The sequence below is a fragment of the Pseudomonas sp. LBUM1660 genome, from assembly GCF_059695935.1.
In genome coordinates this window covers 5,988,973-6,045,324 of sequence record NZ_CP166795.1, presented here as the reverse complement: position 1 = coordinate 6,045,324, position 56,352 = coordinate 5,988,973, and the positions used below count along the sequence as shown (strand labels likewise).

The 56,352-nt window shown below is 59.6% G+C and carries 51 protein-coding genes and 1 pseudogene (2 of these 52 cut by a window edge); 38 read left to right on the top strand and 14 right to left on the bottom strand.

What is annotated here, in order from left to right:
- Window positions 1–1,291: the 5' portion of a CYTH domain-containing protein gene (locus ACA068_RS28110; protein ID WP_497306253.1), read on the bottom strand. 77 nt of this gene lie to the left of the window's left edge; only the first 1,291 of its 1,368 coding nucleotides appear in the window; its start codon is at window positions 1,289–1,291; the stop codon falls past the left edge of the window.
- A 156-nt stretch (window positions 1,292–1,447) separates the two neighbouring features.
- On the opposite strand from ACA068_RS28110, the gene argE reads away from it, so the two are divergent.
- The 3 genes from argE (at window position 1,448) to ACA068_RS28095 (ending at window position 5,485) form a co-directional block, all read left to right on the top strand.
- Window positions 1,448–2,602, top strand: coding sequence for an acetylornithine deacetylase (argE, locus tag ACA068_RS28105; protein WP_497306251.1), 1,155 nt, complete (start codon window positions 1,448–1,450; stop codon window positions 2,600–2,602).
- A gap of 283 nt (window positions 2,603–2,885) precedes the next feature.
- Window positions 2,886–4,184 (top strand): amino-acid N-acetyltransferase, encoded by a 1,299-nt coding sequence (gene argA, locus ACA068_RS28100; RefSeq protein WP_010466657.1) that lies wholly within the window; start codon window positions 2,886–2,888, stop codon window positions 4,182–4,184.
- Window positions 4,185–4,259: 75 nt separating this feature from the next.
- Window positions 4,260–5,485 (top strand): IS3 family transposase gene (locus tag ACA068_RS28095; RefSeq protein ID WP_497303223.1). Its coding sequence is split into 2 segments (ribosomal slippage): window positions 4,260–4,611 and window positions 4,611–5,485, totalling 1,227 coding nucleotides; the frame shifts between segments, so codons are not numbered across the junction.
- 172 nt (window positions 5,486–5,657) lie between these two features.
- Here ACA068_RS28095 and tauA read toward each other — a convergent pair.
- Window positions 5,658–6,647 (bottom strand): taurine ABC transporter substrate-binding protein, encoded by a 990-nt coding sequence (gene tauA / locus ACA068_RS28090; RefSeq protein WP_497306249.1) that lies wholly within the window; start codon window positions 6,645–6,647, stop codon window positions 5,658–5,660.
- A 362-nt stretch (window positions 6,648–7,009) separates the two neighbouring features.
- On the opposite strand from tauA, the gene ACA068_RS28085 reads away from it, so the two are divergent.
- From ACA068_RS28085 to ACA068_RS28045, 9 genes are all read left to right on the top strand, one after another.
- Window positions 7,010–8,347 (top strand): OprD family outer membrane porin, encoded by a 1,338-nt coding sequence (locus tag ACA068_RS28085; RefSeq protein WP_497306247.1) that lies wholly within the window; start codon window positions 7,010–7,012, stop codon window positions 8,345–8,347.
- Between the two features lie 415 nt (window positions 8,348–8,762).
- On the top strand, window positions 8,763–10,100 hold the full coding sequence (locus ACA068_RS28080; protein ID WP_497306245.1) for an OprD family porin: 1,338 nt from the start codon (window positions 8,763–8,765) through the stop codon (window positions 10,098–10,100).
- A 292-nt stretch (window positions 10,101–10,392) separates the two neighbouring features.
- On the top strand, window positions 10,393–11,031 hold the full coding sequence (locus tag ACA068_RS28075; RefSeq protein ID WP_282479586.1) for a peroxiredoxin: 639 nt from the start codon (window positions 10,393–10,395) through the stop codon (window positions 11,029–11,031).
- 319 nt (window positions 11,032–11,350) lie between these two features.
- Complete coding sequence (ssuE, locus tag ACA068_RS28070) at window positions 11,351–11,944, top strand: NADPH-dependent FMN reductase (RefSeq protein ID WP_497306244.1); 594 nt, start codon at window positions 11,351–11,353, stop codon at window positions 11,942–11,944.
- Window positions 11,945–12,034: 90 nt separating this feature from the next.
- On the top strand, window positions 12,035–13,000 hold the full coding sequence (locus ACA068_RS28065) for a sulfonate ABC transporter substrate-binding protein (protein ID WP_497306242.1): 966 nt from the start codon (window positions 12,035–12,037) through the stop codon (window positions 12,998–13,000).
- Between the two features lie 25 nt (window positions 13,001–13,025).
- Entirely contained in the window at window positions 13,026–14,174 is a 1,149-nt protein-coding gene (gene ssuD / locus ACA068_RS28060) for an FMNH2-dependent alkanesulfonate monooxygenase (RefSeq protein ID WP_497306241.1), read from the top strand.
- 8 nt (window positions 14,175–14,182) lie between these two features.
- Window positions 14,183–14,965 (top strand): aliphatic sulfonate ABC transporter permease SsuC, encoded by a 783-nt coding sequence (gene ssuC, locus ACA068_RS28055; RefSeq protein ID WP_497306239.1) that lies wholly within the window; start codon window positions 14,183–14,185, stop codon window positions 14,963–14,965.
- Window positions 14,962–15,768: an aliphatic sulfonates ABC transporter ATP-binding protein gene (ssuB, locus tag ACA068_RS28050; protein ID WP_253433467.1), complete on the top strand. Its 807-nt coding sequence runs from the start codon at window positions 14,962–14,964 to the stop codon at window positions 15,766–15,768. The genes ssuC and ssuB overlap by 4 nt, the downstream gene beginning before the upstream one ends.
- Before the next feature lie 31 nt (window positions 15,769–15,799).
- On the top strand, window positions 15,800–16,015 hold the full coding sequence (locus tag ACA068_RS28045) for a TOBE domain-containing protein (RefSeq protein WP_003229256.1): 216 nt from the start codon (window positions 15,800–15,802) through the stop codon (window positions 16,013–16,015).
- A 104-nt stretch (window positions 16,016–16,119) separates the two neighbouring features.
- Here the strand turns inward: ACA068_RS28045 and ACA068_RS28040 are convergent, their stop codons facing one another.
- The gene (locus ACA068_RS28040; RefSeq protein WP_497306237.1) at window positions 16,120–16,758 is read right to left on the bottom strand and encodes a TetR/AcrR family transcriptional regulator; all 639 of its coding nucleotides are present in this window, start codon (window positions 16,756–16,758) and stop codon (window positions 16,120–16,122) included.
- A 141-nt stretch (window positions 16,759–16,899) separates the two neighbouring features.
- On the bottom strand, window positions 16,900–18,276 hold the full coding sequence (locus tag ACA068_RS28035; RefSeq protein ID WP_090178366.1) for a glutamine synthetase family protein: 1,377 nt from the start codon (window positions 18,274–18,276) through the stop codon (window positions 16,900–16,902).
- 278 nt (window positions 18,277–18,554) lie between these two features.
- Here ACA068_RS28035 and ACA068_RS28030 point away from each other — a divergent pair.
- The 8 genes and pseudogenes from ACA068_RS28030 to ACA068_RS27995 all read left to right on the top strand — a co-directional run.
- A pseudogene (locus tag ACA068_RS28030) lies at window positions 18,555–18,869 on the top strand (gamma-glutamyl-gamma-aminobutyrate hydrolase family protein); the annotation flags it as partial.
- 103 nt (window positions 18,870–18,972) lie between these two features.
- Complete coding sequence (locus tag ACA068_RS28025; RefSeq protein WP_497306236.1) at window positions 18,973–20,331, top strand: glutamine synthetase family protein; 1,359 nt, start codon at window positions 18,973–18,975, stop codon at window positions 20,329–20,331.
- A gap of 58 nt (window positions 20,332–20,389) precedes the next feature.
- On the top strand, window positions 20,390–21,754 hold the full coding sequence (locus ACA068_RS28020; protein WP_497306234.1) for an aspartate aminotransferase family protein: 1,365 nt from the start codon (window positions 20,390–20,392) through the stop codon (window positions 21,752–21,754).
- Between the two features lie 170 nt (window positions 21,755–21,924).
- Window positions 21,925–23,037, top strand: a complete 1,113-nt coding sequence (locus ACA068_RS28015) for a polyamine ABC transporter substrate-binding protein (RefSeq protein WP_497306232.1) — start codon at window positions 21,925–21,927, stop codon at window positions 23,035–23,037.
- 236 nt (window positions 23,038–23,273) lie between these two features.
- A complete protein-coding gene (locus ACA068_RS28010) occupies window positions 23,274–24,371 on the top strand; it encodes a polyamine ABC transporter substrate-binding protein (RefSeq protein WP_497306231.1) in 1,098 nt (365 codons plus the stop codon).
- A 73-nt stretch (window positions 24,372–24,444) separates the two neighbouring features.
- Window positions 24,445–25,587 (top strand): ABC transporter ATP-binding protein, encoded by a 1,143-nt coding sequence (locus ACA068_RS28005; RefSeq protein ID WP_497306229.1) that lies wholly within the window; start codon window positions 24,445–24,447, stop codon window positions 25,585–25,587.
- A complete protein-coding gene (locus ACA068_RS28000; protein ID WP_497306227.1) occupies window positions 25,584–26,504 on the top strand; it encodes an ABC transporter permease subunit in 921 nt (306 codons plus the stop codon). The genes ACA068_RS28005 and ACA068_RS28000 overlap by 4 nt, the downstream gene beginning before the upstream one ends.
- The gene (locus tag ACA068_RS27995; protein ID WP_403107591.1) at window positions 26,501–27,391 is read left to right on the top strand and encodes an ABC transporter permease subunit; all 891 of its coding nucleotides are present in this window, start codon (window positions 26,501–26,503) and stop codon (window positions 27,389–27,391) included. Before ACA068_RS28000 ends, ACA068_RS27995 begins: the two co-directional genes overlap by 4 nt.
- A gap of 154 nt (window positions 27,392–27,545) precedes the next feature.
- On the opposite strand, the gene ACA068_RS27990 is transcribed toward ACA068_RS27995, so the two are convergent.
- The gene (locus ACA068_RS27990; RefSeq protein ID WP_219095013.1) at window positions 27,546–28,187 is read right to left on the bottom strand and encodes an HD domain-containing protein; all 642 of its coding nucleotides are present in this window, start codon (window positions 28,185–28,187) and stop codon (window positions 27,546–27,548) included.
- A 336-nt stretch (window positions 28,188–28,523) separates the two neighbouring features.
- Here ACA068_RS27990 and ACA068_RS27985 point away from each other — a divergent pair, with 336 nt between their 5' ends.
- Complete coding sequence (locus ACA068_RS27985) at window positions 28,524–29,489, top strand: GlxA family transcriptional regulator (RefSeq protein ID WP_497306225.1); 966 nt, start codon at window positions 28,524–28,526, stop codon at window positions 29,487–29,489.
- Window positions 29,490–29,609: 120 nt separating this feature from the next.
- Here the strand turns inward: ACA068_RS27985 and ACA068_RS27980 are convergent, their stop codons facing one another.
- Both ACA068_RS27980 and ACA068_RS27975 read right to left on the bottom strand, forming a co-directional pair.
- Window positions 29,610–32,021 carry a penicillin acylase family protein gene (locus ACA068_RS27980; RefSeq protein WP_497306223.1) on the bottom strand — a complete coding sequence of 804 codons (2,412 nt, stop codon included), beginning with the start codon at window positions 32,019–32,021 and terminating at the stop codon, window positions 29,610–29,612.
- A gap of 102 nt (window positions 32,022–32,123) precedes the next feature.
- The gene (locus ACA068_RS27975; RefSeq protein WP_497306221.1) at window positions 32,124–32,702 is read right to left on the bottom strand and encodes a DUF6436 domain-containing protein; all 579 of its coding nucleotides are present in this window, start codon (window positions 32,700–32,702) and stop codon (window positions 32,124–32,126) included.
- A 97-nt stretch (window positions 32,703–32,799) separates the two neighbouring features.
- Between ACA068_RS27975 and bipL the strand changes: the two genes are divergently transcribed.
- Window positions 32,800–33,747: a phospholipase BipL gene (bipL, locus tag ACA068_RS27970; protein WP_497306219.1), complete on the top strand. Its 948-nt coding sequence runs from the start codon at window positions 32,800–32,802 to the stop codon at window positions 33,745–33,747.
- A 111-nt stretch (window positions 33,748–33,858) separates the two neighbouring features.
- On the opposite strand, the gene ACA068_RS27965 is transcribed toward bipL, so the two are convergent.
- Complete coding sequence (locus tag ACA068_RS27965) at window positions 33,859–34,611, bottom strand: DUF2059 domain-containing protein (protein ID WP_497306218.1); 753 nt, start codon at window positions 34,609–34,611, stop codon at window positions 33,859–33,861.
- A gap of 123 nt (window positions 34,612–34,734) precedes the next feature.
- On the opposite strand from ACA068_RS27965, the gene ACA068_RS27960 reads away from it, so the two are divergent.
- Together ACA068_RS27960 and ACA068_RS27955 are read left to right on the top strand one after the other, a co-directional pair.
- Window positions 34,735–35,367 carry a 2OG-Fe(II) oxygenase gene (locus ACA068_RS27960; protein ID WP_497306216.1) on the top strand — a complete coding sequence of 211 codons (633 nt, stop codon included), beginning with the start codon at window positions 34,735–34,737 and terminating at the stop codon, window positions 35,365–35,367.
- A gap of 2 nt (window positions 35,368–35,369) precedes the next feature.
- Entirely contained in the window at window positions 35,370–35,855 is a 486-nt protein-coding gene (locus ACA068_RS27955; RefSeq protein WP_497306214.1) for a 2-thiouracil desulfurase family protein, read from the top strand.
- 129 nt (window positions 35,856–35,984) lie between these two features.
- On the opposite strand, the gene ACA068_RS27950 is transcribed toward ACA068_RS27955, so the two are convergent.
- Entirely contained in the window at window positions 35,985–36,569 is a 585-nt protein-coding gene (locus tag ACA068_RS27950; protein WP_497306212.1) for a transporter substrate-binding domain-containing protein, read from the bottom strand.
- A 135-nt stretch (window positions 36,570–36,704) separates the two neighbouring features.
- On the opposite strand from ACA068_RS27950, the gene ACA068_RS27945 reads away from it, so the two are divergent.
- Window positions 36,705–37,130, top strand: a complete 426-nt coding sequence (locus ACA068_RS27945) for a DUF4399 domain-containing protein (protein WP_348124933.1) — start codon at window positions 36,705–36,707, stop codon at window positions 37,128–37,130.
- A gap of 62 nt (window positions 37,131–37,192) precedes the next feature.
- Here the strand turns inward: ACA068_RS27945 and serA are convergent, their stop codons facing one another.
- Window positions 37,193–38,422, bottom strand: a complete 1,230-nt coding sequence (gene serA / locus ACA068_RS27940; protein WP_497306210.1) for a phosphoglycerate dehydrogenase — start codon at window positions 38,420–38,422, stop codon at window positions 37,193–37,195.
- 204 nt (window positions 38,423–38,626) lie between these two features.
- Between serA and ACA068_RS27935 the strand changes: the two genes are divergently transcribed.
- The 4 genes from ACA068_RS27935 (at window position 38,627) to ACA068_RS27920 (ending at window position 42,938) form a co-directional block, all read left to right on the top strand.
- The gene (locus ACA068_RS27935) at window positions 38,627–40,021 is read left to right on the top strand and encodes a D-2-hydroxyglutarate dehydrogenase (RefSeq protein WP_497306208.1); all 1,395 of its coding nucleotides are present in this window, start codon (window positions 38,627–38,629) and stop codon (window positions 40,019–40,021) included.
- A gap of 36 nt (window positions 40,022–40,057) precedes the next feature.
- Entirely contained in the window at window positions 40,058–40,723 is a 666-nt protein-coding gene (locus ACA068_RS27930; RefSeq protein WP_497306206.1) for a fumarylacetoacetate hydrolase family protein, read from the top strand.
- 254 nt (window positions 40,724–40,977) lie between these two features.
- Entirely contained in the window at window positions 40,978–41,907 is a 930-nt protein-coding gene (locus ACA068_RS27925; protein ID WP_497306204.1) for an SdiA-regulated domain-containing protein, read from the top strand.
- A gap of 104 nt (window positions 41,908–42,011) precedes the next feature.
- Window positions 42,012–42,938, top strand: coding sequence for an SdiA-regulated domain-containing protein (locus tag ACA068_RS27920; RefSeq protein WP_497306203.1), 927 nt, complete (start codon window positions 42,012–42,014; stop codon window positions 42,936–42,938).
- A gap of 124 nt (window positions 42,939–43,062) precedes the next feature.
- Here ACA068_RS27920 and rpiA read toward each other — a convergent pair whose 3' ends face one another.
- On the bottom strand, window positions 43,063–43,734 hold the full coding sequence (gene rpiA, locus ACA068_RS27915) for a ribose-5-phosphate isomerase RpiA (protein WP_102595075.1): 672 nt from the start codon (window positions 43,732–43,734) through the stop codon (window positions 43,063–43,065).
- 301 nt (window positions 43,735–44,035) lie between these two features.
- On the opposite strand from rpiA, the gene ilvA reads away from it, so the two are divergent.
- A complete protein-coding gene (gene ilvA / locus ACA068_RS27910) occupies window positions 44,036–45,550 on the top strand; it encodes a threonine ammonia-lyase, biosynthetic (RefSeq protein WP_497306201.1) in 1,515 nt (504 codons plus the stop codon).
- Between the two features lie 39 nt (window positions 45,551–45,589).
- Entirely contained in the window at window positions 45,590–46,015 is a 426-nt protein-coding gene (locus ACA068_RS27905) for a DUF2269 domain-containing protein (RefSeq protein ID WP_497306199.1), read from the top strand.
- Window positions 46,016–46,107: 92 nt separating this feature from the next.
- Here the strand turns inward: ACA068_RS27905 and ACA068_RS27900 are convergent, their stop codons facing one another.
- Window positions 46,108–46,764, bottom strand: coding sequence for a histidinol-phosphatase (locus ACA068_RS27900; RefSeq protein WP_497306198.1), 657 nt, complete (start codon window positions 46,762–46,764; stop codon window positions 46,108–46,110).
- Between the two features lie 143 nt (window positions 46,765–46,907).
- Between ACA068_RS27900 and ACA068_RS27895 the strand changes: the two genes are divergently transcribed.
- Both ACA068_RS27895 and ptsP read left to right on the top strand, forming a co-directional pair.
- Window positions 46,908–47,387 carry an RNA pyrophosphohydrolase gene (locus ACA068_RS27895; RefSeq protein ID WP_007945562.1) on the top strand — a complete coding sequence of 160 codons (480 nt, stop codon included), beginning with the start codon at window positions 46,908–46,910 and terminating at the stop codon, window positions 47,385–47,387.
- Between the two features lie 22 nt (window positions 47,388–47,409).
- On the top strand, window positions 47,410–49,689 hold the full coding sequence (gene ptsP / locus ACA068_RS27890; RefSeq protein WP_497306196.1) for a phosphoenolpyruvate--protein phosphotransferase: 2,280 nt from the start codon (window positions 47,410–47,412) through the stop codon (window positions 49,687–49,689).
- 124 nt (window positions 49,690–49,813) lie between these two features.
- Here ptsP and ACA068_RS27885 read toward each other — a convergent pair whose 3' ends face one another.
- Window positions 49,814–50,560, bottom strand: coding sequence for an NRDE family protein (locus tag ACA068_RS27885; protein ID WP_497306194.1), 747 nt, complete (start codon window positions 50,558–50,560; stop codon window positions 49,814–49,816).
- 134 nt (window positions 50,561–50,694) lie between these two features.
- Here ACA068_RS27885 and ACA068_RS27880 point away from each other — a divergent pair, with 134 nt between their 5' ends.
- From ACA068_RS27880 to ACA068_RS27870, 3 genes are all read left to right on the top strand, one after another.
- Window positions 50,695–51,477: a sulfite exporter TauE/SafE family protein gene (locus ACA068_RS27880; protein ID WP_497306193.1), complete on the top strand. Its 783-nt coding sequence runs from the start codon at window positions 50,695–50,697 to the stop codon at window positions 51,475–51,477.
- A 76-nt stretch (window positions 51,478–51,553) separates the two neighbouring features.
- Window positions 51,554–52,360: a prolipoprotein diacylglyceryl transferase gene (gene lgt / locus ACA068_RS27875; protein WP_497306192.1), complete on the top strand. Its 807-nt coding sequence runs from the start codon at window positions 51,554–51,556 to the stop codon at window positions 52,358–52,360.
- A gap of 48 nt (window positions 52,361–52,408) precedes the next feature.
- Entirely contained in the window at window positions 52,409–53,380 is a 972-nt protein-coding gene (locus ACA068_RS27870; protein ID WP_438661234.1) for a thymidylate synthase, read from the top strand.
- Between the two features lie 127 nt (window positions 53,381–53,507).
- On the opposite strand, the gene cadR is transcribed toward ACA068_RS27870, so the two are convergent.
- A complete protein-coding gene (gene cadR, locus ACA068_RS27865) occupies window positions 53,508–53,957 on the bottom strand; it encodes a Cd(II)/Pb(II)-responsive transcriptional regulator (protein WP_497306190.1) in 450 nt (149 codons plus the stop codon).
- Between the two features lie 84 nt (window positions 53,958–54,041).
- On the opposite strand from cadR, the gene ACA068_RS27860 reads away from it, so the two are divergent.
- Both ACA068_RS27860 and ACA068_RS27855 read left to right on the top strand, forming a co-directional pair.
- Entirely contained in the window at window positions 54,042–56,327 is a 2,286-nt protein-coding gene (locus ACA068_RS27860) for a heavy metal translocating P-type ATPase (RefSeq protein WP_497306189.1), read from the top strand.
- Between the two features lie 16 nt (window positions 56,328–56,343).
- On the top strand, window positions 56,344–56,352 hold the 5' end (the start) of the coding sequence (locus tag ACA068_RS27855; RefSeq protein WP_497306187.1) for a LysR family transcriptional regulator. It continues 855 nt past the right edge of the window; the window shows 9 of its 864 coding nt (coding positions 1–9); it begins with the start codon at window positions 56,344–56,346; the stop codon falls past the right edge of the window.

Here is a 56,352-nt window from a genome sequence, read left to right as displayed (position 1 = left end):
CATCGGTGATCGGCTCGTTCGCCAATTGAGCAAGCTGTTTCAGCTCGCCATACAGGCGATCCATTTCCGGGATGTCCAGCACGCCACGGGCATGGTGCAGCCAGGCCTGGATGCGCTCGATGCGTGGCAGTTGCTCGGCCAGGTCTTCCGGCTGTTGCTGATAACGCTGCAATTGCAGGGAGGTCGCTTCTTCACCCAGCAAACGCGGCAACCAGCTACCCAACTGCGCAGCGCCCTGGCGATCGCCACGGACGTTGCGATCAGCTGCCCAGGTGCGGGCCAGCAACCAACGCGAAGTGTTTAGCGAGAACAGGCCCCAGCGCGGGTCTTCCAGTTCTTCGAGGAACTGCTCCGGTGCGGCTTTGCGCACGTCTTCGTCGTCGACACCGGCTTGCACCAGCGGACGCCAATCTTCGAGCAAGGCATCCAGTGCAACACGCAAATCGTGCGTCGACTGACGCGGAGCGGCTTGACCCAGGCTGCTGAGCAGCGCGCGCAATTCCGCGAGGTTTTCGACCCAGTCCTGCAACAGACGCCAGTGGCCATTGAAGCGATACTGCTCGGCCAGACGCTGGCTGCTGCTCAGCAAATGCCAGCTCAGCGCGGCGAATGCATCGTCCAGCGGCGTTTCAGCGGTGATTTGTGGCGCCGGCAGGCTCAACGAATAGCTGTTGGCGTCGTACAAACGATAGCCACGCTCAGCCTTGCTGATGTCGCACGGCATCAGGGCCAGGGTTGCGGCCAGTTCGGTGGCCAGTTCCAACAGAGCGGCTGGCTCGCCTTCGCGCAGTTCCAGTTCCAGCTCGCAGATTTCTTCTTTCTGCTTGCCGACCACCACGTGGCCCAGGTCCAGCGCGGCTTCGATGACCACTTTGGTCTTGCCGCGGCCCCAGGCGATTTCGGCACGTTCGCGAACGAAATCGGTGGTGAAGATCGGTTTCAGGGTTTTCTTGTCCAGCTCGGCCAGCTCTTCGGGCCAGCATTCACCGTCGAGTTTCTTAACGTCGAGCTTGGCTTTGGGCAGGTTCCAGTCGTATTCGTTACGCTCGGACAGACCGGCGACGCTCTGGCCGCGGGTCTTGAGGGTCTGGATCACTTCTTCGCCGTCACGGCGCAGGCGCAGGGCAACCTTGGCGCGGGCCAGGTCGCGCTCAGGCGTGTCGAAGTACTGGTTCATCAACTCACGGCGTTCCCAGCCACTTTTGTTGCGTTTTTTCAGGAGCGGGTGCTCGCGCAGGGCCGCGAGGGTTTCGCGGCTGACGCGGAGTTTGATTTCGGTTTCTTTCTGCATGGCCGGAAAATCCAGGATCGGGAGCGCAGCCGGGGGAATGTGTGGCTGCCAAGGTCGTGCAGTGTACAGGACTCACTCGTCCTACGCGCCGCGGCGGTTTATTCCTGAAGCCGGATGGTTCTATGATGGACTTCAATTCGCGAGTTGGAGTCAGCGATGCCTTTGCCGTCCATGAAAGATCAGTTCGCTGCGCTGATTGCCGCGCCGTCGGTCAGCTGTACCCAGCCCAGCCTTGATCAATCCAATCGTCCGGTCATCGACTTGTTGGCGACGTGGCTCGGTGACCTGGGTTTTGCTTGCGACATCCAGCAGGTCAGCCCCGGCAAGTTCAACTTGCTCGCCAGTTTCGGCTCCGGCCCCGGTGGCTTGGTGCTGGCCGGGCATAGCGATACGGTGCCGTTCGATGGCGCGCTGTGGCAGACCGATCCGCTGAAACTGACCGAGGTCGATGGCCGCTGGGTGGGCTTGGGCAGTTGCGACATGAAAGGCTTTTTCGCCCTGGCCATCGAGGCGGTGATACCTCTGCTCGATCAGTCGTTCAAACAGCCGCTGCTGATCCTCGCCACTTGCGATGAAGAAAGCTCAATGTCCGGTGCTCGTGCCCTGGCTGAAGCCGGACGTCCGTTGGGGCGTGCGGCAGTGATTGGCGAGCCGACCGGGCTCAAGCCGATCCGCATGCACAAAGGCATCATGATGGAGCGCATCGACATACTCGGGCAGAGCGGCCATTCCTCGGACCCGCGCCTGGGCCACAGCGCCCTCGAAGCCATGCACGATGCCATCGGCGAGCTGCGCGGTCTGCGCCTGCTGTGGCAGCGTGAATTCCGCAATCCGCAATTCGGCGTGCCGACACCGACCATGAACTTCGGCTGCATCCATGGCGGCGACAACCCCAACCGCATCTGCGGCCAGTGCTCACTGGAGTTCGACTTGCGGCCGTTGCCGGGCATGGACCCCAAAGCCCTGCGCGCGGACATTTTGCAGCGGCTCAATCCCATTGCCGAACGCCATCAGGTGAAGATCAATTACGCGCCGCTGTTCCCCGAAGTGCCGCCGTTCGAGCAGGCCGAGGACGCCGAATTGGTCCGGGTCGCCGAAAAGCTGACCGGCCATCGCGCCGAAGCAGTGGCGTTCGGCACCGAAGCGCCTTATCTTCAGCGTCTTGGCTGCGAAACATTGGTGTTGGGCCCGGGCGATATCGCCTGTGCTCACCAACCGGGGGAATACCTCGAAATGTCACGTTTGCAGCCTACCGTGCATCTATTACGGCAACTGATTGAACATTACTGCCTGACACCGGCTCAAGGTTAGGTGCCAATCATCTGTCGAGCGCAATCCATGTGGGAGCGGGCTTGCTCGCGAAAGCGGTGTGTCAGACATGTCAGATGCGACTGACACTCCGCCTTCGCGAGCAAGCCCGCTCCCACAGGGTCTGTGCTATGACAGACATGTCGGTTAAATTGCCAATGCCCCAACCCGTATTCATGAGGAGAGCGCGCGTGTCGCCAAGCCTGTTCCGACGATAACCATCAGCCCGCTGTGCGTTTTCAGTTTCGCCCATTTTTTGGCTGCTATTTATTACAGGCCCAGGTTCATGCCCGAATACGTTAATTGGCTTCGTCACGCTTCGCCTTACATCAATGCCCACCGTGATTGCACCTTCGTCGTCATGCTGCCCGGCGACGGTGTGGAGCACCCGAACTTCGGCAACATCGTCCACGACCTGGTGCTGCTGCACAGCCTGGGCGTGCGGCTGGTGCTGGTTCACGGTTCCCGTCCGCAAATCGAAACCCGCCTCGCCGCTCGCGGCCTGACCCCGCATTACCACCACGGGATGCGCATCACCGATGCGGCGACCCTGGAGTGTGTGATCGATGCGGTCGGCCAGTTGCGCATTGCCATCGAAGCGCGGTTGTCGATGGACATGGCCTCGTCGCCGATGCAGGGCTCGCGCCTGCGGGTGGCCAGCGGCAATCTGGTGACGGCGCGGCCGATCGGCGTGCTGGAAGGCGTCGACTATCACCATACCGGCGAAGTGCGCCGGGTCGACCGCAAGGGCATCAATCGTCTGCTGGACGAGCGCTCCATCGTGCTGCTGTCGCCGTTGGGCTACTCGCCAACCGGTGAGATCTTCAACCTCGCGTGCGAAGACGTTGCCACGCGCGCGGCCATCGACCTGGGGGCGGACAAACTGCTGCTGTTTGGTGCTGACCTCGGCTTGATCGATGAAAACGGTCGGCTGGTGCGTGAACTGCGTCCGCAACAAGTCCCGGCGCATTTGCAGCGTCTGGGCAGCAACTATCAGGCGGAGCTGCTGGATGCGGCGGCTGAAGCTTGCCGGGGCGGCGTTGCTCGCAGCCATATCGTCAGCTACGCCGAAAACGGTGCGCTGCTGACCGAACTGTTCACCCGTGACGGTGGCGGCACGCTGGTGGCCCAGGAGCAATTCGAGATCGTGCGCGAAGCGGCCATCGAAGACGTCGGTGGTTTGCTGGACCTGATCAGCCCGCTGGAAGAGCAGGGGATTCTGGTGCGTCGTTCCCGCGAGGTGCTGGAACGCGAGATCGAGCAGTTCAGCGTGGTTGAACGTGAAGGCATGATCATCGCTTGTGCGGCGTTGTATCAGATTGCCGATTCGGACGCTGGCGAGTTGGCGTGTCTGGCGGTCAACCCGGAATACCGCCACGGCGGTCGTGGTGATGAGCTGCTGGAGCGCATCGAAACCCGTGCCCGGGCTCAGGGGTTGAAGACCTTGTTCGTACTGACGACCCGGACTGCCCATTGGTTTCGCGAGCGTGGGTTCGTGCCGAGCAGCGTCGAACGCCTGCCGTCAGCGCGAGCGTCGCTGTACAACTATCAGCGTAATTCGAAGATCTTCGAAAAAGCCTTGTAACCGCAGGCTTTTGATCTTTCCCTGTCTCGTCCTGAATAAGGTTTACACCTTCTGGCTTTTTATCAGGAAGGTGCAATGGATACGGGCGCAAAACGTAGTCAGCGCGATTACACGCTGACTTTTAAATTGTCGGTTGTCGACCAAGTAGAAAAAGGCGAGTTGAGTTATAAAGAGGCTCAGCGGCGTTATGGGATTCAAGGTCGGTCGACGGTGTTGGTCTGGTTACGCAAGCATGGTCGACAAGATTGGAGCCAAGGCGCCTCCATTCGTACGCAGAGGACTCGACCGATGGACGAGCCAACTTTGCCTTTGACCCCCGAGCAGAGAATCAAAGAGCTTGAGGAGCAACTGGCACTAGCAAATCAGAAAGCCAAATTCTTTGAAGATGTGGTTGATGTCCTGAAGAATGACTACGGCGTATCCATTGTAAAAAAGCGGCCCGGCAAGTCGTTGCGCAAACCCAAACCCTGAGTGTCAGCAGGGCTTGCCAGTTTATGGGGATCAGTCGCCAAGCCTTTTACAAGCGTGATCGCGTCTATCGGGCGCGAGTCGATCAAGATCAGAAACTCATCAAGTTTGTGCAGGCAATCCGAGTGCGCCAACCCTGCATTGGCGCACGCAAGCTCCAGTCATTGATGCACGCGGAGCATGAGAAACCTGAGTTGCATGTTGGCCGGGATCGCTTGTTTGAAGTGCTGCGCGAGCACCGGCAGTTGGTTCGCAGGAAACGGGCGTATCACAAGACGACCGACAGCCATCATCACTTTCGCTGCCATCCCAATCTGCTAAAGCCAGGCCCGCAGCAAGTCGTTGCAACCGGTCCGGAACAGGTCTGGGTGGCCGATATTACTTACCTGTCCACCCAGCGTGACGATCCGGTCTACCTGAGCCTGGTCACAGATGCCTTCTCAAGAAAAATTGTCGGTTATCACGTGCATGGCAGCCTGCATGCCGACTCGGTGGCCCAAGCCTTACGCATGGCGTTAAAGACACGTCGAACACGTCAGAAACTGGTCCATCACTCGGATCGAGGAGTCCAGTACTGCTCGGCGCTGTATCAAAAGCTCCACGCCAAGCATGGCATCACGTGTTCGATGACGGATGGCTACGACTGCTACCAAAACGCCTTGGCAGAGCGGGTCAACGGCATCTTGAAAACAGAACTATTACTCCACCGGCCGACAGACTTGGCGCAAGCGGAGCAAATGGTGCGAGAAGCGATCCTGATCTACAACCAGGAACGCCCGCACCTGTCCTTAAAATACAAAACGCCCGATGCGGTGCATCGGGCGTTGGGGTGAAACAGGTGTAAACCTATTTCAGGACTAGACACCCACGCTCCGCGTGGGACGATCATTAAACCAAATCCTCTGTAGGCGCGAGGCTTGCCCGCGAAGGCGTCGTCACAGCCACCATGAGTGTTGGATGTGATGGCCTCTTCGCGGGCAAGCCTCGCTCCTACAGGGTAGTGTGTTACTCCTGCACGAACTTCGCGCTGACATACGCTGAATAATCCGGCAACACCGTCTCGACCTTCCCTTGCTCCTTCAAGAACTTCGCCGTCTCGCCAATGGCCTTCGCCGTGCCGCCGTCCAGCAGCGCGGTGGTCTGTTGGGCCTTGGCATCCGGGAACGTTGAGCCGGCCAGTAACTCCGGCACATCCACCGCGTTAGCACCGGTCAATTTGGCGATTTTCTGCACCGGCACCGAGTCAGCCGTCCAGCTGTCTTTATGCGCGGCATAGTCGGCGAACGAGTCCAGGGTGACCCTGGCGAATTTCGCCACAACGTCCGGATGCTTCTCGGCGAAATCCTTACGCGCCACCCACACCTCGAACGTCGGTGCGCCCCACTGACCCACTTGTGCGGCGTCGGTCAACGTCTTGCCCGTCTTGCGAATTTCCCCCAGCGCCGGCGACCAGACAAACGCGCCATCAATGTCTCCACGCTTCCAGGCCGCAGCGATTTCCGCCGGTTGCAGGTTCACCACTTTGACCTTCGAGGCGTCCAGGCCCCAGTGCTTGAGCGCGCCGAGCAGGCTGTAGTGGGAGGTGGAAACGAACGGCGTGGCGATCGTCTTGCCGATCAAATCTTCCGGTTTATCGATGCCGCTGCCGTTACGCACCACCAGTGCTTCGGCGGCGTTGATCTGCGCGGAAACAATGAAAGCAACAATCGGCAGATTGCGCGAGGCGGCCGCGGCCAGCGGGCTTGAGCCGAGGTTGCCGATCTGCACGTCGCCGGACGCAATCGCCGTCACCACTTCCGGTCCGCTGTTGAAACGACGCCAGTCGATTTTTTCGCCGATGGTCTTTTCGTAAACGCCGTCGGCCTGAGGGACTTTGCTGGGGTCGATGCCGGTTTGATAACCGACGGTGAGGTTCGTCGCCTGAGCGCTGAGTGAAAATAATAGCGATACACAAACTGTAACAATTGGTCTGGATAGTGCGCGTTTTGTTGTCATGGCGCCGCCTTTCGGTAGGGGGTGGTTTCCGAACTGCTTCAAAGCTAATCGATCTAAAAAACATAAAACAAATACCTTTTAGGAATTAGCTTATGAGCCGACCGCTCTGGCACGGGACGAGGAATGGAGATGAGCTTCATTCCTAAAAGGTATGAAAAAAGAACTGACCAATTCTTTTTGGGTTTGTAACGAACGCAAGACCCTGCATGGACCAAAAAATCGGGGATTAGACCATGGTCGTAGACACATATAGTTACGATTGACTTGTGGGTCACGGTCTGGCGCTAATCGCGCATCTTAGGATCCCGGGCATTCGACCCAGGGCCAGGAACACAAGAATTAGAAACGAGAGGAGCTAAACAATGAACAAGTCCACCTTGGCCTTGGCCGTGGCCGTAGGGGTTTTGGCGCAGCAGGCAGGCGCCGCGGGTTTTATCGAAGACAGCAAGGCTTCCGTTAGTTCGCGTACCTATTATTTCGACGCTGACAACCGTGAAGGTCCTAAGACTCCTGCTAACCGGCAACGAGAGGCTGCCGAGGGTCTGAAGTTCGATTACCGGTCGGGCTTCACTCAAGGTGTCGTAGGTTTCGGTATCGACGCCCAGGCAATGGTCGGTATCCATCTGGACGGTGGCAAGGGCCATCACCCGGACAATAACTCCTTCAGCCCTAGCGACTCCGATGGTTCGGCAGAGAGTTCGTGGAGCCGTGCAGCGGGCAACGTCAAGGCACGATTCTCGAAGACAGAGGCCCACTACGGTGGCGCTCTGCAACCAAACATGCCGATCCTGATTGCGAACGACAGCCGCGTGCTGCCACAGACCTTTGAAGGTGGCACCATCACCTCGAAGGAAATCGACAACTTCACCTTTAACGTAGGTCAGTTGGAGCATGCGACAGGTCGTGCATCCTCCAACAGCACTGGCCTGGCCGTGGCGGGTGGCACTCAGGACAGCAACCAGTTCCGCTACGCCGGTGCAGACTGGGCGGTCACCAAAGAGCTGACGCTGCAGTACTACTACGCGAATCTGGAAAACTACTACAAGCAGAACTTCCTCGGCCTGGTGCACGTCTACCCGATCGCTCCCAACCAGTCGTTCAAGACCGATCTTCGTTACTTCGACAGCAGCTCCGACGGCAAGAATGGCGACGCCGGCTACCAGTTCAACAACAACAGCGGCTACGCCAAGGAAAGGGGCGTGGTCGATAACAAGACCTGGAGCGCCACATTCACCTATACCCTGGGTGGCAGCGCGTTTCTGCTCGGGCATCAGCGTGTCAGCGATGACGGCGGCTTCGTTTTCCTGAACCAGGGCAACGTGGTTGACGGCAGAGGGCGCAACGAAGGTGCTGGCGGCGCCAGCTTCTACTCGTTCACCGACGCCACGGTCGGCAGCTTTATCCGTGCCGGTGAAAATACCTCGTACGGCCAGTATTCCTATGACTTCGCTTCGTTGGGTGTGCCAGGCTTGAAAGCTTCGGCTGCTTACTTGTATGGCCAGGACATCAAGGCCACCAGCGGTGTGGGTAAGGACCTGAACGAGCGGGAAACCGACCTGCGTGTGGATTACGTGATTCAAACGGGTCCGCTCAAAGGGTTTGGCACGACGCTGCGTCACGGTATGTATCGCGGCAACACCAGCACCCTTGATCAGGATCAGACCCGTCTGATCTTCAACTACACCTACAGCTTCATGTAACAAGCGTCGTCAGAAAAAGCCTTGCCGGTTGGCAAGGCTTTTTTTTGTCCGTGCATATTCCAAAAACATCACTAATGAGTATTTATTATTCTTTTTGGTTTGTTCTGTGAGCGCCTAAAGTAGGTCCCGTCCGGTATTCATCACAAGACCCGGCGTTAAGCAAAATAAATCACCCGTTAGAAGAACAGGTTCAGGAATCGAATTTGTAGCCGATACCTCGGATCTGTGCTGCGCAGGCATATTCTGAAACGCTATGAAAAAGGATTACAAAATTCTTTTTGGCTTTATGAAGATGTATCCTGCGCGGCCAAAAAGACCGGGCTAGAGAGTTCGGCAAAAATTGCGCGTCTTAGGATCCAGGGCATTCGACCCAGGGCCAGGAACACAAGTATTAGAAACGATAGGAGCGAAACAAATGAACAAGTCCACCTTGGCCCTGGCTGTGGCCGTAGGGGTTTTGGCGCAGCAGGCAGGCGCCGCCGGTTTCATCGAAGACAGCAAAGCTACTTTGGGGCTGCGTAACTTCTACATCAACACCGATAACCGTGATGGTCCGGGCGCGAACAAAAACGAAGAATGGGGCCAAGGCTTCGATCTGCGTTTCATCTCCGGTTACACCCAAGGCACTGTGGGCTTCGGCGTTGACGCTATCGGCCTGCTGGGCGTACGTCTGGATTCGGGCGGCGGCACCAATGGTGCGGCAAACGGCGCGGCTTACGGCGGCACTGTGTTCCCAAGCAAGTCGAACGGTGAAGCGGTTGATAACTTCTCCAGCCTGGGTCTGACCGCCAAAGCCAAGATCTCCCAGACTGAATTGAAGCTGGGTACTCTGCAGCCGAAAAACCCGGTAATCGTCACCAACGACGGTCGTCTGCTGCCACAAACCTGGCAGGGTGGCCAGATCACTTCCGGCGAGATCAAGGACCTGACTCTGGTCGGTGGTCAGATCGAGCACGTGAAAGGTCGTAACTCCAGCAACAACGAGCAACTGTCGATCGGTGGTGCAAACCCTCGTATCGCCAACAGCAACAAGTTCATCTATGCCGGTGGTGACTACAAAATCACCAAAGACCTGACTGCCCAGTACTACTACGGCAACCTGGAAGATTTCTACAAGCAGCACTTCCTGGGTCTGGTTCACAACTGGGCTATCGGCCCGGGCGTTCTGAAATCTGACCTGCGTTATTTCAACAGCTCGGACGACGGCGCCAACGCCAACACCGCTGCTTACTTCAGCAATGGTAACTACAGCGGCGTGCCTAGCGGCAAAGGCAAGGTCGACAACAATCTGTACAGCGGCCTGTTCCTGTACACCGTTGCCGGTCACACCTTCGGTGGCGGTTATCAGGTTAGCAACGGCAGCAGCGACTTCCCTTGGCTGAACCAGGGCGACGGTTCGTCGAACTACACCATCACCGACATGCAAATCCAGAAGTTCGGCCGTGCCGGCGAACGCACCTGGCAAGCACGCTACTCGTTTGACTTCGCCAAAGTCGGCATTCCAGGCCTGACCGCGGGCATGGTTTACCTGCGTGGTGATGACATCGATACCGTTGGCACCCGTGGCGCACAAGTGGCCAACAACGCTTCCGAGTGGGAGCGCGACCTGACTGTCGGTTACGTCGTACCGGAAGGCCCGTTGAAAAACGTTGGTTTCATGTGGAAAAACGCTACGTGGCGCACCAACATCCCGGGCGTTCGCTCCCAGGACGAAAACCGCCTGATCCTCAGCTACTCGATCCCGCTGTTGTAATAGCGCTCGCGTAACCGCTGAAAAAAAGCCCCGCCCGGCATCTCGCCGGGCGGGGCTTTTGCGTTTTCAAGGCGGGGTCACCCCCGTAATCCCGCCGTGAAAACTCCCTCTGTGCAACAACTCAAGGCCTTCTCGAACCTTGTGGGCGATGTTCGTCCTGATGCTCGCGTAGGTCCAGTGAATAGATATTTAATATTTACTTATGATCTAAATAAATCGATATTTATTCTTTTTAAACCATAAGGAACACAGGCACAGTTGAGCCCGACAAGCACTCACCAGGAGCAGCACCATGAGCCTCAGACTGGGCGATATCGCCCCCGACTTCGAACAGGATTCCAGCGCCGGCACCCTCCGTTTCCACGAATGGCTGGGCGATAGCTGGGGCGTGCTGTTTTCCCATCCGGCAGACTTCACGCCGGTGTGCACCACCGAACTGGGCTTCACCGCAAAGCTGAAGGATGAATTCGCCCGTCGCGGTGTGAAAGCCATCGCCCTGTCCGTGGACCCGGTGGACTCGCACCACAAGTGGATCGAGGACATCAATGAAACCCAGAACACCCTCGTCAACTTCCCGATCCTGGCCGACGCGGACCGCAAGGTCTCGGACCTCTATGACCTGATCCACCCGAACGCCAATGACACGCTGACCGTGCGCTCGCTGTTTGTGATCGACCCGAACAAAAAGGTCAGGCTGACCATCACGTACCCGGCGAGCACCGGGCGTAATTTCCATGAGATCCTGCGAGTGATCGACTCGCTGCAACTCACCGACAACTACAAGGTGGCCACCCCGGCCAACTGGCAGGACGGCGATGAAGTGGTGATCGTGCCGTCGCTCAAGGATGAAGACGAAATCAAGAAGCGCTTTCCCAAGGGTTATCGCGCGGTGAAACCGTACCTGCGCCTGACGCCGCAACCCAACCGTTGAGTAAAAACTGTTCCCTGTAGGAGCGAGGCTTGCCCGCGAAGAGGCCATCACATCCAACAATGATAGTGGCTGTGACGTCGCCTTCGCGGGCAAGCCTCGCTCCTACAGGAGAGCGATGCAAATTCCATAAAGCAGGGGATTTCAGGCCGTTTCGACGGCCTTTTTTTTCGCCCGTAAGAAGCGTTTTCTTATATCTCCAAAATGCATAACCAAATGAATAAATATGATTTATGGATATAACAATCGCCTGTTAAGGTCACCTCCATCACAGCGAGATCGCAATCCGCGAATCGCCAACACCGTTCAAGGAATCGCCTGAATGCTGGTCGTCTCACTCGGTGGCAGTCCCAGCCAACGCTCCCGTTCCGGGGTGCTGCTGGAGCGCTCCCAACGCTGGTTGCAGGAGCAAGGTGTGGAAGTGGTGAGTTACCAGGTGCGGGACTTTCCGGCCGAAGACTTGCTGCATGCACGCTTCGACAGCCCGAAGGTGATCGACCTGCTGCAACAGATTGAAAATGCCGACGGCCTGTTGATCGCCACCCCGGTCTACAAGGCGTCGTTCTCCGGCGCACTGAAAACCGTGCTGGACCTGCTGCCCGAGCGTGCGTTGGACCACAAAGTGGTTTTGCCCATGGCTACCGGCGGCAGTATCGCCCACATGCTGGCGGTGGATTACGCGCTCAAGCCTGTGCTGTCGGCGCTCAAAGCCCAGGAAATGCTCCACGGGATTTTTGCCGTGGACAGCCAGATCGCTTACGGCGAAGGCAGCGTCCAGGCGCAGTTGGCGCCAGAGCTGGAACAACGACTGACTGAATCGCTGGAATTGTTTTTCAGCGCCATGGCCCGACGGCCGAAGCCGCTCGATCCGAACCTGTTGAACGAACGTTTGTTGAGTGCTCGCTGGAGCATTTAAGTCTCACCCGAATTTGCTTCACTCCACCTTACTCAGCCGCCAACGGCCAAGCAGGTGCAGCCAAAACCCAACTGCAAAAAGGAGAGCGCCATGCGCACTGTCATTTTGCGTCGTGGTCTGGTCGCTCTGTTTGCAGCGGCTGTCACCTTCGGCGCCATTACTCAAGCTCAGGCCGAGACGCTTCGGATCGGTTATCAGAAGTACGGCACTTTGGTGCTGCTCAAAGCCAAAGGCACCCTCGAAAAACGCCTCGCCGCCCAAGGCGTGGACGTGCAATGGACTGAGTTCCCCGGCGGCCCGCAGCTGCTCGAAGGCTTGAACGTCGGCTCGATCGACTTCGGCGTCACCGGCGAAACCCCGCCGGTATTCGCTCAAGCGGCCGGCGCCGATTTGCTCTACGTCGCCTACGAACCGCCCGCGCCTCACAGCGAAGCGATCCTGGTGCCGAAGGACTCGCCGATCAAATCGGTGCAGGACCTCAAGGGCAAGAAAGTCGTACTGAACAAAGGCTCCAACGTCCATTACTTGCTGGTCCGCGCACTGGAAGACGCCGGCCTCAAATACACTGACATCCAGACAGTATTCCTGCCGCCGGCCGATGCCCGCGCTGCGTTCGAACGTGGCAGCGTCGATGCGTGGGTGATCTGGGACCCGTACCAGGCTGCCGCCGAACAGCAACTGCAAGCGCGCACCCTGCGCGATGGTCAGGGCATCGTCGACAACCACCAGTTCTACCTCGCGACCAAGCCATATGCGCAGAAGAATCCTGAGGTGATCAAGACCCTCGTGGAAGAAGTGCGCGCTGTCGGCGAGTGGTCCAAAGCCAATCCCGAAGACGTGACCAAGCAGGTTTCGCCACTGCTCGGCCTGCCGGCGGACATCACCCTGACTTCGGTGAAACGCCAGGGCTACGGCGCCCTGTTCCTCACGCCTGAAGTGGTCGCCGCCCAACAGAAAATCGCCGACAGCTTCTACCAGCTCAAGCTGATTCCGAAACAGTTGAGCATCAAAGACGTGATCTGGACGCCACCGGCCGCCGTTGCCAAAGCGCAGTAATCCGATTCCCCAAGGAGACCACTCCATGAGCCTCAATATTTTCTGGTTCCTGCCTACCCACGGCGACGGCCATTACCTTGGCACCGCCGAAGGCGCCCGCGCCGTCGACCACGGATACCTGCAACAAATCGCCCAAGCGGCGGATCGCCTGGGCTTCGGCGGGGTGTTGATTCCCACCGGTCGCTCCTGCGAAGACTCGTGGCTGGTGGCGGCGTCGCTGATCCCGGTGACCCAGCGCTTGAAGTTCCTAGTCGCGCTGCGCCCCGGGATCATTTCCCCGACGGTGGCCGCGCGTCAGGCAGCGACCCTGGATCGCTTATCCGGCGGCCGTGCGCTGTTCAATCTGGTGACCGGCGGTGATCCAGAAGAATTGGCCGGCGACGGTTTGTTCCTCAGCCACGAAGAGCGCTATCAAGCCTCGGTGGAATTCACCCGCATCTGGCGTCGCGTGCTGGAGGGCGAAACCGTTGATTACGACGGCCAGCACATCAGCGTGAAAGGCGCCAAGTTGCTCTATCCACCGATCCAGCAACCGCGTCCGCCGCTGTACTTCGGGGGCTCGTCGGAAGCGGCGCAAGACCTCGCGGCCGAGCAGGTGGAAATGGTCCTGACCTGGGGCGAACCACCGGCAGCCGTTGCCGAGAAAATTGAACAAGTGCGCGCCAAAGCCGCGAAGCTCGGTCGCACTGTGCGTTTCGGCATTCGATTGCATGTGATCGTCCGCGAAACCACCGCCGAAGCCTGGCAAGCGGCGGATCGGCTGATCTCTCATCTGGACGACGAAACCATCGCCCGTGCCCAGGCTTCGCTGGCGCGCTTCGATTCGGTCGGCCAGCAACGCATGGCCGCGCTGCACGGCGGAAGCCGCGACAACCTCGAAGTCAGCCCCAACCTGTGGGCCGGTGTCGGCCTGGTGCGTGGCGGTGCCGGTACGGCGTTGGTGGGCGACGGACCGACCGTGGCTGCCCGCGTGAAGGAATACGCGGACCTGGGCATCGATACCTTCATCTTCTCCGGTTATCCACACCTGGAAGAGTCGTACCGAGTTGCGGAATTGTTGTTCCCGCACCTCGACATCGAACGTCCGGAGCTGCCCCAGGGCGCCAATTACGTCAGCCCGTTCGGTGAGATGGTCGCCAACGACATTCTTCCCAAAGCCGCGTCCCAGAGCTGAGGCGCGCCATGAAGAGAATTATCCATAACCTCGCGCCTTGGGCGTTGCCGGTGTTGCTGCTGGCGGTGTGGCAGTTGTCGGTGTCGGCGGGCTGGTTGTCGACACGGATTCTGCCGGCGCCGATCGCCGTGATCGAGGCCGGCGTGAGCCTGGTGCGCAGCGGTGAAATCTGGACGCACCTGGCGATCAGCGGCTGGCGTGCAGCCTTGGGCTTCACCATTGGCGGCGGCATCGGTCTGGCCTTGGGTTTCATCACCGGTCTGTCGAAGTGGGGCGAGCGCCTGCTCGACAGTTCGGTGCAGATGATCCGCAACGTGCCGCACCTGGCGCTGATTCCGTTGGTGATCCTGTGGTTCGGCATCGACGAGTCGGCGAAGATTTTTCTGGTGGCGTTGGGCACATTGTTTCCGATCTACCTCAACACTTATCACGGCATCCGCAACGTCGATCCGGCGTTGGTGGAAATGTCGCGCAGTTATGGCTTGTCCGGTTTCAGCCTGTTTCGCCAGGTGATTCTGCCGGGTGCGCTGCCTTCGATTCTGGTGGGGGTGCGCTTCGCACTGGGCTTCATGTGGTTGACGCTGATCGTCGCGGAAACCATTTCCGCCAGCTCCGGCATCGGCTACCTGGCCATGAATGCCCGGGAGTTTTTGCAGACAGACGTGGTGGTGCTGGCGATCCTGATGTACGCCGTACTGGGCAAGCTTGCCGACCTCGCGGCCCGTGGACTTGAACGCGTGTGGTTGCGCTGGCACCCGGCCTATCAGGTTGTTAAAGGAGGTGCGGCATGACGGCTCAACAACCTCCACGCCTGCTGCGCGGGATTCCGCTGGTGGTGCGCAAACTGCAAAAAACCTTTGGCTCGCGGCAAGTGCTGCGTGAGATCGATCTGCACATCCCGGCGGGTCAGTTTGTTGCCGTGGTCGGTCGTAGCGGTTGTGGCAAAAGTACCTTGCTGCGCTTGCTCGCCGGTCTCGACAAACCCACCGGTGGTGAATTGCTCGCAGGCTCCGCGCCGCTGAGCGATGCGCGGGAAGACACCCGACTGATGTTCCAGGAAGCGCGTTTGCTGCCGTGGAAGAAGGTCATCGACAACGTCGGCCTCGGGCTCAAGGGCAACTGGCGGCCTCAAGCGCTGGAAGCCTTGGAATCGGTCGGCCTGGCGGATCGCGCCAATGAGTGGCCCGCCGCATTGTCCGGTGGCCAGAAGCAACGCGTGGCCCTGGCCCGTGCGCTGATTCATCAACCGCGCTTGCTGCTGCTCGACGAACCCTTGGGCGCGCTGGATGCCCTGACCCGAATCGAAATGCAGCAACTGATCGAACGGCTCTGGCAGAAGCACGGCTTCACCGTGTTGCTGGTGACTCACGACGTCAGCGAAGCGGTGGCGATTGCCGATCGGGTGATCCTGATCGAAGAGGGCGAAGTCGGCCTCGACCTGCACGTTGAGCTGCCGCGCCCTCGGGTCCGTGGCTCCCATCGGCTGGCGGCGCTGGAAACCGAAGTCCTCAATCGCGTGCTGGCGCTGCCCGGCGAACCGCCGGAACCGGAACCTGTTTCACCCTTGCCTACGCAACTGCGTTGGGCGCAATAACCCGCCTTATCCAATGACAGGAATCAACATCATGACTATCAAAGCCATCAACGTTCGTAACCAGTTCAAAGGCTCGATCAAGGAAATTGTATTGGGCGACGTACTGTCGGAAATCGACGTACAGACCGCCTCCGGCATCGTTACTTCCGTGATCACCACGCGTTCAGTGAAAGAACTGGAACTGGTGGTCGGCAGCGAAGTGATCGCGTTTGTGAAATCCACCGAGGTGTCGATCGCCAAGCTGTAAGGGCGTGCACTTTGAGCAACCCCGGAGGGTGTGAACCCTTCGGGGTTTTTTATGCATGTGAGTCAATGAATTCGGCGGTGCGGCCATCGCCGCCGCCACAGAGATCAGGCGGAAATGGCGCGCTTTGGCAAGTACGGCGGCAAATACAGTCCCAGATACGCATCAAACACCCGCATCCCTTCCTCGGCCATGCGCGGGGTGATCTGCCCATGCTGCTGCACCGAGCGCGCATAGACGCGGTCACCGAGCTCCATGGCCAACGCAAACACGTCGACATCCTTGGGCAGCCTTGGCAGTTCGAAGTGATGATCGAACAGCTTGTGCATCAGGTCACCGAGTTCGATGTCGTGCTGTCGGTCAGCCTGGGTAACTTCGGTCAGACCGTGCTGGGCGAGGATCAGTTGCCGGGCGGCGGCGTCTTCGCCATAGATGTCGAGCATGCGCTGCTCCACGATTCGCGACAGGTCGCGCCAGCCGTTGAGGGCGTGATGATCGATGGGCGCTTGCAGGCAGGCGCGGAACGCGGCGTGGACGTCGGCCGTCAAGGCTTCGAGCAGGGCCGGGACGCTGGCGAAGAAATGGTAGACGGAAGAGGGCGGGATCTCCGCGCGTTCGGCGACGCTGTAGATCGACAGGCTGGCCACACCTTCGGCCGCCAGCAGCGTGCGGGCGGCATCGAGTATCGAATCGATCCGGGCCTGGCTGCGGGCGCGGGGTTTGCGAATGGTGGCGGTGCGCGTCATTGGAGTCTCCTGCGGGGCAGCGGGCATTGTACGCAGATCCATACAGCGACGATAAATCCCCTCGCCACCAAGTGAGTGTTCAGCCATAAAAAAACGCCGCAGGCTCTGAAGCCTGCGGCGTTTGCTTTTTACTGCAACCGCTTACACGGTATGCAGGTACCAGTTGTACTCAAGGTCAGAGATGGAGTGTTCAAACTCCTCCAGCTCGCTTTCCTTACAAGCCACAAAGATATCGATGTATTTCGGATCGATGTACTTGGCCATGACTTCGCTGTCGTCCAGCTCGCGCAATGCATCACGCAGGTTGTTCGGCAGGCTCTGCTCGTTCTGCTCGTAGGAGTTGCCTTCCACGGGTGCGCCGGGCTCGATCTTGTTGGTCAAACCGTGGTGCACGCCTGCCAGGACCGAAGCCATCAGCAGGTACGGGTTGGCGTCGGCACCGGCCACACGGTGTTCGATGCGCACGGCATCTGCGGCACCGGTTGGAACGCGGATCGCTACGGTACGGTTGTCCAGGCCCCAGCACGGCGAGTTCGGCACGTAGAACTGTGCGCCGAAACGACGGTAGGAGTTGACGTTCGGGCAGAGGAAAGCCATCTGCGCCGGTAGGGTCTCGAGCACACCGCCGATCGCGTGACGCAGTGCGGCGTTCTGCTCGGGATCCTCGCTGGCAAAAATGTTTTTGCCATCTTTATCAAGAATCGAAATGTGTACGTGCAGACCGTTGCCCGCCTGGCCCGGGTAAGGCTTGGCCATGAAGGTGGTATCCATCTCATGGTCGTAGGCGATGTTCTTGATCAGACGCTTGAGCAGGACTGCGTAGTCGCAAGCCTTGATCGGGTCGGCTACGTGGTGCAGGTTCACTTCGAACTGCGCCGGGGCACTTTCCTTGACGATCGCGTCGGCAGGGATGCCTTGCTCTTTCGCACCTTCCAGAATGTCCTGGAGGCAGTCGACGTATTCGTCGAGGTCGTCGATCAGGTACACCTGAGTCGAATGCGGGCGTTTGCCGGACACCGGCGAGCGCGGCGGTTGCGGACGACCGTTCACGTTCTCCTGGTCGATCAGGTAGAACTCCAGTTCGAACGCGGCGCAGATGGTCAGGCCCATCTCGTCGAACTTGCGAACCACATTGGCCAGCACTTCTCGCGGGTCGGCAAAGAACGGCTGGCCTTCGAGTTCGTGCATGGTCATCAACAGTTGCGCGGTAGGGCGCTTCTGCCAGGGTTCATTGCACAGGGTGTCAGGGATTGGATAGCAGATTCGGTCAGCATCGCCGATGTCCAGACCCAGGCCGGTGCTTTCCACCGTCGAGCCATTGATATCCAGAGCAAATAGAGAGGCCGGCAGGTTGATGCCTTTCTCGTAAACCTTGTGGAGGCTGGTGCGTTCAATGCGCTTGCCGCGCACCACACCATTCATATCCGCAATCAGAAGGTCAACGTACAGAACCTCAGGATGTTCCTTAAGGAACGCGTTCGCTTCGTTAAGCTGAACGGCACGCGGGGGTACCGACATGATGCAACACCTTTGTTGTTAAAAATATCAATCATTGATCTCTTCGGGTTTCAGTCAACCCGAACGGCATGCCGAAGTCAAGCGAGGCCTTTTTTGCCCTAAAAAAGCGCTCGCAGGGCTTTTTTGAGGCAGTTTGGGGCGTTTTTATGCCTTTGAGCGCTTTGGCGCCCGCGAGCTTGAGCGGACCGTGTTGTATTTTTTACGGGGGTGTTGTGTAAAAAAATGAACAAGGCTAAGCTCGATTCAAACCCATAACAGCAATAATACCGGGGTGCTTCATGTCTCGCCTGCCGTTAATCGGCGTCGCCATCTGCTCAAGGCAGATCGGTCTGCATGCTTATCACATCAGTGGCGATCGTTGCGTCCACGCCAAGGCAAGCGTTGCCACAGGCGTGCCGCCGACTCTTTCTTCCCCGGCGAACCTGCTGGCGCCGTCCGATATTCTGGACGGTCTGCACGACATTCTCTTTACTGGCTCTCTTTCCAATATAGAACCGTTTTATCCAGTCGGCCCGACCAATGCGTCGGCTTCTGCTCATGATTCTGCACGCGCAACTACGCTATCGCTGTCCCACGCCATTACCCGAGTGGGTAGTTGTGCGCGGCTATTGCAGTGGCAATCTGTATCACGCGACGCCCATGCGTCAAACAACGCCTGACTTATTAGAGTCAGGAAACTCAGCCTAAGAGGCATTTATGAGTAACAACCTCGACCAGCTCACCGATTGGTTGAAAGACCACAAGATCACAGAAGTCGAATGCATGATCGCCGACTTGACCGGGATCACCCGGGGTAAGATTTCGCCGACCAACAAGTTCATTGCCGAAAAAGGCATGCGCCTGCCCGAGAGCGTTCTGTTGCAGACCGTGACCGGCGACTATGTCGAAGACGACATCTATTACGAACTGCTTGACCCGGCCGACATCGACATGATCTGCCGCCCCGACCAGAACGCGGTTTACCTGGTGCCTTGGTCCATTGAGCCGACCGCCCAGGTGATCCACGACACTTACGACAAGCAGGGCAACCCGATCGAGCTGTCGCCGCGCAATGTGCTTAAAAAGGTCCTGAAACTCTATGCCGACAAAGGCTGGCAGCCGATCGTGGCGCCGGAAATGGAGTTTTACCTGACCAAACGCAGTGACGACCCTGACTACCCGCTGCAACCGCCGATTGGCCGTTCCGGGCGCCCGGAAATCGGTCGTCAGTCGTTCTCCATTGAGGCGGCAAACGAATTCGATCCGCTGTTCGAGGACGTCTACGACTGGTGCGAATTGCAGGAACTGGACCTCGACACGTTGATCCACGAGGACGGCACGGCGCAGATGGAAATCAACTTCCGTCACGGCGATGCCCTGTCCCTGGCCGACCAGATCCTGATCTTCAAACGCACTATGCGCGAAGCTGCGCTCAAGCACGACGTGGCGGCCACCTTCATGGCCAAGCCCATGACCGGCGAGCCGGGCAGTGCGATGCACTTGCACCAGAGCATCATCGACATCGAAACCGGCAAGAACGTTTTCTCCAATGAAGACGGGAGCATGAGCCAATTGTTCCTGCACCACATCGGTGGTTTGCAGAAGCTTATCCCCGAGTTGTTGCCGCTGTTCGCACCCAACGTCAACTCGTTCCGCCGCTTCCTGCCGGACACCTCGGCGCCGGTGAACGTGGAGTGGGGCGAAGAGAACCGCACTGTGGGCCTGCGGGTTCCGGATGCCGGGCCGCAAAACCGTCGGGTGGAAAACCGCCTGCCGGGCGCCGACGCCAACCCGTACCTGGCGATTGCCGCGAGCCTGCTCTGCGGTTACATCGGCATGGTCGAAGGCTTGAACCCGAGTGCGCCGGTGGTGGGCCGTGGCTATGAACGCCGCAACCTGCGCCTGCCACTGACCATCGAAGACGCGCTGGAACGCATGGAAAACAGCGCGACCGTCGAGAAATACCTGGGCAAGAAATTCATCACTGGCTACGTCGCGGTCAAGCGGGCCGAGCATGAAAACTTCAAGCGCGTCATCAGTTCGTGGGAGCGGGAATTCCTGCTCTTCGCCGTCTGATGCGCCGGGCGTCGCTGCACTTGGCGGCGCCCTTTACCGAAATCTTAGGAGAATTCGAATGACCAGCAACAACCCGCAAACCCGTGAATGGCAAGCCCTGAGCAACGATCACCACTTGGCCCCATTCAGCGACTTCAAACAGCTGAAAGAGAAAGGCCCGCGGATCATCACCAGCGCCAAGGGTGTTTACCTCTGGGACAGCGAAGGCAACAAGATCCTCGACGGCATGGCCGGCCTGTGGTGCGTTGCGATTGGCTACGGTCGCGATGAACTGGCCGATGCCGCCAGCAAACAAATGCGCGAATTGCCATACTACAACCTGTTCTTCCAGACCGCTCACCCGCCGGTGCTGGAACTGGCCAAGGCCATCGCCGACATCGCGCCGCAAGGCATGAACCACGTGTTCTTCACCGGTTCCGGGTCCGAAGGCAACGACACCATGCTGCGGATGGTCCGCCACTATTGGGCGATCAAGGGCCAGCCGAAGAAGAAAGTCATCATCAGCCGCAAGAACGGCTATCACGGTTCCACCGTGGCCGGCGCGAGCCTGGGTGGCATGACCTACATGCACGAACAAGGCGACTTGCCGATCCCGGGCATCGTCCACATCGCCCAGCCGTACTGGTTCGCTGAAGGCGGCGACATGACACCGGAAGAGTTCGGTGTATGGGCGGCCAATCAGCTGGAAGAAAAGATTCTGGAAATCGGCGTGGACAACGTCGGTGCCTTTATTGCCGAGCCAATCCAGGGCGCCGGCGGCGTGATCATTCCGCCAGAGACCTACTGGCCGCGCATCAAGGAAATCCTCGCCAAGTACGACATTCTGTTCGTGGCAGACGAAGTGATCTGTGGTTTCGGCCGCACCGGTGAGTGGTTCGGTTCCGATTTCTACGACCTCAAGCCCGACATGATGACCATCGCCAAAGGCCTGACCTCCGGCTACATCCCGATGGGTGGTCTGATCGTGCGTGACGAAGTGGTCGCGGTGCTCAACGAAGGTGGCGATTTCAACCACGGTTTCACCTATTCCGGGCACCCGGTGGCCGCGGCGGTGGCACTGGAAAACATCCGCATCCTGCGCGAAGAAAAAATTATCGAGCGCGTTCATGCGGAAACGGCACCCTATTTGCAAAAGCGTCTACGGGAACTGAACGATCACCCGTTGGTGGGGGAAGTGCGTGGGGTCGGTCTGTTGGGGGCCATTGAGCTGGTTCAGGACAAGGCCACTCGCAAGCGTTACGAAGGCAAGGGCGTCGGCATGATCTGCCGCACGTTCTGCTTCGAAAACGGCCTGATCATGCGTGCCGTGGGGGACACCATGATCATTGCTCCGCCGCTGGTGATTACCAAGGCTGAAATCGATGAGCTGGTAACCAAGGCACGCAAGTGCCTGGACCTGACCCTGAGTGCGTTGCAGGGCTAAGTGCTAGGCTCTGGGCGGGAGTCATGAAACTTTCGCTCAGAGCAGTTCTAAAGGGAGGCCTTTCCTTGAAAGACCGCCTCGGATCTTGCCAGACTAGCCGCGGTTCCAGTTGTCCGGGTTCGGCCGCTGAACAAAGTGGTTCAAAAAAGAAAAAATTTGGAGCATTACGCATGAAGGCATTAGGAAAAAAGCTTGCTGGCAAGACACTCCTCGCCCTGTCCCTGATGGGCATAATGGCGGGTGCGGTTCAGGCGGACGACAAGGTGTTGCACGTCTATAACTGGTCCGACTACATCGCACCGGACACCATCAAGAAGTTCGAAACCGAGTCCGGCATCAAGGTTGTCTACGACGTATTCGACAGTAACGAAACCCTGGAAGCCAAGTTGCTGGCAGGCAAGTCCGGTTACGACATCGTCGTGCCGTCGAACAACTTCCTGGCCAAGCAGATCAAGGCCGGCGTTTACCAGAAGCTGGACAAGTCCAAGCTGCCTAACTGGAAAAACCTGAACACCGACCTGCTCAAAGCGGTATCGGTGAGCGACCCGGGCAACGAACACGCTTTCCCGTACATGTGGGGTTCGATCGGCATCGGCTTCAACGCCGAGAAGGTCAAGGCTGCACTGGGTGCCGATGCGCCAACCAATTCCTGGGACCTGCTGTTCAAACCTGAAAACGCCGCCAAGTTGAAGTCGTGCGGTATCAGTTTCCTCGATTCGCCAACCGAGATGATTCCGGTGGCGTTGCACTACCTGGGCTATCCAACCGACAGCCAGGACAAAAAACAACTGGCCGAAGCCGAAGCACTGTTCCTGAAGATTCGTCCTTCGGTGGGCTACTTCCACTCGTCCAAGTACATCTCCGACCTGGCCAACGGCAACATCTGCGTGGCCGTGGGTTACTCGGGTGACATCTACCAGGCCAAGTCCCGCGCGGCTGAAGCCGGTGACAAGGTGAAAGTCAGCTACAACATTCCGAAAGAAGGTGCCGGCAGCTTCTACGACATGGTCGCCATCCCTAAAGATGCCGAAAACGTCGAAGGCGCCTACAAGTTCATGACCTTCCTGCAGAAGCCGGAAATCATGGCCGAAATCACCAACGCCGTACGTTTCCCGAACGGTAACGCAGCCGCCACCGCTTTGGTTGATAAAGAAATCACCAGCGATCCAGGTATCTACCCGCCGGCAGACGTGTTGGCCAAGCTGTACGCGATTGCCGACTTGCCGGCCGCGACCCAGCGGATCATGACGCGCAGCTGGACCAAAATTAAATCGGGTAAATAAGTAAAACCCTGTAGCAGCTGCCGAAGGCTGCGTTGAGGTCCGAAGGGCCTCCGCTTTTTCAACAGCACAACTGCTCCGCAGCTGAACGCAGCCTGCGGCAGCTGCTACAGATCTTCATAAAGTTTGCTGGAACGGTTTTTCGAGGGTAAGTTGCGCGCCGGTTTTGTTGCTGGGCAGCCATGACTGTCATGTAACGCGGGGCAACTTGGGCCCAACTAATTTTAGAGGACCTCCACTTGCCTATTTTTTCTTTGTTGCGCAATGCCATGCTGGTCGGCGCCGGGCTGACACTCGCTGTCAGTGTCCAGGCCGCCGGCACTGTGCATATTTATAACTGGTCGGACTACATCGGCCCGACCACCCTGGCCGATTTCCAGAAAGAGACCGGCATCAAACCGGTCTACGACGTCTTCGACTCTAACGAAACCCTGGAAGGCAAGTTGCTGGCAGGGCGTACCGGTTACGACGTGGTCGTGCCGTCCAACCACTTCCTGGGCAAGCAGATCAAGGCGGGCGCCTTCCAGAAGCTCGACAAGTCGAAGCTGCCTAACTATTCCAACCTCGATCCGGTACTGCTCAAGCGTCTTGAGCAAAACGATCCGGGTAACCAATACGCCGTGCCTTACCTGTGGGGCACCAACGGCATCGGTTACAACGTCGACAAGATCAAGGCGGTGCTGGGCGTCGACAAGATCGACTCCTGGAGCGCGGTATTCGAACCGGAGAACATCAAGAAGCTGCACGCTTGCGGCGTGGCGTTCCTCGATTCCGCCGATGAAATGATGCCCACCGTCCTCAACTATATGGGCCTCAACGCCAACAGCACCAACCCCGAAGATTACAAAAAGGCCGAAGCCAAGTTGCTGGCGGTGCGCCCTTACGTGACGTACTTCCACTCCTCCAAATACATCGCGGACCTCGCCAACGGCGACATCTGCATCGCCATCGGTTTCTCCGGTGACATGTTTCAGGCCAAGGCCCGCGCATCCGAAGCCGGCAAAGGCGTGAACGTGGCCTACACCATTCCAAAAGAGGGTGGGGCGCTGTGGTTCGACATGCTGGCGATTCCGAAGGATTCAGCCAACGTCAAAGAAGCCCACGCCTTCATCAACTATTTGTTGAAACCCGAGGTGATCGCACAGGTCAGTGATTCTGTTGGCTATGCGAACCCCAACCCGGGCTCGGACAAATTGATGGAACAGTCCATTCGCACCGACGAGTCGGTTTATCCACCGCAAGCCGTCCTCGACAAGACCTACGTGTCGGTCGAGTTACCACCAAACATTCAACGTTTGATGACCCGCAGCTGGACCAAGGTCAAGTCGGGTAAATAGCTTCAAGGCTCAAACTATCCAAGGTTGGCTCACCTTGAGCGAACTGCACTCTTTTTTTCTGGGAGTTTCGTAAATGGCAGTTGCCTCCGGCGCCTATAAGAAAGCCCTCGAGGGCGACCAGACACCTAAACAGGTGCTGGTCAAAATCGACCGGGTCACGAAGAAGTTCGACGAGACGATTGCCGTGGACGATGTGTCCCTGGAAATCAAGAAAGGCGAGATTTTCGCTCTGCTCGGCGGTTCGGGATCGGGCAAGTCCACGTTGCTGCGCATGCTCGCAGGCTTCGAACGGCCCACGGAGGGGCGCATTTTCCTCGATGGCGTAGACATCACTGACATGCCGCCGTACGAGCGGCCGATCAACATGATGTTCCAGTCCTATGCGTTGTTCCCGCACATGACCGTGGCGCAGAACATCGCGTTCGGCCTCAAGCAGGACAAGCTTTCCGGCGCGGAAATCGATGCTCGCGTAGCCGATATGCTCAAGCTGGTACAGATGAGCCAGTACGCCAAGCGCAAGCCGCATCAGTTGTCTGGCGGTCAGCGTCAACGTGTGGCCCTGGCGCGTTCTCTCGCCAAGCGGCCGAAGCTGTTGCTGCTCGACGAACCGATGGGTGCGCTGGACAAGAAGCTGCGTTCGCAAATGCAGCTGGAGCTGGTGGAGATCATCGAGCGCGTCGGCGTAACCTGCGTCATGGTGACCCACGACCAGGAAGAGGCCATGACCATGGCCGAGCGCATCGCGATCATGCACCTGGGCTGGATCGCCCAGATCGGCAGCCCGATCGACATCTACGAAACCCCGACCAGCCGCCTGGTCTGCGAGTTCATCGGCAACGTCAACATCTTCGACGGTGAAGTGATCGACGACGCCGAAGGCCACGCGATCATCACCTGCAAGGATCTCGACCGGAAGATCTACGTGGGCCACGGCATCAGCACCTCGGTGCAGGACAAATCCGTGACCTACGCGATCCGTCCGGAAAAACTGCTGGTGACCCCGACCATGCCGACCTGCGAATACAACTGGTCCAGCGGCAAGGTGCACGACATCGCCTACCTCGGCGGTCACTCGGTGTTCTACGTCGAGCTGCCGAGCGGCAAGATCGTCCAGTCGTTCGTCGCCAACGCCGAGCGCCGCGGCCAGCGCCCAACTTGGGGTGATCAGGTCTACGTGTACTGGGAAGACGACAGCGGCGTGGTACTTCGCTCATGAACATGCGCAAATTCAAACGCCGCCTCAATCGAATAATTCCCGGTGGCCGCCAGCTGGTCATCGGGGTTCCGTTCATCTGGCTGTTCCTGTTCTTCATGCTGCCGTTCTTCATCGTCCTGAAGATCAGCTTCGCTGAAGCCGACGTAGCCATTCCGCCGTACACCGAGATCTACAATTTCGTTGACCAGAAGCTGCAGGTGCTGCTCAACCTCGGCAACTACGCGATGCTGGCCGGCGACGAGTTGTACATCGCCGCTTACCTCGGTTCGTTGAAGATGGCGCTGATCAGCACCATCCTCTGTTTGCTGATCGGCTACCCGATGGCCTATGCCATCGCCAGTGCCCGTAAAGAGATGCAAACGGTGTTGGTGCTGCTGATCATGATGCCGACCTGGACCGCGATCCTGATCCGCGTCTACGCGTGGATGGGCATCCTCAGCAACAACGGCTTGCTCAACGGTTTCCTGATGACCATGGGCTGGATCGACGAACCGCTGCAGATCCTCAACACCAACCTCGCCGTGTACATCGGCGTGGTGTATTCGTACCTGCCGTTCATGATCCTGCCGCTCTACGCCAACCTGGTGAAGCACGACAACAGTCTGCTGGAAGCCGCATCGGACCTGGGTTCGAGCACGTTCAATAGCTTCTGGAAGATCACCATTCCATTGTCCAAGAACGGCATCGTCGCCGGTTGCATGCTGGTGTTCATTCCGGTGGTGGGCGAGTTCGTGATCCCGGAACTGCTCGGCGGTCCGGAAACCCTGATGATCGGTAAAGTGCTCTGGCAAGAGTTCTTCAACAACCGTGACTGGCCGGTGGCCTCTGCGCTGGCGGTGGTCATGCTGCTGATCCTGATTGTGCCAATCATCCTGTTCAACCGTAGTCAGGCCAAAGAAATGGAGGGTAAAGAATGAAGCGCTTCCGTTTCTCGAGTTTCATGCTGATCGCGGGCTTGCTGTTCATCTACGCGCCGATGCTGATCCTGGTGATCTACTCGTTCAACGCCTCCAAACTGGTGACGGTATGGGGGGGCTGGTCGATAAAGTGGTACGTCGGCTTGATGGATAACACGCAACTGATGGGCTCGGTGGTGCGCTCGCTGGAAATCGCTTGCTACACGGCGGTGGCGGCGGTGGCGCTGGGTACGTTGGCGGCGTTCGTCCTGACTCGGATCACCCACTTCAAGGGACGCACGTTGTTCGGTGGCCTGGTCACCGCGCCGCTGGTGATGCCCGAAGTGATCACCGGTCTGTCGCTGTTGCTGCTGTTCGTGGCCATGGCGCAGATGATCGGTTGGCCGCAGGAGCGTGGCATCGTCACCATCTGGATCGCTCACACCACGTTCTGTGCGGCGTATGTGGCGGTGGTGGTGTCGGCGCGCTTGCGTGAGCTGGACTTGTCCATCGAAGAGGCGGCCATGGACCTCGGTGCGCGGCCGTGGAAGGTGTTTTTCCTGATCACCATCCCGATGATCGCGCCATCGCTGGGTGCCGGCGGCATGATGTCGTTTGCCCTGTCCCTGGATGACCTGGTGCTGGCGAGCTTCGTGTCCGGTCCGGGTTCGACGACCCTGCCGATGGAAGTGTTCTCGGCGGTGCGTCTGGGGGTCAAACCCGAGATCAACGCCGTGGCCAGCCTGATTCTGCTGGCGGTTTCGCTGATGACCTTCCTGGTCTGGTTCTTCAGCCGCCGTGCCGAAGAAGCGCGCAAGCGTGCGATTCAGCAGGCGATCGAAGAAAGTGCTGCCGACTCCTGGAAACAACCGGATGTGCGTCGCGCCCAGGCGCCGGAAGCGGCTTGAGCTTGACGGGTTGATCACAACTCTGTGGTCAACCCGAATCCCATGTGGGAGCGGCGGTGCGACGATTCGACTTGCTCGCGAAAGCGGTCTGTCAGTCGACATCTCCATCGACTGACACGGCCTCTTCGCGAGCAAGCCCGCTCCCACAGTCGTTTTAGGAAACCCAAGGGGATTTGCGGATGATCTCGACGAAGTTCATCGGCTTGAACCCCGGCTCGCTGTCCACCAGCACATCCGCGTTTACCGTGCCGAACGTGGTGTCCGGTTTGTGTTTGAAGCCATTGGCGAACGCACACAGGATGCATTCCTTGAACCCCTCGCCCCGTGGATGCGCATGCACCACCGCTTCCCGCTGCACGGTGGGAAACGCGGCGTAATCGATACCCAGCACATCCATTTCCACACCGGCCGTGACCAATGCCACGTTAGGCCGCAAGTGTTGCGGCACGCCCGGCGTGGTGTGCAGGGCGATCGACAGCCACACCTGCTCGATATCGCCATCCGACAAACCATAAGGCTTGAGGAACGCTTTGGCAGCGTTGGCGCTATCGACTTCGAAGCGCTCGTTGTCCGTGCGATGACCTTCCACCAGGCCCAGGTCATGGAACATGGCGCCGACGTAGAGCATTTCCGGATCGTAGGCCAACTGCTTGCGCTCACCGCTCAGGGCGCCGAACAGAAACACCCGGCGCGAGTGGTGGTAAAGCAAGTCGGACTCGGCGTCGCGAATGTATTCAGTGGTGGCCTTGGCCAAGGCGCTGTCGGGGATTTTGATGCCGGCAATGATGCTGCTCATGGTGCTTTCCTCGTGGGGAACGCCGTGGCGGCGCTGATGGAACAAGTCTGTTCCCGCCTCCCGGAGCGGACAATCGATCCATGGCTGCGATCCCGGCCAATGAGCATGCAAATCGCGCCAACCTCGCTTGTTGCGCCCGGATTGGCTAAGTTTGGTACCGGCGAATACGCTTTTGTGGCGAGGGAGCTTGCTCCCGCTGGGCTGCGAAGCGGCCCCAAAACCTGCAACTCAATTACACCAGGCAAACAGTGGTGACAGGAATGGGAGTGCTGCGCACTCCAGCGGGAGCAAGCTCCCTCGCCACAGGTAAGTGTGACCCGTAGAGGCAATCCAACCATGAGTAAAACCGTTGCCATCGTGGTGTTCGCCGGCGTCCAGTCGCTGGACGTCACCGGTCCCATGGATGTGTTTTGCGAAGCCAATCGTTTCCTCGAACCGCAAGACCATTACCGCTTGGAGGTCATCGGCGTCGAACGCGGAATGATGGCGTGCTCCAACGGTTTGTCGCTCAATGCCCATCGGCATTTCAGCGAAGCGCTGGAAGCCTATGACTTGTTGCTGGTGGCCGGCGGGCCGCAGTTGCCGTTCCTGGAGTTTGGCGCGGCCTTCGATGCCTGGTTACGCGATGCCTGTGCGCGGGCGCAACGGTTTGGCTCGATCTGCAACGGCGCGTTCATGCTGGCCCGGGCCGGCTTGCTTGAGGGGCGAACCGTCACCACTCACTGGGACGATGCCGCGGCGTTGGCGACGTTGTGCCCCTCCACTCAGGTCGATGCTGATCGCCTGTACGTGCAGGACGGCGAACTCTTCACATCGGCCGGCGTCACGGCGGGGATTGATTTGTCGTTGTACCTGTTGGCCCGGGACCACGGACCGCAAGTGGCGTTGAGCGTGGCCAAGCGGCTGGTGGTGTTCACCCAACGCTCGGGCGGGCAATCGCAGTTCAGCCCGTTCCTCACGCCCCACGCCGAGCCGACGTCGGCGGTGGCGCTGGCGCAGCTTTACGTGCTGGCCAACCTCACCGGTGACCTGACCATTGCCGATCTGGCGAATGCGGCCAACATGAGCGCCCGCAACTTCTCCCGGGTGTTCGCCAAGGAAGCGAAAATCACCCCGGCGGAATTCGTCGAGCGGGCGAGGGTGGACGCGGCGCGGGTGCTGCTTGAAAGCACTCACTCGCCGCTCAAGACGGTGGCGTATCAGTGCGGGTTTCGCGACGCCCAGCATATGCGCACGGTGTTCAACCGCAGGCTGGGGGTGACGCCGCAGCAGTTCAGGCTGAATTTTGCGGCGATGGTTTGAGCCATGAATATGCGGTGTTTTTGCGGGCCTCTTCGCGGGCAAGCCTCGCTCCTACAGATGACTGCATACTCTGTAGGAGCGAGGCTTGCCCGCGAAGGCGTCAGCCCAGGCAACAAAAATCTACGGCGCAGCCCGCGCCGGCAAGAACTTCAACGTACTGCGCGTATTGGCCGTGACTTCTTCGTCACTGAAATGCGCCTGGTAGTAAATCCCTTCGACATACGCCTCAGCCTGGTCGTCGTAGTGGCTGTCGAACGGCACGCCGCTCTGGCCGACCGGGTTGATAGTCAGGCTGTGGGCCGGGTCGGCAAAGTCCACCAGACGCCGGGTCGACGGTCCATAAGTCACCGGCCACGGCGCCGGGCCGATTTTGGCCGAGAGATTGTTCGGTACTTCATGGGTGCCAGGCGCCGCGAACGGGCCGACATTGAAGATCCGGTCCAGCGGCTTCTGCACGCCCAATGGATGACCATGGGTCAGGGTGTGAGCCTTGCCCCACTGCCAGTGCGCGAAGTCGGCGCCTAGAGTGCTCTTGAGATGGGCGATGCTCGCTTGCCAGGCCACCTTGACCGTGTCGGCGCGGGTTTCCTTGCCGAGAGTGTTGCGGTTATCCCACCACGGCGAATCGGCTGTCGCAGCCAGGCGGGGTAGCGCAGCGTCGATCACTCGGGTCGAGAGCAGGGTTTCGAAAAAATCATTCCCCAGCTCATCGTGCATCGTCGCGTCGGCCAGGTTGAACAGGAACTGGTTGAACAGCGTGGCGCTGGTGGAGTCCAGCGGGTAATCGCCTTTCCATTGCGCCAGTTGCTCGACCAGTTTGAGTTCGGCGGGATCGCTCACCACTTCACGCAGTACCGGCAACAGCGGCGCCAACAGACGCGGGCCGTAGGCGGTGGTGGTGCCCAGTTGCAGCTTCTGGTTGGCCTCGTTATCCCATTTCACGCTCTTGTCGCTGAGCTGACGATTGAGTTGCTGGCCGCGATCGGCGAGGTTGTAGTAACCGGGAATCTCCATGCCGGTCGGCGACACGGGCTGGAAGTTGGCCGAGACGATGTAGCCGCGTGTCGGGTTCTCTTCCTGCGGGTTGGCGCTGAACGGGTAGAAACCTTCCTTGTCCGCCTGATTGCTACTGCCGTCGAGGATGAATCCGGGTTTGACCCCGGCGGCACGCTTGGGCAGCAGCGCCGAGGCCCACCAGCCGATGTCACCCTTGGCGTTGGCGTAAACGATATTCAACCCCGGCGCCTGAATCTTCGCTGCTGCGGCGCGAGCCTTGGCCAGGGTGTCGGCGCGATTGAGCTGATAGAAACCGTCGAGGATCGGGTTCGGCGTTTCCAGGAACGCCCACCACATGGCCACCGGCGTCTTGCCAGCAGCGGTGCCGAGTGCATCGTTGATGATCGGGCCGTGGGGCGACTGGCGCAGCGTCAGGGTGACCGGCGCCTGGCCCTTCACCGCGATCTGTTGCTCGGTGTTGACCATGTCGACCCATTTGCCGCGATACCAGACCTGGTTCGGGTTGTCCGGGTTGACCTTCTCTGCGATCAGGTCGAGGTCGTCGTTCTGGAACATCGTCAGGCTCCAGCCGAAATCCAGGTTGTGGCCGAGAAAGGCAAACGGCACCAGTGCCTGATGATGGCCGTACAGTTCGAAGCCCGGCGCCGACAGTTGCGCCTCGTACCATACCGACGGCACCGAGAAGCGAATGTGCGGGTCACCGGCCAGCAGCGGCTTGCCGCTTTTACTGTGGTTGCCGGCTATCACCCAGGCGTTGCTTCCTTCGAATTGCGGCAGGCCGTTGTCGGCCAGGGCCTGTTCGCTCAGGCGGGCGAGGGCGTTCAGGTCTTTCCAGTCACCGGCGGCAAGGGCCGGGCCGGATGTTGAGCGCGTCTTGGCCAATACACCTTTGGGCTGCCAGTCGAGTTCGAAAATGTTCAGGTACTCGGCGCCCAATTGATCGCGCACAAACGTCAGTAAAGGTTCGGTGCGAAACGCGGCGGCAAAACTGTACGCCATGTAACCGGCGACGCTGATGCTGTCTTCGGCGGTGAAAGGGCGCTTGTGGATGCCCAACACGTCGAACTCCATGGGCGCCGCGTGAGTATCCTGATACTGGTTGATGCCATCCAGATAGGCTTCCAGCGCCTTCCATGCCGGTGACTGACGATCCAGTGCGGCCACATAGCTTTCGGCGCGTTCGCGGATGCGCAAGCTGCGGAACAGTTTGTCGGTGTCGACCAGTTTCGGTCCGAGGATTTCAGCCAGCTCACCCCGGGCGAGGCGACGCATGGCTTCCATCTGGAACAACCGGTCCTGGGCCTGCACATAGCCAAGGGTGCGGTAGAGGTCGGTTTCGTTTTCGGCGCGGATGTGCGGCACGCCGCGCTCGTCGTAACGCACGGTCACCGAGCCCTGAAGATGCTGCAACTCCACCTGGCCCTGGCGCGTTGGCTGCTTGATGTACACGTACCCGCCGACGCCGATGACGAGCGTGACGATCAGCAATACCAGTACGGTCAGGACGCGTTTCATGGTGACTCCTTGTTCTTCGGGATTGCCGCCCGTGCGGGCTGCAAACATGTAGCACAGACCTCCTGTGCCGGGCATCGCGGTCCTGGAATAGTCAGGATTGCCTTACTTCACTTCCTCCGGCCAAGGGCAGTAGCACCCGACCGCCAGCGTATGGGTGGCGCCCACGGTACGACCTTCGCTGAGTGCTTGCAGGATGGGCTCGATAAAGCTGTTGTTCGAATTGCAGGTCAGGCCTTCGCTGTACGGGCCGAAATACGCCAGTTTGCCGCTGCGGTCCCAGATCGCCACCGCCGGGCTGGCGGGGATCTGTTCGGAACCCGGGAGAACGGTGATGGTTTTGAGGCCGCTCAAGGTGCTGGGCAACTGACCGTGGCTGCCGGGTTTTTGTACCGCGTAAAACTCCACGCCCTGCGGTACATACTGCTCGACCAGTTCGGTCAGGTGTTGTTGGTTGCCGACATTGCACGGGCAAGCCGGGTCCCAGAAATGCACCAGGCGGATGGCGCCGGGGCCGGCGAGTTCGTCGCGCAGGCGCAGCGGATCGCCGGAAAATACCGCAGTGTGCGAACTGAAGGCGCGCAGGTAGCGCCCCTGAAACCAGTCATAGGCCGCCCACAAGACGCCGGCACACACGAGGGCGAGCAGGCTGGCAAGCAGTGTGGTGCGGTAGGCCGGACGCATGGGTTTCAATCCTCGAAGGTCGGCTAGCTTGCCATGCTTGCCGCGACAGATGAATATCGCAGGCCCATAAAGTCTGTTTAGTGCTCTGGAATAGCTCATGTCTGCCACTTTCGACCCCGATCATTTGCGCGCCAGCCTGCGGCCACTGGCCGAGTGGCAGCCGCTTTCGGTGGAGGCGCTGGCCTATCAGCGGTTTTACGGCCTGGATTTTCCGGGCCGAACGCAGCGCAGCGGGTTGGGGCGTTTCGAGGTCGATGGCTATGAAGTGGTCAGCCAGGTCTGGTGGCCTGAACAAGCGAAGGCGACGCTGTTTCTGTTCCACGGCTTCTACGACCACACCGGTCTCTACCGACATGTGATCGAGTGGGCGCTGGATCAGGGTTTTGCGGTGATTGCCTGCGACTTGCCGGGGCATGGTCTGTCCAGCGGCGAGCGGGCGAGCATCAAGGATTTCGCCGAGTATCAGCACACGCTGCAAGGGTTGTTTGCCGAGGCGCAGGCGCTCGACCTTCCACAGCCGTGGCACTTGTGCGGGCAGAGTACCGGCGGCGCGATCGTGATCGATCATGTGCTCAACCAGGGCGCGAACAGTCCGGCCCAAGGTCAGGTGATTTTGCTGTCACCGCTGGTTCGGCCGCGCGCCTGGGGCTGGTCGCAGCTCAGTTATTACCTGCTCAAGCCTTTCGTGAAAGCTATTGCCCGGCGCTTTAGCGAGAACTCCAACGACCCTGATTTCTTGCCGTTCCTGCAAGCCGATCCGTTGCAACCGCTGCGACTGCCAACGGCTTGGGTCGGTGCGTTGGCGCGGTGGATCAAGCGCATCGAGGCGGCACCGAACAGTCCACGGCGACCGCTGATTGTGCAGGGTCAGGCGGACATGACGGTGGATTGGGAGCATAACCTTGAGGTGTTGAAGGCCAAGTTTGATCGGCCGCAGGTATTGATGCTGCCGGAGGCGCGGCATCATTTGGCGAATGAGACTCTGGCGATGCGGGAGGAGTATTTCGGGTTTTTGAGCAAGCGGATCAAGGGCCGGAATCTTTAGTGACCGTTAGGGCCTCTTCGCGGGCAAGCCTCGCTCCTACAGGGGTATGCGGTTATCTGTAGGTGTAGGAGCGAGGCTTGCCCGCGAAGGCAATCTCAAAGGCGCTGAAGATTACTGACTGAGGTTCGACGTATCCTGCCCCACCGCCAACCCCGCCCGAATCGCCGCCAACGCCGCCTGGTAATACGCCTTGCCCTCTGTGGACTCGGCAAACGTGGCGAACTCTTCCAGCTCTTCATCCGACAAGTCGCGATAGACATACAACAGCGTGTTGTTCAGATCGGTACCAATCTGATCCATCAAACGCTGGCGCTGTCCGTTCAGCATCCCTTGCGCCTGACCGCCACCGAGTAAACCGGGGATCATCGAACTCAGGCTGTCGGCCGCGACGCCGGCGATCGCCAGGCTGACTTCCGCGCCGGCCTCGCGAGCGGGCAGGGCCTGGGCCAGGTGGCCGATGATCAGCAGGCGGCTGTCACTGGCCTGAATCTTCGGAAGACCCTTGGCGTTTTTCGCCAGCTGATCGCGACGGGTCGCCAGCAGTTCGGCGGCGACGATTTTCTTGCCCAGGGGCGATTGAAAGAAGGTCAGTGCAGGTTTCGGATCGGCGAGGCTTTTGCGCAATTGCGCCTCGGCGCGCTGGTCCACGGCCTGGGGGGCGAAACGTTGATTGCTGTTGTTCACCAAGGCTTGAAACACCGCCGGTGGCAGGCTGTTCTGGTAGCGCTGCTGAGCGGCTGAGAGGGCGTCGTTAAAATGCGCGCGCTGATCTGGCCAACCGGCGACCTTGTACAACTGGTCGTGGCCGTCTGCCCAAGCGGGCAACACACAGAGCATCAGCAGTGAAAAAAGCAAACGGCGCATAGGGACTCCTGTCAGCAGGCGACTATTCTCCGTGCGGCTTTCGTACTTGTCGAGAATTCGTATCAGTAATCCGACAAATCCTCCGCTGCGCGGCTCTGTCGGATTTGCAGGCACAGGAATACTATGCGCGCCATGCCCATATCCTCTGATCACCCGCTGCTGTTACGAATCGTCGACGACCTGGCCGAGCGCGGCTGGTCGCAGCAGAATATTTTCCTGCCTCTGGGTCTGACCCGGGAACTGGCGGCTGAGTGCCGTAAACGTGCAGCCGAGGGCGAACTGGCCCCGGCGGCCGTGGGGCGCGGGCCGACGTCGGAGATTCGCGAGGGGATCCGCGGTGACCATATCCAGTGGATCGAGCCCGGCCAGGCGTTGGCGTGCGACAGTTACCTGAGCTTGATGGACAGCCTGCGCGAGGCGATGAATCGCGGGTTGTACCTGGGCCTGGAAGATTTCGAAAGCCATTTCGCCCTGTACCCGCCCGGTGCGTTTTACCTCAAGCATGTTGATCGTTTTCGGGATGACGACCGGCGCATGGTCTCCGCGGTGATCTACCTCAATGACGCTTGGCTGCCCGAGCACGGCGGCCAGTTGCGCATGTACCTGGAGGAAGGTGTCGAACACGACGTGGTGCCCACTGGCGGATGCCTGGTGGTGTTTCTGTCGGGCGAGGTGCCTCACGAAGTCCTGCCCGCGACCCGGGATCGCCTGTCATTGACGGGGTGGTTTCGGCGTCGTGGTAACGAGCCATTCTGATCATGCAGAAAATTCTGGTAAGCCGCTGCCTGCTGGGCCACCGCGTCCGATACGACGGCGGGGCGAGCGGGCCGTTCGATCAGCTTCAACAATGGCTCGATGAAGGTCGGGTGGTGCCGTTGTGCCCGGAGGTGGCCGGTGGGTTGCCAACACCCAGGGCCGCAGCGGAAATTCCGGGCGGGCAGGGTGGCGAAGTGCTGGATGGCCACGCCTCTGTCATCACCACCGAGGGTGAGGACGTCAGTGCCGAGTTTCTCTCGGGGGCTTATCAGGCGTTGGAGTTGGTGCGAAAGCACGGCATCAGGATCGCTGTGCTGAAGGCTAATAGCCCGTCGTGTGGGAATCTTCTGACGTATGACGGGAGCTTCAGCGGCGTGAAGGTCAGCGGCGAAGGCGTGACGGCGGCGTTGCTCAAGCGTCATGGCGTGCAGGTTTTCAGTGAGCTGGAGCTGGCTGACGCGTCCGCTGCATTGACAGCGCAAGACTAACCCCCCGCACATCCCCCCTGTAGGAGTGAGCCTGCTCGCGATAGCGGCCTAACATTCAACATCACCGTTGACTGGCATGGCCTCATCGCGAGCAGGCTCACTCCTACAGGGTTGGTCGTCAGTCCGGGATCAGGGTTTCGGCGCCTCACTCGTATCTGCCCCAAACCACTTCTGCTCCAGCGCCTCCAGACGCCCATCCGCCTTGATCCGTTGCAACGCGTTCTCCAGGCTGGCGTGAAACGCCGGATTACCCTTCTGAAACGGAATCGCCAGGTCCACTGCCGGGGCGGTTTTCGGCTTTTCTTCCGTCAGCGACTGCACCAACAGGATCGAACGCGGCTCTTCGTTCTGCGCGATCAATTGCGCATTGGTGTGAAGGTAAGGTTCGGTGAAGTCGAAACGATCCTTCAGTTCCGGGGTCATTGCTATGTGGTTGATGGCGATGTCGTATTTGCCAGTTTCAACACCAGGCAGCAGATCGCTGGAATCGGTCACGACAAAGTCGGCGCGCACATCCAGTTCGCGGGCCAACAGTTGGCCCAATTCGACTTCGAAGCCGGTGAGTTTGCCGTCGTCCTTGAAGTTGAAGGGCGGTGTATCAGCCTCAAGAGCAATGCGCAATTCGCCACGGTCGTTTACATCGTCAATCAGTTCGGCATGAGCCAAAGGGCTCAGAAGGGGTAGCAGGCAGATCAGGCCAGGCAAAAAACGCATGGTCACTCCTTTGAATTCATTATCGCGATGCGCTGGTTCAGGCTCGCTTTGCTATGGTTGTCGAGGTCCTTCGACAACGAATGGCCGTGAAGTTGTCTCGGCCACGCGGATTTTACGGAAAAACTGGAGAAGAGAATGAAAACGTTTATGTCACGAGCAGCATTGGCTGGCCTATTGATGGGCGTTTCGGTGCTGGCCAGTGCTGCAACACCGGCCCCCAAGGGTGCCGAAGTGTCCATCGTTTCTCCTGAAGATGGTGGGACTGTCCCGCAAACGTTCAAGGTTAAATTCGCTGTCGAGAATGTTGCGCTGGCGCCAGCCGGCGATACCACAAAGAACACCGGCCACCACCATTTGCTGATTGATGCCAAGAATGTCGTGGCTGCAGGGGCGGTAATCCCGGCAGATGCCAATCACGTTCATTTCGGCAAGGCGCAGACAGAAACCGAGCTGACGCTGACACCTGGCAAGCACACCTTGCAGTTGGAGTTGGGCGACATGAACCATATGGCCTTCGACCCGCCAATCGTGTCGAAGGAGATCACCGTCAACGTTAAATGACAGCATAGCGCACATGAAAAAGGAGCCCCGAGGGGCTCCTTTTTTTGTCACTCAAGTCGCTGTCAGAACAACACGCGGCAACGAATGGTGCCGTTGATGTGCTGCAGCTTCTCTTGCGCCAGGTCCGAATACTCGGCGTCGACGTCGATCACCACGTAGCCGACTTTCTCGTTGGTCTGCAGGAACTGACCGGAGATGTTGATGCCGTTTTCGGCGAAGACCTTGTTGATCTCGCTCATCACGCCCGGAATGTTCTCGTGGATGTGCAGCAGGCGGTGCTTGCCAGGGTGGGCCGGCAGGGCCACTTCCGGGAAGTTCACGGACGATACCGAGGTACCGTTGTCGCTGTACTTGACCAGTTTCTCTGCCACTTCCAGACCGATGTTGGCTTGCGCTTCAGCGGTGGAACCGCCGATGTGCGGGGTCAGGATCACGTTGTCCAGGCCGCGCAGCGGGCTTTCGAACTCTTCGTCGTTGGAGCGTGGCTCCACCGGGAATACGTCGATGGCCGCGCCGATCAGGTGCTTGTCCTTGATCGCGTCCGCCAGGGCGTCCAGTTCGACCACGGTGCCGCGAGCCGCGTTGATCAGGATGCCGCCTTTCTTGATGGCGCGGATTTCCTTCTCGCCGATCATCCACTGGGTCGCAGCGGTTTCCGGAACGTGCAGGGTGACGATGTCGGACATGCCCAGCAGCTCGGTCAGGTTGCCGACCTGAGTGGCGTTGCCCAATGGCAGCTTGGTCACGGTGTCGTAGAAGTACACCTGCATACCCAGGCCTTCCGCCAGGACCGACAATTGAGTGCCGATCGAGCCGTAGCCGACGATGCCGAGTTTCTTGCCGCGGATCTCGAAGGAGTTGGCCGCGCTCTTGATCCAGCCGCCACGGTGGCAGGAAGCGTTTTTCTCAGGAATGCCGCGCAGCAACAGGATCGCTTCGGCCAGCACCAGCTCGGCTACGGAGCGAGTGTTGGAGTACGGCGCGTTGAACACCGCGATGCCGCGTTCGCGGGCAGCGTTCAGGTCAACCTGGTTGGTGCCGATGCAGAAACACCCTACAGCCACGAGCTTCTTCGCGTGATCGAAGATCTCTTCGGTCAGTTGAGTGCGGGAGCGAATGCCGATGAAGTGCGCATCAGCGATCTTTTCCTTCAGCTGGGCTTCCGGCAGAGAACCTGTGAGGTACTCGATGCTGGTGTAGCCCGCCGACTTGAGAACGTCGACAGCCGATTGGTGGACGCCTTCGAGAAGAAGGAACTTGATCTTGCTCTTATCGAGAGAAGTCTTGCTCATCTGCGTAAACCTGTATCCCGGAGAAAAATGGCAGGAAATGGTCAACAGATGCTGACCCGAACGGCAAGAAGGCCGTTACCGCAGAATAGCCGTTGGGCACTACCCTGCGGGGTCGGTATGCTAGCATACGCACCCCGCTAAACACTCATTCCTGCGACGTGAAGCGTTCTCAGGATGACCATGAATTGTTCGAGAGTTCTGTCGATGACCAATCCTGCCCTGATTGAAGAGCTGAAGACCCTGGTTGAGCCTGGCAAGGTGCTGACCGATGCCGACTCCCTGAATGCTTACGGTAAGGATTGGACCAAGCATTTCGCCCCGGCCCCGACGGCCATCGTGTTTCCCAAGACCACCGAGCAGGTCCAGGCCATTGTCCGTTGGGCCAACGAACGCAAGGTGGCGCTGGTGCCGTCGGGCGGTCGAACCGGGCTGTCCGCCGCAGCGGTAGCGGCCAATGGTGAAGTGGTTGTCTCGTTCGACTATATGAACCAGATCCTCGACGTGAACATGACCGACCGTACTGCGGTCTGCCAGCCAGGCGTAGTCACCGAGCATTTGCAGAACGTCGCCGAAGAAAAAGGCCTGTACTACCCGGTGGATTTCGCATCTGCGGGTTCGAGCCAAATTGGCGGCAATATCGGCACCAATGCCGGCGGGATCAAGGTGATTCGCTATGGCATGACCCGTAACTGGGTAGCCGGCATGAAAGTCGTCACCGGCAAGGGCGATCTGCTGGAGCTGAATAAAGACCTGATCAAGAACGCCACTGGCTACGACCTGCGTCAGCTGTTCATCGGCGCCGAAGGCACCCTCGGTTTTGTCGTCGAAGCGACCATGCGCCTGGACCGTGCGCCGAAAAACCTCACCGCGATGGTCCTCGGCACCACCGATTTCGACTCGATCATGCCGGTGCTGCACGCTTTCCAGAGCAAGCTCGACCTGACCGCCTTCGAATTCTTCTCCGACAAGGCTCTGGCGAAGGTCATGGCGCGCGGCGACGTGCCGGCGGCGTTTGAAACCGATTGCCCGTTCTACGCCTTGCTGGAATTCGAAGCGACCACCGAAGAAGTGGCCAACCACGCCCTGGAAACCTTCGAGCACTGCGTCGAGCAGGGCTGGGTGCTGGACGGCGTGATGAGCCAGAGCGAAACCCAGCTGCAGAACTTGTGGAAGCTGCGCGAATACATCTCCGAGACCATTTCCCACTGGACGCCGTACAAGAACGACATTTCGGTCACTGTGTCGAAAGTCCCGGCGTTCCTGAAGGAAATCGACGCGATCGTCGGCGAACACTACCCGGATTTCGAAATCGTCTGGTTCGGCCACATCGGCGACGGCAACCTGCACTTGAACATCCTCAAGCCGGAAAACCTGAGCAAGGACGAGTTCTTCGCCAAGTGCGCCACCGTCAACAAGTGGGTGTTCGAAACCGTCGAGAAGTACAACGGCTCGATTTCCGCCGAACACGGCGTGGGCATGACCAAGCGTGATTACTTGACCTACAGCCGCTCGCCGGTTGAGATCGAGTACATGAAAGCGGTCAAGGCGGTGTTCGACCCGAACGGCATCATGAATCCGGGCAAAATCTTCGCTGTTTGACTTTTGAATTTAAGCGCTACGAAACAGGAGTCGGTAATGAGCTATCAGCACCAGTATGTCGACGGCACGCGTATTCACTTCCCGCTCGGGAAAGTGGTGTGCATCGGCCGCAACTACGCCGAACACGCCAAGGAACTGGACAACCCGGTGCCTACAGAACCGCTGCTGTTCATCAAGCCGGGCAGTTGCGTGGTGCCGCTGGACGGCGGTTTCAGCATTCCGACCGAGCGTGGCTCAGTGCATTACGAAGCGGAAATCGCGGTGCTGATCGGCAAGCCTCTGTCGACCAAGCCAAGCCGAGAAGAAGTACTCGATGCGATCTCCGGCTTCGCCCCGGCCCTGGACCTGACGCTGCGTGACAAGCAGGCCGAGCTGAAATCCAAGGGCCTGCCTTGGGAAATCGCCAAGTCGTTCGACGGCGCGGCGGTGATTGCTCCGTTCGTGTCCGGCAGCACGTTCGCTGATCTGACCGACATTGGCATCCGCCTGACCATCAACGGCGAAGTGCGCCAGGATGGCAATAGCAGCGCCATGCTCAACCCGATCGTGCCGATGATCCAGCACATGGCCGGCTGCTTCTCGCTGCAGGCCGGTGACGTGATCCTGACCGGCACGCCAGTGGGCGTCGGCCCGCTGAATGTCGGTGATGAGCTGGTGATCGAATTGCCCGGCGCGAGCAGCTTCACCACCAGCGTGCGCTAACCGAACACCGCAAAACCCCTGTAGGAGTGAGCCTGCTCGCGATAGCGGTCTGTCATTCAACATCTCTGTTGTCTGACACGGCCTCATCGCGAGCAGGCTCGCTCCCACATTAATTTTGTTGTTGCCCACGCAGGGCTTTCCCGCCATTTCCCGTTTTTTTCACATCGAGTCTGGATAATTCCGCGGATTCCGGCGTCTGAGCCGGTCCCAATTGTGCTATTACCCGTAGCCTGAATTTCTGGAACGCATCCTGAATGGCCACCCGACCGCTGCCCACTGTCAAAACTGCCCGCCGCTCGCGCTTTGTCATGCGTTGGTATTCCTGGCTTTTGCTGGTGGCGGCCGCCGCTTATGGCCTCGCCTTTGCGATGCATTGGGATGATCGCGGTGTGCTCTGGCTTCATGAGCGTTTTGAAAGCCCGACCGCGCGTCAGGAAAGTATCTGGCTGCCGGATTACCGTGCGGTAATCGACGCCAAGCTGCTACCGGGGATGGAGAAGGACGAGGCGTCGGACCTGGCCTACAACCCGCACACCAAAACCCTGTTTTCGGTCATGGGCAAGAACCCGTTCCTCGTTGAGCTGACCTTGCAGGGCGACGTCTTGCGCAAAATGCCGCTGGTGGGCTGGAGCAATCCGGAAGGCCTGACCGTAATGGGCAACGGTCTGCTGGCCATCGTCGATGAGCGTGAGCACGTGCTCTCCATCGTCAAGGTCGATGCCGACACTCGCGAACTGAACATCGCCAACTTCCCGAAATACGACCTCGGCCCTTCGAAAGACCAGAACAAGGCCTTCGAAGCCATCGTCTATGATCCGCGCAATCAGCAGATCCTGCTGGGTGAGGAACGCCCACCGGCGCTGTTCAGCTGGAAAAGCGACGGCAGCCAGACCCTCAAGGGCGACAAGCAAAAGCTCGCCAATGACGAACTGGATATCCGCAACCTGTCGGGGCTGGCCATCGACCCGCGAACGGGCCACACCCTGGCGCTGTCAGCCGATTCCCACTTGTTGCTGGAACTGGACGAGAAGGGCGAGCAGGTCAGCTTCATGACCTTGCTGGGTGGCTTCAATGGCTTGAAGAAGACCATTCCGCGGGCCGAAGGCGTGACCATGGACGAGGCGGGTACGCTTTACATGGTGAGTGAGCCCAACCTGTTCTACCGTTTCGAAAAGCAGAAATAGGCGCCCGAATTCGCAAGTTGTGGTTCAAGGCCGTTGGCCATTAAGCTTGAATTCATACAGGTGTGATATTTCATCCGCCTGTTTCTGTTTCCGAGCTCGCCTGAATGCGCCGACTTGCCCGTCCCAAACCCCTTATTTTGATCCTGACAGTCATTGCGCTGGTTGCGCTGGTTGCGCTGGTTGCGGTTGGCCAATACATGCGTCTGTTCGAGCGCGCCTGGTTCAACCTGCACACCCTCTGGAAACCGCTCAGCAGCGAGTCCATTGGTCTGGATCAATACCGGGTAGCCATCGAAGCCCGGGTCATCGACGGGCTGAACGACGATGTGTCGGCGCTGACCTTCGATCCGGTGCGCAAAAGCCTGTTTACCGTCACCAACAAAAACGCCGAGTTGATCGAGCTGTCGCTGGACGGGCGGATCATTCGACGCGTTGCGCTGGTTGGCTTCGGCGACCCGGAGGCGGTGGAGTTCATCAGCGCCGACACTTACGTGATTACCGACGAACGCCAGCAACGACTGATCAAGATTCATCTGGAGAAGGACACGATGTTTCTCGACGCGGCGGATGCCGAGCAGATGACCCTCGGTGTGCACATGAGCGGCAACAAGGGTTTCGAGGGCCTGGCTTACGATTCGGTGGGCAAGCGTCTGTTTGTCGCCAAGGAGCGCGACCCGATGCTGATCTACGAAGTGCAGGGCTTCCCGCATTACAACCCGGAGAAATCCTACGCGGTGCACGTGGTCAACAACCCCAAGCGCGATGCCGGGATGTTCGTGCGAGACCTGTCGAGCCTGCAATACGACGAGCGCAGCGGCCATTTGCTTGCGCTGTCCGACGAGTCGCGGCTGATTCTGGAACTGGATGTGGACGGGCGCCCGCTGAGCACCATGTCGCTGAGCAAAGGGCGCCAGGGCTTGGAAAAGACCGTGCCGCAAGCGGAAGGCATTGCCATGGATGACGACGGCACGATGTACCTGGTGAGCGAGCCGAACCTGTTCTACGTCTTCAAAAAACCACCGCAACCCTAACCAACACCGCAAACCAATTGTAGGAGCGAAGCTTGCTCGCGAAGAGGCCCTGACATTCAACATATTATGTCGAGTGTCAGGGCCTCTTCGCGAGCAAGCTTCGCTCCTACGGGGCGGCGAACTATCAGGCCTTGAGGGTTTTCACGCCTTCGCTGGTGCCCAGCAGCAGCAAGTCCGCCGGACGCGCCGCGAACAAGCCATTGGTGACCACGCCCACAATCGCGTTGATCTGCGTTTCCAGCTCCACCGGGTTGGTGATCTGCATGTTGAACACGTCGAGGATGATGTTTCCGTTGTCGGTCAACACGCCTTCACGGTAGACCGGGTCGCCGCCGAGCTTCACCAGCTCGCGGGCCACGTGGCTGCGGGCCATCGGGATCACTTCGACCGGCAGCGGGAACGCGCCGAGCACCGGCACCAGTTTGCTGGCGTCGGCGATGCAGATAAAGGTCTTGGCCACGGCCGCGACAATTTTCTCGCGGGTCAGGGCCGCGCCGCCGCCCTTGATCAGGTTCAGGTGCTCGTCGCTTTCATCGGCGCCGTCGACATAGAACTCTAGGTCGCTGACGGTGTTCAGCTCATACACCGGAATGCCGTGGCCCTTGAGGCGGGCGGCGGTGGCTTCGGAGCTGGCGACCGCGCCATCGAATGCGCCTTTGTGCTTGGCCAGGGCGTCGATGAAGCAGTTGGCGGTGGAGCCGGTGCCGACCCCGACGATGCTCTTGTCGTCGAGTTTCGGGAGGATGAAGTCGACGGCGGCCTGAGCCACTGCCTGTTTGAGTTGATCCTGGGTCATGCGGGCTCCGAGGTGCCGAAGGAGAGAACGAAAGGCCGGCATTATAGGCTTCGCGCCGGGGAAGGTCATTGCCCGATTGGCGGGCCACGACCGTTACCTGTAGAAGCGAGGCTTGCCCGCGAAAGCGATCTTATCGCCAACATTTATGTTGGATGTGACGGCCTCTTCGCGGGCAAGCCCCGCTCCTACAGGCTCATGATCCCTTCCGGGGACGGTAAAACCACCTGTTTAGTGTGGTCGTCCGCCCGAAAGCCGGGTTAGACTCCTTGGCCCTGCCCAACCCGCTCAGTGATGCTTTCCGATGCTCGAACAGTACGTCAAAAAGATCCTCACCTCGCGCGTTTATGACGTTGCCGTAGAAACCCCATTGCAGACGGCCCGCCAGCTCTCCGAGCGGCTGGGCAATGCTATCTGGCTCAAGCGTGAAGACTTGCAGCCGGTGTTCTCGTTCAAGATTCGCGGCGCCTACAACAAGCTGACCCAGCTCAGCGATGAGGAGCGCGCTCGCGGCGTGGTCACCGCCTCGGCGGGCAACCACGCGCAGGGCCTGGCGCTGGCGGCGAAAGTGCTGGGCGTAAAGGCGACCATCGTCATGCCCAAGACCACCCCGGAAATCAAGGTCGAAGGCGTGCGTTCGCGCGGTGGCAAAGTGGTGCTTCATGGCGATTCGTTCCCGGAAGCCCTGGCCTACTCGCTGAAACTGGTCGACGAAAAAGGTTACGTCTACATTCACCCCTACGACGATCCCCATACCATTGCCGGGCAGGGCACCGTGGCGATGGAAATTCTGCGCCAGCACCCCGGGCGTCTGGATGCGATCTTCGTTCCGGTGGGCGGCGGCGGGTTGATCGCCGGGATCGCGGCGTATGTGAAATACCTGCGCCCTGAAATCAAAATCATCGGCGTCGAACCGGACGATTCCAACTGCCTGCAAGCGGCCATGGCGGCCGGCGAGCGCGTGGTGCTGCCAACCGTGGGCTTGTTCGCCGATGGCGTCGCGGTGGCGCAGATCGGTCAGCACACGTTCGACATCTGCAAAGACTACGTTGATGAAGTCATCACCGTCAGCACCGACGAAATCTGCGCGGCGATCAAGGATATCTACGACGATACCCGCTCGATCACCGAACCTGCCGGCGCCCTGGGCGTGGCCGGGATCAAGAAGTATGTCGAGCAGCGCGGTGTCACCGGGCACACCTTCGTCGCCATCGATTCCGGTGCCAACGTCAACTTCGACCGCCTACGCCATGTTGCCGAGCGCGCCGAGCTGGGCGAGGGTCGTGAAGCCATCATTGCCGTGACCATCCCCGAGAAACCGGGCAGTTTCAAGGCGTTCTGCGAGGCCATCGGCAAGCGCCAGATCACCGAATTCAACTACCGCTACAACACTGGCAGCGAAGCGCACATCTTCGTTGGCGTGCAGACGCACCCGGAAACCGACCCGCGCAGTGCGCTGATCGCCAGCCTCGGCGAGCAGGGTTTTCCGGTGCTGGACCTGACCGATAACGAACTGGCCAAGCTGCACATTCGCCACATGGTGGGTGGTCGTGCGGCACACGTGGTCGATGAAGTGATTCTGCGTTTCGAATTCCCGGAACGTCCGGGCGCGCTGTTCAACTTCCTCAACAAACTCGGCGGGCGCTGGAACATCTCGATGTTCCACTACCGCAACCATGGCGCTGCGGATGGCCGCGTGGTCGCGGGTCTACAAGTGCCGCACGACGAACGTCATCTGGTGCCGGCGGCACTGGAAGAAATCGGTTACCCGTACTGGGACGAAAGCGACAACCCGGCCTATAAGCTGTTTCTTGGCTGAGTGGCTACGCTGATGGGCAGGTCATAAGGAAATCGAACAATGGAAACGTTAACCGCCCTGAAAATGGCGCACACCGCGGCGACGGCAATATTATTGGGCTGTGCGCTGGGCTTGGGGATATGGGTTTGGCAAACGCGGCGTCGTGGCGATGCGACTGCTGCGGCACGCACGCTGCAAAGGCCTCGGGTGTTCGTTTGGCTGCTGATGGGCCTGGCGTTGCTGAGCATGCCATTCACCGGCTGGTGGATGGTGCATCTGGTGGGCTGGCCGTTGGGGCAGACGTGGTTGCTGGCGTCGAGTGTGCTTTACACCCTGGCGGCGTTGGGGTGGTTCTGGTTGCTGGTGCGGCTTAACAAGCTGCGCAAGGCGCCGGGAGGGAACGGGAAGTTCACCTTCGCCCTCGCGCTGTTCAGCTTTGTCTGCTTTATCGCCATTGCCGGGTTGATGGGTGCCAAGCCTGTTTAAGGCGTTGGACCGCGTTGACCCATTCGCGGGCAAGCCTCGCTCCTACAGGGTTTAGGTGATCCGTAGGAGCAGGCTTGCCCGCGAAAGCAATGTCAATCGCGCAACGAAATTACCGGCCAGCCACGCTTCATGGCCTCAGCCCGCAAATTCGGATCAGGATCAACCGCCACCGGATTCGCCACTTGCTCCAGCAACGGCAAATCATTCATCGAATCGCTGTAGAAATAGCTGTCTTCCAGCGAATACCCGGTCTCTTCCAGCCAACGATTCAACCGCGTGACCTTGCCTTCCCGGAAGCAAGGCACATCGGTGCTGCGCCCGGTATAACGGCCATCAACCATCTCGCATTCCGTGGCGATCAGGGTTTCAACTCCCAGGCGCTGGGCAATCGGCCCGGTGACGAAGCGGTTGGTGGCGGTGATGATTACCAGTTTGTCGCCAGCCTCTCGGTGCTTTGCCAGCAATTCAATCGCCTTGGGCAGCACGATCGGCTCAATGCAATCGCGCATGTAATCCAGGTGCCATTGATCCAGCGTGGCCATCTCGGTGCGGCCGAGGACTTCCAGGCAGAAGTTCAGATAGGCATCGTTATCCAGCTTGCCGGCCAGGTAGTCCTGATAGAACTCGTCGTTGCGTGCCTTGTAGGCGACGGCGTCGAGGAAGCCGCGTTCGCACAGGTAATCGCCCCAGGCGTGGTCACTGTCGCCGCCCAAAAGCGTGTTGTCCAAGTCGAATAAAGCCAGCCGCATTGCAGTTACTCGCTGAAAAGTCTGTAGAAAGGCGTCCAGAATACGGACTTTTCACAAGAGTGCACATAAGGTAGGTCGGCTCGTTGCTGCCTTCACAACCTTTGTGGAACAATGCGGCGACATGCGTTTGCGAGGTTGTTGCCGTGATCGACCCCGATGGTTTCCGCCCCAATGTCGGGATCATTCTCACGAATGATGCCGGACAGGTGCTATGGGCTCGCCGTATCAATCAAGATGCCTGGCAGTTTCCACAGGGCGGGATCAACCCCCAGGAGACGCCGGAAGACGCCTTGTACCGCGAGTTGAACGAAGAAGTGGGTCTTGAGCGCGAAGATGTTGAAATTCTCGCCTGCACCCGGGGCTGGTTGCGCTATCGTTTGCCGCAACGTCTGGTCAGGACGCACAGCCAACCGCTGTGCATCGGCCAGAAACAGAAGTGGTTTCTCCTGCGCCTGATCTCCAACGAGCAGCGGGTGCGGATGGATTTGACCGGTAAACCGGAATTCGATGGCTGGCGCTGGGTCAGTTATTGGTATCCGTTGGGCCAGGTGGTGACATTCAAGCGCGAGGTGTATCGACGCGCTCTCAAAGAGCTTGCCCCGCGCCTTTTAACGCGCGACTGACGACGGAGTTCGACCCCGAGCCATGCTCAATACGCTGCGCAAGATCGTCCAGGAAGTTAACTCCGCCAAGGATCTCAAGGCGGCGTTGGGGATTATTGTGTTGCGCGTCAAAGAGGCCATGGGCAGCCAGGTCTGCTCGGTCTACCTGCTTGACCCTGAGACCAACCGCTTCGTGCTGATGGCCACCGAGGGCTTGAACAAGCGCTCGATCGGCAAAGTCAGCATGGCACCCAACGAAGGTCTGGTTGGCCTGGTCGGCACGCGTGAAGAACCCCTTAACCTCGAAAACGCCGCGGATCACCCGCGCTACCGTTACTTCGCCGAGACCGGTGAAGAGCGCTACGCCTCCTTCCTTGGGGCGCCGATCATTCACCACCGCCGCGTCGTCGGCGTGTTGGTCATTCAGCAAAAAGAACGCCGCCAGTTCGATGAAGGTGAAGAAGCCTTCCTCGTGACCATGAGCGCGCAGCTCGCCGGCGTTATCGCCCACGCCGAAGCCACCGGTTCGATCCGTGGCCTGGGCCGTCAGGGCAAAGGCATCCAGGAAGCCAAGTTTGTCGGTGTACCGGGTTCGCCGGGTGCGGCGGTCGGTACGGCAGTGGTCATGCTGCCGCCAGCCGATCTGGACGTGGTGCCGGACAAGACCATCACCGACATCGAAGCCGAACTCGGCCTGTTCAAGACCGCCATCGAAGGCGTGCGCGCCGACATGCGTGCCTTGTCCGCCAAGCTGGCGAATCAGCTGCGCCCGGAAGAGCGCGCGCTGTTCGATGTCTACCTGATGATGCTCGACGATGCTTCGCTGGGCAGCGAAATCACCACCGTGATCAAGACCGGCCAGTGGGCCCAGGGCGCGTTGCGTCAGGTGGTCACCGAACACGTCAACCGTTTCGAATTGATGGACGACGCCTACCTTCGTGAGCGCGCCTCGGACGTCAAGGACCTTGGCCGCCGTCTGCTCGCTTACTTGCAGGAAGAACGTCAGCAGACTCTGGTCTACCCCGACAACACCATCCTGATCAGCGAAGAACTGACGCCGGCAATGCTCGGCGAGGTGCCGGAAGGCAAGCTGGTCGGTCTTGTGTCGGTACTCGGTTCCGGCAACTCCCACGTGGCGATCCTGGCGCGAGCCATGGGCATCCCGACGGTGATGGGCCTGGTCGACCTGCCGTATTCCAAGGTCGACGGCATCCAGATGATCGTCGACGGCTACCACGGCGAGGTCTACACCAACCCCAGCGAAGTGCTGCGCAAGCAGTTCGCCGAAGTGGTCGAGGAAGAAAAGCAACTGGCCCTCGGGCTGGACGCGCTGCGCGACTTGCCATGCGTGACCCTCGATGGCCATCGCATGCCGCTGTGGGTCAACACCGGCCTGCTGGCGGACGTTGCGCGAGCGCAGAAGCGTGGTGCCGAAGGTGTCGGTCTGTACCGCACCGAAGTGCCGTTCATGATCAACCAGAGGTTCCCGAGCGAAAAGGAGCAGTTGGCGATCTATCGCGAGCAACTCGCCGCGTTCCACCCGCAACCGGTGACCATGCGCAGCCTGGACATCGGCGGCGACAAATCGCTGTCGTACTTCCCGATCAAGGAAGACAACCCGTTCCTCGGCTGGCGTGGCATTCGCGTCACCCTCGACCACCCGGAAATCTTCCTGGTGCAGACCCGTGCCATGCTCAAGGCCAGCGAAGGCTTGAACAACCTGCGGATTCTGCTGCCGATGATCTCCGGCACCCACGAACTCGAAGAAGCCCTGCACCTGATTCATCGGGCCTGGGGCGAAGTCCGCGACGAAGGCACCGACGTGCCAATGCCGCCGATTGGCGTGATGATCGAGATTCCGGCGGCGGTCTATCAGACCAAGGAACTGGCGCGGCAGGTGGACTTCCTGTCGGTCGGCTCCAACGACCTGACTCAATACCTGCTGGCGGTGGACCGCAACAACCCGCGTGTTGCCGACCTTTACGACTACCTGCACCCGGCGGTGCTCCAGGCGTTGCAGAACGTCGTGCGTGACGCCCACGCCGAAGGCAAGCCTGTGAGCATCTGCGGCGAGATGGCCGGTGACCCGGCGGCGGCGGTGCTGTTGATGGCGATGGGCTTCGACAGCCTGTCGATGAACGCCACCAACTTGCCGAAGGTGAAGTGGATGCTGCGTCAGATCAATCTGAGCAAGGCCAAGGAATTACTGGCCGAGCTGATGACCATCGACAACCCGCAAGTTATCCACAGCTCGCTGCAATTGGCGCTGAAGAACCTTGGGTTGGCGCGGATGATCAATCCGGCATCGGTCAAAACCCTCTGAAAGACTGATGGCCCTGTGGCGAGGGAGCTTGCTCCCGCTGGAGTGCGAAGCGCTCCCAATCGTTTTGCGGCTGCTGCGCAACCGAACGGGAGCAAGCTCCCTCGCCACAGGTGATCGCTAGCCTTCAAATCTTGATCTCCACTTCCCCCAAATGCCCCCCATACGGCCCGAAACTCCGTTCGACCATATGCCGTGTCCCATCCGCCTGAACAATCAATGCCGTACTCGCCCGCGTCCCATACGTGGGGCTGGCGATAAACACACTCGACAACAACGACTCGGTCGCCAGACCCACGCCGGTATCCGGCAGCTCGGCAAATGGTGCGGTCTGCGGATCATTCAGCAACGCCAGTAACGCTTCTGGCTGCGGATCCACCAGCACTTCCTCCAGCGCCGCCCGCGCCTTGAGCAGTTTCGGCCACGGCGTATCCAACCCGGCATTCGACAACCCATAGACCCCAGGCACCAGCATCACCGCCTCAGACTCCCGCGCATTGAAGTGCCACAGTTCGTTTGCATTGCCGATCAGCAGATTAAATCCGGCGTATTCCAGCGAGCGTCCGACAACGTCGCTTAAGTAATCATCAATCGACATGCTGCCCAGAAGAAAACCCGCCACCAGCTCACCTCGCGTTTTTCGCGAGGGTGGCTGATGTGGATCACGAATATTGGTCAGCGCAGCAAAACGTCCATTGGCACCGATGCCGAGCCAGGTGCCGCCGGCTTCCAGGTCGCGCCCGGCGTAGACGCTCGGTGCGTGCGGCCATTGCGCAAGGGGCTGGCTGGGCCGGGCATAGAATTCGTCGCGGTTGGCCGCCACGATCAGCGGCTGGGCATGCCCCGGTCGCCAGGCAAAAACAATCAGGCACATAAGGTGGTCCTAGTGTGTTTTTTGCCCACTCTACGCAGTCGTCGCCTGTCGTTCCATTGCCATCCGCAGTGGAGCCCGAGGCCACGCATCCGTTACCATGCCGCTCCGGTTTGGGCTAAGCATTGGGATCGTCCATGGAATTTCTGCTCTATCTGGCGCTGGGCGCCTGCGCAGGCGTGCTGGCCGGGCTGTTCGGGGTTGGCGGCGGGATCATCATCGTCCCGGTGCTGGTGTTCAGTTTCACCTTGCAGGGCTTCGATGCGTCGATCCTGACCCACTTGGCGGTCGGCACTTCCCTGGCGACGATCATCTTTACGTCGGTCAATGCGGTCCGCGAACATCATCGTCGCGGCGCGGTGCGTTGGCCGATTTTCGTGTGGATGACCGTGGGTATTCTGATGGGCGCCGGTTTTGGTGCGCTGACGGCTGAAGCGATCTCCGGCCCGAACCTGCAGAGAATCATCGGCGTGTTTGCGCTGATCATCGCCGCGCAACTGGCGTTGGACGTCAAACCCAAGGCCAGCCGAACGGTGCCCGGCAAACTCGGTCTCACCGTGGCCGGCAGTGTGATTGGCTGGGCCTCGGCGATTTTCGGCATTGGCGGCGGCTCGTTGACCGTACCGTTCCTGACCTGGCGCAGCGTGCCGATGCAGCAAGCGGTGGCGACGTCGTCGGCTTGCGGTCTGCCCATCGCCTTGGCCAGTGCATTAAGTTTCATGATTCTGGGCTGGCACGATCCCTTGCTACCGGCCCATAGTCTCGGTTTTATCTATTTGCCGGCGCTGCTGGGGATTGCCCTGACCAGCATGGTGTTCGCCCGTCTCGGTGCGCGATTGGCCCACAAGCTGTCGCCGAAGTTGCTGAAAAGGCTGTTCGCGGCTTTGCTGTTCTGCGTAGGCCTGAGCTTCCTGCTCTAGCTCGCAATGCTGGCTTAATCCTGAGGTGGCAGCGTCGCCCGGGAATTCTGGTTTCAACTTTCAACAAGGAGTCGCAATGCTGCCTTACCCGCAGATCGACCCGGTGGCCCTGGCCATCGGTCCGCTGAAAATCCACTGGTACGGTCTGATGTACCTGATCGGCATCGGCGGCGCCTGGCTGCTGGCATCGCGCCGGCTCAACCGTTTCGACCCGACCTGGACCAAGGAGAAACTCTCCGACATGGTCTTCTGGATGTCGATGGGGGTCATTGTCGGCGGCCGCTTGGGCTATGTGCTGTTCTACGATCTGCACGCTTACCTGGCCAACCCGACGCTGATTTTCGAAGTGTGGAAGGGCGGCATGTCGTTCCACGGCGGGTTCATCGGCGTGATGTTGGCGGCGTTGTGGTTCGGTAAAAAGAACGGCAAGTCGTTCTTCCAGCTGATGGACTTCGTCGCACCGATGGTGCCGATCGGCCTGGGCGCCGGGCGCATCGGCAACTTCATCAACGCCGAGTTGTGGGGCAAGGCAACCGATGTGCCGTGGGCGATGGTCTTCCCGACCGATCCGGCGCAACTGGCGCGTCACCCGTCGCAGCTGTACCAGTTCGCGCTCGAAGGCGTGGCGCTGTTCGCCATTCTATGGCTGTTCTCGCGCAAGCCGCGGCCGACCATGGCGGTGTCCGGGATGTTCGCGCTGTTCTATGGCATCTTCCGTTTCATCGTCGAATTCGTCCGCGTACCGGACGCGCAACTGGGCTATCTGGCCTGGAACTGGCTGACCATGGGCCAGGTACTTTGCGTCCCGATGATCGTCGGCGGGCTGTTCCTGATCTGGCTGGCGTACCACCGCGCTCCGGCGACTCCAGCGGCGGCCGTATAAATTCGAATCCCGGGGTGACGACCCCGGGTTCAAGGACACAGGTAACTCATGAAGCAATATCTCGAACTGGTCGCCCACGTCATCAAGAACGGCACCAAACAGGCCAACCGCACCGGCGTGAACACCATCAGCTTTCCGGGCGCGATGCTGCGTTATGACCTGAAAGAAGGTTTTCCGGCGATCACCACGCGCAAGATGGCCTTCAAATCGGCCATCGGCGAGATGTGTGGTTTCCTGCGGGGCGTGAACAACGCCGCCGAATTCCGCGCCCTGGGCTGCAAGGTCTGGGATCAGAACGCCAACGAAAACGCGCAATGGCTGGCCAATCCGTTCCGTCAGGGTGAAGACGACCTTGGCGAAATCTACGGCGTGCAATGGCGCAAATGGCCGGCGTACAAGCAGATCCCGGTCAGCAACCAGGCCGCCATCGAACAGACCCTGAGCCAAGGCTACCGCCAAATCGCCGAAGGCGAAGAAGACGGCCAGGCCTACGTGGTGCTGTACAAGGCGATCGACCAGATCCGCCAGTGCGTTGACACCATCATCAAGGACCCGGGCAGCCGCCGTATCCTGTTCCACGGCTGGAACGTGGCGCAGCTCGATGAAATGGCCTTGCCGCCGTGCCATCTGCTGTACCAGTTCCACCCGAATGTCGAGACCAAGGAAATCTCCCTGACGCTCTACATCCGCTCCAACGACCTGGGCCTGGGCACGCCGTTCAACCTCACCGAAGGCGCCGCGCTGCTGAGCCTGATCGGCCGACTGACCGGCTACACACCGCGCTGGTTCACCTATTTCATTGGTGATGCCCACGTTTACGAAAACCATTTGGACATGCTCAACGAACAGCTCAAGCGCGAGCCGTTCCCGATGCCGAAACTGGTGATCAGTGACCGTGTGCCGGAGTTTGCCAAGACCGGTGTTTATCAGCCGGAGTGGCTGGAGTTGATCGAGCCGAGCGATTTCTCGCTTGAGGGTTATGAGCATCACCCACCGATGACCGCGCCGATGGCGGTCTAAAGAACCACCGCTGACTTAATGTGGGAGCGAGCCTGCTCGCGATGGGGCCCTGACATTCAGCATTGATGTTGTCTGTCAGGCCGCCATCACGAGCAGGCTCGCTCCCACATTTGGTTTTATGGTGTGCTTAGTGGCCGTGGCTGCGGCCGACATGGGAATGCTCGACTTCCGTCGCCACAACCCCGCCACTCACTTCCAGCCGCTGCAAAATCCCGCACTGATCAATGTCCGGCCCCTCGCCACAGCGTTGGCGCAGGTCGAGCAGTTGTGCCTGCAACGCCAACAACCCATCGATCCGCGCCTTCACGTGATGGATATGCTCGTCGATCAACGCATTCACACTTTCACACTGATCCTGCGGACTGTCGCGCAAGGCCAGCAGACTGCGGATCTCTTCGAGGGTCATGTCGAGGGTCCGGCAGTTGCGGATGAAGGTCAGGCGTTCGGCGTGGGCCTGGGTGTAGACACGGTAGTTGCCGTCGCTGCGGGCCGGTTCCGGCAGCAGGCTTTCGCGCTCGTAATAGCGGATGGTTTCGACGGCGCAGTCGGTGAGTTTCGCCAGTTCTCCGATCTTCATGACGGCAATCTCCAAAAGGGTGCTTGACCCTATAGTGGCTACAGGGTCTTTACTTGGCAACAGGCACCTTCATGGACGCAATCAATGAGCGATTCCCTTCACACCCACAAACCCGAGGCTGATCACGATCACGATCACGATCACGATCACGATCACAGCCACAAGCTGCAGCCTGTGCAGAAGCATGACCATGGCGGGCACGGCGATTCCTGCTGTTCCTCCAAGGCGGCAGCGCCTTCGCTGATCAAGTTGAGCGACACGCCGACCGACGGCGCCCGGCTGAGCAGCTTCCGCATCGACGCCATGGACTGCCCGACCGAGCAGACGCTGATCCAGAACAAACTGGGCAAGCTGGCAGGTGTGCAGCAACTGGAATTCAACCTGATCAATCGAGTCCTGGGCGTGACCCATGACCTGCCGAGCACTGCGCCGATTATCGAGGCGATCAAGTCGCTGGGCATGGTGGCCGAACCGATGGAGCAGGGCACCGAAGCGCCAGCGCCGATCCCCGAGAAAAAGCACTGGTGGCCCCTGGCGCTGTCCGGCGTGGGTGCGCTGGCGGCAGAAGTGATCCACTTCACCAACGCCGCGCCGGACTGGGTGGTGGCGATCATCGCGCTGATTTCGATCCTCAGTGGCGGCCTCACCACTTATAAGAAAGGCTGGATCGCACTCAAGAACCTCAACCTGAACATCAACGCCTTGATGAGCATCGCGGTGACCGGCGCGATTCTGATCGGGCAATGGCCGGAAGCGGCGATGGTGATGTTCCTGTTCACCGTGGCCGAGTTGATCGAAGCCAAGTCGCTGGACCGGGCGCGCAACGCCATTGGCGGCCTGATGCAGATGGCCCCGGAACAGGCCACGGTGCAGCAAGCCGACGGCCGTTGGGTCGAGCAAGACGTCAAAACCATCGAACTCGGTGCACGAGTGCGGGTGCGTCCCGGCGAGCGGATTGGCTTGGACGGCGAAGTCGTGTCGGGCAGTTCGACCATCGATCAGGCGCCGATCACCGGCGAAAGTCTGCCGATCGAGAAGACGGTGGGCGATAAGGTCTTCGCCGGCACCATCAACCAGGCAGGTTCTCTGGAATATTCCGTCACTGCTGCGGCCAATAACTCGACTCTGGCGCGGATCATCCACGCCGTGGAGCAGGCACAGGGCGCACGGGCGCCGACCCAGCGTTTCGTCGATCAGTTTTCGAAAATCTACACCCCGGCTGTATTCATCTTTGCCTTGGCCGTAGCGGTCATTCCGCCGCTGTTCATGGGCGCATTGTGGTTCGACTGGATCTACCGGGCGTTGGTGTTGCTGGTCGTTGCCTGTCCGTGCGCACTGGTTATCTCTACCCCGGTGACCATCGTCAGCGGCCTCGCGGCGGCGGCGCGAAAAGGCATCCTGGTGAAGGGCGGTGTTTATCTGGAGGGCGGTTACAAGCTCGATTACCTGGCGTTGGACAAGACCGGCACGATCACTCACGGCAAACCGGTGCAGACCGATTATTTGTCGCTTGATCCAACCGCTGACGAAACCGCCCCGGCGATTGCGGCAGCGCTGGCCGGTCGCTCGGATCACCCGGTGTCGCTGGCCATTGCCAATGCGGCTGTGGATAAACAATTCGCGACACTGGTTGTGGATAACTTTGAAGCGCTGGCGGGTCGCGGTGTACGCGGGGAAATCAACGGCCAGGTCTACCACTTGGGCAACCATCGTCTGGTGGAAGAGCTGAACCTTTGCTCGCCCGAGCTGGAAGAGAAGCTGTTTGCGCTGGAAAAACAGGGCAAGTCCGTGGTGCTGTTGCTCGACAAGTCCGGCCCGTTGGCGCTGTTCGCCGTGGCCGACACGGTCAAAGAGTCCAGCCGCGAAGCGATCCAGCAACTGCACGACCTGGGCATCAAAACCCTGATGCTGACCGGCGACAACGTCCACACCGCTCAGGCGATTGCCGCGCAAGTCGGCATCGACGAGGCGAAGGGTGATCTGCTGCCGACCGACAAGCTGCAAGCCATCGAAGCACTTTATGCACAGGGCCACCACGTCGGCATGGTCGGCGATGGCATCAACGATGCGCCGGCGCTGGCCCGGGCCGAGATCGGTTTCGCGATGGCCGCCGCCGGTACCGATACCGCCATCGAGACCGCCGATGTCGCCCTGATGGACGACGATCTGCGCAAGATTCCTGCGTTCATCCGTCTGTCGCGGCAAACCTCTAGCATCCTCAAACAGAACATCGCCCTCGCTTTGGTCATCAAGGCGATCTTTCTTGGGGTAACCTTCGCCGGGATCGCCACCATGTGGATGGCGGTATTTGCCGACATGGGCGTCAGCCTGTTGGTGGTGTTCAACGGTTTGCGCCTGTTGCGCAAATAAGCGATGAGGAGCGGGTGTGCTGAGT

Excerpts from the sequence above, each read along its gene's own strand:
- ACA068_RS27925 (WP_497306204.1), top strand. The coding sequence starts at position 40,978 with ATGGCCACCCGACCGCTGCCCACTGTCAAAACTGCCCGCCGCTCGCGC.
- ACA068_RS28085 (WP_497306247.1), top strand. The coding sequence starts at position 7,010 with ATGAACAAGTCCACCTTGGCCTTGGCCGTGGCCGTAGGGGTTTTGGCG.
- argA (WP_010466657.1), top strand. The coding sequence starts at position 2,886 with ATGCCCGAATACGTTAATTGGCTTCGTCACGCTTCGCCTTACATCAAT.
- ACA068_RS27860 (WP_497306189.1), top strand. The coding sequence starts at position 54,042 with ATGAGCGATTCCCTTCACACCCACAAACCCGAGGCTGATCACGATCAC.
- ACA068_RS28080 (WP_497306245.1), top strand. The coding sequence starts at position 8,763 with ATGAACAAGTCCACCTTGGCCCTGGCTGTGGCCGTAGGGGTTTTGGCG.
- ssuC (WP_497306239.1), top strand. The coding sequence starts at position 14,183 with ATGAAGAGAATTATCCATAACCTCGCGCCTTGGGCGTTGCCGGTGTTG.
- ACA068_RS27990 (WP_219095013.1), bottom strand. The coding sequence starts at position 28,187 with ATGAGCAGCATCATTGCCGGCATCAAAATCCCCGACAGCGCCTTGGCC.
- ACA068_RS28005 (WP_497306229.1), top strand. The coding sequence starts at position 24,445 with ATGGCAGTTGCCTCCGGCGCCTATAAGAAAGCCCTCGAGGGCGACCAG.
- ssuE (WP_497306244.1), top strand. The coding sequence starts at position 11,351 with ATGCTGGTCGTCTCACTCGGTGGCAGTCCCAGCCAACGCTCCCGTTCC.
- bipL (WP_497306219.1), top strand. The coding sequence starts at position 32,800 with ATGTCTGCCACTTTCGACCCCGATCATTTGCGCGCCAGCCTGCGGCCA.
- ssuB (WP_253433467.1), top strand. The coding sequence starts at position 14,962 with ATGACGGCTCAACAACCTCCACGCCTGCTGCGCGGGATTCCGCTGGTG.
- ilvA (WP_497306201.1), top strand. The coding sequence starts at position 44,036 with ATGCTCGAACAGTACGTCAAAAAGATCCTCACCTCGCGCGTTTATGAC.
- ACA068_RS28020 (WP_497306234.1), top strand. The coding sequence starts at position 20,390 with ATGACCAGCAACAACCCGCAAACCCGTGAATGGCAAGCCCTGAGCAAC.
- ACA068_RS28015 (WP_497306232.1), top strand. The coding sequence starts at position 21,925 with ATGAAGGCATTAGGAAAAAAGCTTGCTGGCAAGACACTCCTCGCCCTG.
- ACA068_RS27995 (WP_403107591.1), top strand. The coding sequence starts at position 26,501 with ATGAAGCGCTTCCGTTTCTCGAGTTTCATGCTGATCGCGGGCTTGCTG.
- serA (WP_497306210.1), bottom strand. The coding sequence starts at position 38,422 with ATGAGCAAGACTTCTCTCGATAAGAGCAAGATCAAGTTCCTTCTTCTC.
- ACA068_RS27955 (WP_497306214.1), top strand. The coding sequence starts at position 35,370 with ATGCAGAAAATTCTGGTAAGCCGCTGCCTGCTGGGCCACCGCGTCCGA.
- ACA068_RS27905 (WP_497306199.1), top strand. The coding sequence starts at position 45,590 with ATGGAAACGTTAACCGCCCTGAAAATGGCGCACACCGCGGCGACGGCA.
- ACA068_RS28065 (WP_497306242.1), top strand. The coding sequence starts at position 12,035 with ATGCGCACTGTCATTTTGCGTCGTGGTCTGGTCGCTCTGTTTGCAGCG.
- ACA068_RS27950 (WP_497306212.1), bottom strand. The coding sequence starts at position 36,569 with ATGCGTTTTTTGCCTGGCCTGATCTGCCTGCTACCCCTTCTGAGCCCT.
- ACA068_RS27945 (WP_348124933.1), top strand. The coding sequence starts at position 36,705 with ATGAAAACGTTTATGTCACGAGCAGCATTGGCTGGCCTATTGATGGGC.
- ACA068_RS27870 (WP_438661234.1), top strand. The coding sequence starts at position 52,409 with ATGAAGCAATATCTCGAACTGGTCGCCCACGTCATCAAGAACGGCACC.
- ACA068_RS27980 (WP_497306223.1), bottom strand. The coding sequence starts at position 32,021 with ATGAAACGCGTCCTGACCGTACTGGTATTGCTGATCGTCACGCTCGTC.
- ACA068_RS27935 (WP_497306208.1), top strand. The coding sequence starts at position 38,627 with ATGACCAATCCTGCCCTGATTGAAGAGCTGAAGACCCTGGTTGAGCCT.
- ACA068_RS27900 (WP_497306198.1), bottom strand. The coding sequence starts at position 46,764 with ATGCGGCTGGCTTTATTCGACTTGGACAACACGCTTTTGGGCGGCGAC.
- ACA068_RS27880 (WP_497306193.1), top strand. The coding sequence starts at position 50,695 with ATGGAATTTCTGCTCTATCTGGCGCTGGGCGCCTGCGCAGGCGTGCTG.
- ACA068_RS28040 (WP_497306237.1), bottom strand. The coding sequence starts at position 16,758 with ATGACGCGCACCGCCACCATTCGCAAACCCCGCGCCCGCAGCCAGGCC.
- ACA068_RS27985 (WP_497306225.1), top strand. The coding sequence starts at position 28,524 with ATGAGTAAAACCGTTGCCATCGTGGTGTTCGCCGGCGTCCAGTCGCTG.
- ACA068_RS28000 (WP_497306227.1), top strand. The coding sequence starts at position 25,584 with ATGAACATGCGCAAATTCAAACGCCGCCTCAATCGAATAATTCCCGGT.
- ACA068_RS28045 (WP_003229256.1), top strand. The coding sequence starts at position 15,800 with ATGACTATCAAAGCCATCAACGTTCGTAACCAGTTCAAAGGCTCGATC.
- cadR (WP_497306190.1), bottom strand. The coding sequence starts at position 53,957 with ATGAAGATCGGAGAACTGGCGAAACTCACCGACTGCGCCGTCGAAACC.
- lgt (WP_497306192.1), top strand. The coding sequence starts at position 51,554 with ATGCTGCCTTACCCGCAGATCGACCCGGTGGCCCTGGCCATCGGTCCG.
- ACA068_RS28035 (WP_090178366.1), bottom strand. The coding sequence starts at position 18,276 with ATGTCGGTACCCCCGCGTGCCGTTCAGCTTAACGAAGCGAACGCGTTC.
- ACA068_RS27920 (WP_497306203.1), top strand. The coding sequence starts at position 42,012 with ATGCGCCGACTTGCCCGTCCCAAACCCCTTATTTTGATCCTGACAGTC.
- ACA068_RS27885 (WP_497306194.1), bottom strand. The coding sequence starts at position 50,560 with ATGTGCCTGATTGTTTTTGCCTGGCGACCGGGGCATGCCCAGCCGCTG.
- ptsP (WP_497306196.1), top strand. The coding sequence starts at position 47,410 with ATGCTCAATACGCTGCGCAAGATCGTCCAGGAAGTTAACTCCGCCAAG.
- tauA (WP_497306249.1), bottom strand. The coding sequence starts at position 6,647 with ATGACAACAAAACGCGCACTATCCAGACCAATTGTTACAGTTTGTGTA.
- ACA068_RS28075 (WP_282479586.1), top strand. The coding sequence starts at position 10,393 with ATGAGCCTCAGACTGGGCGATATCGCCCCCGACTTCGAACAGGATTCC.
- ACA068_RS27930 (WP_497306206.1), top strand. The coding sequence starts at position 40,058 with ATGAGCTATCAGCACCAGTATGTCGACGGCACGCGTATTCACTTCCCG.
- ACA068_RS27965 (WP_497306218.1), bottom strand. The coding sequence starts at position 34,611 with ATGCGCCGTTTGCTTTTTTCACTGCTGATGCTCTGTGTGTTGCCCGCT.
- ACA068_RS28025 (WP_497306236.1), top strand. The coding sequence starts at position 18,973 with ATGAGTAACAACCTCGACCAGCTCACCGATTGGTTGAAAGACCACAAG.
- ACA068_RS27960 (WP_497306216.1), top strand. The coding sequence starts at position 34,735 with ATGCGCGCCATGCCCATATCCTCTGATCACCCGCTGCTGTTACGAATC.
- ACA068_RS27975 (WP_497306221.1), bottom strand. The coding sequence starts at position 32,702 with ATGCGTCCGGCCTACCGCACCACACTGCTTGCCAGCCTGCTCGCCCTC.
- rpiA (WP_102595075.1), bottom strand. The coding sequence starts at position 43,734 with ATGACCCAGGATCAACTCAAACAGGCAGTGGCTCAGGCCGCCGTCGAC.
- argE (WP_497306251.1), top strand. The coding sequence starts at position 1,448 with ATGCCTTTGCCGTCCATGAAAGATCAGTTCGCTGCGCTGATTGCCGCG.
- ssuD (WP_497306241.1), top strand. The coding sequence starts at position 13,026 with ATGAGCCTCAATATTTTCTGGTTCCTGCCTACCCACGGCGACGGCCAT.